This is a genomic window from Ruminococcus callidus ATCC 27760 (genome assembly GCF_000468015.1).
GTDB classification, from domain to species: Bacteria; Bacillota; Clostridia; order Oscillospirales; family Ruminococcaceae; genus Ruminococcus_C; species Ruminococcus_C callidus.
Window position 1 is genome coordinate 71,775 of record NZ_KI260389.1, and the last position, 57,671, is coordinate 129,445.

Annotated in this window: 61 protein-coding genes (2 of these 61 cut by a window edge); 1 reads left to right on the plus strand and 60 read right to left on the minus strand. The window is 36.7% G+C overall.

The features are described 5' to 3' along the window. From RUMCAL_RS06910 to RUMCAL_RS07170, 53 genes are all read right to left on the minus strand, one after another. Positions 1-436: the beginning of a hypothetical protein gene (locus RUMCAL_RS06910; protein ID WP_021681947.1), read on the minus strand. It extends 1,601 nt beyond the left edge of the window; 436 of the gene's 2,037 nt are visible here — the first part of the coding sequence; it begins with the start codon at positions 434-436; its stop codon lies beyond the left edge, outside the window. Beyond that, a complete protein-coding gene (locus tag RUMCAL_RS06915) occupies positions 426-824 on the minus strand; it encodes a GPW/gp25 family protein (protein ID WP_040647364.1) in 399 nt (132 codons plus the stop codon). The genes RUMCAL_RS06910 and RUMCAL_RS06915 overlap by 11 nt, the downstream gene beginning before the upstream one ends. A gap of 5 nt (positions 825-829) precedes the next feature. Continuing rightward, a complete protein-coding gene (locus tag RUMCAL_RS06920; RefSeq protein ID WP_040647366.1) occupies positions 830-1,129 on the minus strand; it encodes a hypothetical protein in 300 nt (99 codons plus the stop codon). Further along, positions 1,126-3,291, minus strand: coding sequence for a phage tail tip lysozyme (locus RUMCAL_RS06925; protein WP_084194369.1), 2,166 nt, complete (start codon positions 3,289-3,291; stop codon positions 1,126-1,128). Before RUMCAL_RS06925 ends, RUMCAL_RS06920 begins: the two co-directional genes overlap by 4 nt. A gap of 11 nt (positions 3,292-3,302) precedes the next feature. Then, on the minus strand, positions 3,303-4,469 hold the full coding sequence (locus RUMCAL_RS14575; protein WP_084194370.1) for a peptidoglycan recognition protein family protein: 1,167 nt from the start codon (positions 4,467-4,469) through the stop codon (positions 3,303-3,305). A 2-nt stretch (positions 4,470-4,471) separates the two neighbouring features. Continuing rightward, positions 4,472-5,011, minus strand: coding sequence for a M23 family metallopeptidase (locus RUMCAL_RS06935; protein ID WP_040647368.1), 540 nt, complete (start codon positions 5,009-5,011; stop codon positions 4,472-4,474). A gap of 8 nt (positions 5,012-5,019) precedes the next feature. Then, positions 5,020-6,477: a hypothetical protein gene (locus tag RUMCAL_RS06940; RefSeq protein WP_156902464.1), complete on the minus strand. Its 1,458-nt coding sequence runs from the start codon at positions 6,475-6,477 to the stop codon at positions 5,020-5,022. A gap of 129 nt (positions 6,478-6,606) precedes the next feature. Continuing rightward, on the minus strand, positions 6,607-6,954 hold the full coding sequence (locus tag RUMCAL_RS06945) for a type II toxin-antitoxin system mRNA interferase toxin, RelE/StbE family (RefSeq protein ID WP_084194371.1): 348 nt from the start codon (positions 6,952-6,954) through the stop codon (positions 6,607-6,609). After that, positions 6,955-7,137, minus strand: coding sequence for a hypothetical protein (locus RUMCAL_RS06950; protein ID WP_040647370.1), 183 nt, complete (start codon positions 7,135-7,137; stop codon positions 6,955-6,957). A gap of 101 nt (positions 7,138-7,238) precedes the next feature. Then, positions 7,239-7,694 (minus strand): hypothetical protein, encoded by a 456-nt coding sequence (locus RUMCAL_RS06955; RefSeq protein WP_021681955.1) that lies wholly within the window; start codon positions 7,692-7,694, stop codon positions 7,239-7,241. Then, positions 7,691-8,728 carry a hypothetical protein gene (locus tag RUMCAL_RS06960; RefSeq protein ID WP_156902466.1) on the minus strand — a complete coding sequence of 346 codons (1,038 nt, stop codon included), beginning with the start codon at positions 8,726-8,728 and terminating at the stop codon, positions 7,691-7,693. The genes RUMCAL_RS06955 and RUMCAL_RS06960 overlap by 4 nt, the downstream gene beginning before the upstream one ends. A gap of 564 nt (positions 8,729-9,292) precedes the next feature. Then, entirely contained in the window at positions 9,293-12,136 is a 2,844-nt protein-coding gene (locus RUMCAL_RS06965) for a hypothetical protein (RefSeq protein WP_040647373.1), read from the minus strand. Between the two features lie 46 nt (positions 12,137-12,182). Then, on the minus strand, positions 12,183-15,749 hold the full coding sequence (locus RUMCAL_RS06970; RefSeq protein WP_021681959.1) for a hypothetical protein: 3,567 nt from the start codon (positions 15,747-15,749) through the stop codon (positions 12,183-12,185). A 206-nt stretch (positions 15,750-15,955) separates the two neighbouring features. Further along, positions 15,956-16,789: a hypothetical protein gene (locus RUMCAL_RS06975; RefSeq protein ID WP_021681960.1), complete on the minus strand. Its 834-nt coding sequence runs from the start codon at positions 16,787-16,789 to the stop codon at positions 15,956-15,958. A 37-nt stretch (positions 16,790-16,826) separates the two neighbouring features. Beyond that, on the minus strand, positions 16,827-17,372 hold the full coding sequence (locus RUMCAL_RS06980) for a hypothetical protein (RefSeq protein ID WP_040647374.1): 546 nt from the start codon (positions 17,370-17,372) through the stop codon (positions 16,827-16,829). A 16-nt stretch (positions 17,373-17,388) separates the two neighbouring features. Further along, positions 17,389-19,251, minus strand: coding sequence for a hypothetical protein (locus tag RUMCAL_RS06985; RefSeq protein ID WP_040647376.1), 1,863 nt, complete (start codon positions 19,249-19,251; stop codon positions 17,389-17,391). Then, positions 19,229-19,462 (minus strand): hypothetical protein, encoded by a 234-nt coding sequence (locus tag RUMCAL_RS15470; RefSeq protein WP_156902468.1) that lies wholly within the window; start codon positions 19,460-19,462, stop codon positions 19,229-19,231. Before RUMCAL_RS15470 ends, RUMCAL_RS06985 begins: the two co-directional genes overlap by 23 nt. A gap of 30 nt (positions 19,463-19,492) precedes the next feature. Continuing rightward, positions 19,493-20,080 (minus strand): hypothetical protein, encoded by a 588-nt coding sequence (locus RUMCAL_RS06990; protein WP_156902470.1) that lies wholly within the window; start codon positions 20,078-20,080, stop codon positions 19,493-19,495. A gap of 39 nt (positions 20,081-20,119) precedes the next feature. Continuing rightward, on the minus strand, positions 20,120-20,656 hold the full coding sequence (locus RUMCAL_RS06995) for a hypothetical protein (RefSeq protein ID WP_021681964.1): 537 nt from the start codon (positions 20,654-20,656) through the stop codon (positions 20,120-20,122). 15 nt (positions 20,657-20,671) lie between these two features. Beyond that, positions 20,672-20,965, minus strand: coding sequence for a DUF4406 domain-containing protein (locus tag RUMCAL_RS07000; RefSeq protein ID WP_021681965.1), 294 nt, complete (start codon positions 20,963-20,965; stop codon positions 20,672-20,674). Positions 20,966-20,978: 13 nt separating this feature from the next. Beyond that, positions 20,979-21,221, minus strand: coding sequence for a DUF6275 family protein (locus RUMCAL_RS16505; RefSeq protein WP_021681966.1), 243 nt, complete (start codon positions 21,219-21,221; stop codon positions 20,979-20,981). A gap of 2 nt (positions 21,222-21,223) precedes the next feature. After that, complete coding sequence (locus tag RUMCAL_RS07010; protein ID WP_040647379.1) at positions 21,224-21,841, minus strand: hypothetical protein; 618 nt, start codon at positions 21,839-21,841, stop codon at positions 21,224-21,226. Next, positions 21,834-22,169 (minus strand): hypothetical protein, encoded by a 336-nt coding sequence (locus RUMCAL_RS07015; RefSeq protein WP_156902472.1) that lies wholly within the window; start codon positions 22,167-22,169, stop codon positions 21,834-21,836. Before RUMCAL_RS07015 ends, RUMCAL_RS07010 begins: the two co-directional genes overlap by 8 nt. Beyond that, entirely contained in the window at positions 22,159-23,640 is a 1,482-nt protein-coding gene (locus tag RUMCAL_RS07020; protein WP_040647381.1) for a portal protein, read from the minus strand. Before RUMCAL_RS07020 ends, RUMCAL_RS07015 begins: the two co-directional genes overlap by 11 nt. A gap of 12 nt (positions 23,641-23,652) precedes the next feature. Continuing rightward, complete coding sequence (locus RUMCAL_RS07025; RefSeq protein ID WP_040647383.1) at positions 23,653-25,221, minus strand: BRCT domain-containing protein; 1,569 nt, start codon at positions 25,219-25,221, stop codon at positions 23,653-23,655. 23 nt (positions 25,222-25,244) lie between these two features. Continuing rightward, the gene (locus RUMCAL_RS07030; RefSeq protein ID WP_021681971.1) at positions 25,245-26,654 is read right to left on the minus strand and encodes a hypothetical protein; all 1,410 of its coding nucleotides are present in this window, start codon (positions 26,652-26,654) and stop codon (positions 25,245-25,247) included. A gap of 11 nt (positions 26,655-26,665) precedes the next feature. Continuing rightward, entirely contained in the window at positions 26,666-27,739 is a 1,074-nt protein-coding gene (locus RUMCAL_RS14580; RefSeq protein WP_084194372.1) for a GIY-YIG nuclease family protein, read from the minus strand. Positions 27,740-27,759: 20 nt separating this feature from the next. Continuing rightward, positions 27,760-28,677 (minus strand): Hint domain-containing protein, encoded by a 918-nt coding sequence (locus RUMCAL_RS07040; RefSeq protein WP_021681974.1) that lies wholly within the window; start codon positions 28,675-28,677, stop codon positions 27,760-27,762. Further along, the gene (locus tag RUMCAL_RS07045; protein ID WP_040647385.1) at positions 28,670-29,188 is read right to left on the minus strand and encodes a hypothetical protein; all 519 of its coding nucleotides are present in this window, start codon (positions 29,186-29,188) and stop codon (positions 28,670-28,672) included. The genes RUMCAL_RS07040 and RUMCAL_RS07045 overlap by 8 nt, the downstream gene beginning before the upstream one ends. A gap of 19 nt (positions 29,189-29,207) precedes the next feature. Continuing rightward, entirely contained in the window at positions 29,208-29,405 is a 198-nt protein-coding gene (locus tag RUMCAL_RS07050; RefSeq protein WP_021681976.1) for a hypothetical protein, read from the minus strand. Further along, the gene (locus tag RUMCAL_RS07055) at positions 29,402-29,710 is read right to left on the minus strand and encodes a hypothetical protein (protein WP_040647387.1); all 309 of its coding nucleotides are present in this window, start codon (positions 29,708-29,710) and stop codon (positions 29,402-29,404) included. Before RUMCAL_RS07055 ends, RUMCAL_RS07050 begins: the two co-directional genes overlap by 4 nt. Next, positions 29,694-29,900, minus strand: coding sequence for a hypothetical protein (locus RUMCAL_RS07060; RefSeq protein ID WP_021681978.1), 207 nt, complete (start codon positions 29,898-29,900; stop codon positions 29,694-29,696). Before RUMCAL_RS07060 ends, RUMCAL_RS07055 begins: the two co-directional genes overlap by 17 nt. Continuing rightward, on the minus strand, positions 29,893-30,213 hold the full coding sequence (locus tag RUMCAL_RS07065) for a hypothetical protein (RefSeq protein WP_021681979.1): 321 nt from the start codon (positions 30,211-30,213) through the stop codon (positions 29,893-29,895). Before RUMCAL_RS07065 ends, RUMCAL_RS07060 begins: the two co-directional genes overlap by 8 nt. Then, entirely contained in the window at positions 30,206-30,913 is a 708-nt protein-coding gene (locus RUMCAL_RS07070; protein ID WP_040647388.1) for a hypothetical protein, read from the minus strand. The genes RUMCAL_RS07065 and RUMCAL_RS07070 overlap by 8 nt, the downstream gene beginning before the upstream one ends. After that, positions 30,910-31,308, minus strand: coding sequence for a hypothetical protein (locus RUMCAL_RS07075; RefSeq protein WP_021681981.1), 399 nt, complete (start codon positions 31,306-31,308; stop codon positions 30,910-30,912). Before RUMCAL_RS07075 ends, RUMCAL_RS07070 begins: the two co-directional genes overlap by 4 nt. After that, the gene (locus RUMCAL_RS07080) at positions 31,298-31,594 is read right to left on the minus strand and encodes a hypothetical protein (RefSeq protein ID WP_021681982.1); all 297 of its coding nucleotides are present in this window, start codon (positions 31,592-31,594) and stop codon (positions 31,298-31,300) included. The genes RUMCAL_RS07075 and RUMCAL_RS07080 overlap by 11 nt, the downstream gene beginning before the upstream one ends. An 85-nt stretch (positions 31,595-31,679) precedes the next feature. Continuing rightward, positions 31,680-32,342 (minus strand): DNA polymerase III, delta' subunit domain protein, encoded by a 663-nt coding sequence (locus RUMCAL_RS07085; protein ID WP_021681983.1) that lies wholly within the window; start codon positions 32,340-32,342, stop codon positions 31,680-31,682. Positions 32,343-32,455: 113 nt separating this feature from the next. Continuing rightward, the gene (locus RUMCAL_RS07090) at positions 32,456-33,586 is read right to left on the minus strand and encodes a DUF4317 family protein (protein ID WP_021681984.1); all 1,131 of its coding nucleotides are present in this window, start codon (positions 33,584-33,586) and stop codon (positions 32,456-32,458) included. Position 33,587: 1 nt separating this feature from the next. Next, positions 33,588-34,502: a hypothetical protein gene (locus RUMCAL_RS07095; RefSeq protein ID WP_021681985.1), complete on the minus strand. Its 915-nt coding sequence runs from the start codon at positions 34,500-34,502 to the stop codon at positions 33,588-33,590. Beyond that, on the minus strand, positions 34,502-35,005 hold the full coding sequence (locus tag RUMCAL_RS07100) for a hypothetical protein (protein WP_040647391.1): 504 nt from the start codon (positions 35,003-35,005) through the stop codon (positions 34,502-34,504). The genes RUMCAL_RS07095 and RUMCAL_RS07100 overlap by 1 nt, the downstream gene beginning before the upstream one ends. Next, entirely contained in the window at positions 34,971-36,164 is a 1,194-nt protein-coding gene (locus RUMCAL_RS07105) for a P-loop NTPase family protein (RefSeq protein ID WP_040647393.1), read from the minus strand. Before RUMCAL_RS07105 ends, RUMCAL_RS07100 begins: the two co-directional genes overlap by 35 nt. A 5-nt stretch (positions 36,165-36,169) precedes the next feature. Beyond that, a complete protein-coding gene (locus RUMCAL_RS07110; protein ID WP_021681988.1) occupies positions 36,170-36,709 on the minus strand; it encodes a hypothetical protein in 540 nt (179 codons plus the stop codon). Then, positions 36,706-37,737 (minus strand): DNA polymerase III subunit gamma/tau, encoded by a 1,032-nt coding sequence (dnaX, locus tag RUMCAL_RS14585; protein WP_169725996.1) that lies wholly within the window; start codon positions 37,735-37,737, stop codon positions 36,706-36,708. The genes RUMCAL_RS07110 and dnaX overlap by 4 nt, the downstream gene beginning before the upstream one ends. A gap of 4 nt (positions 37,738-37,741) precedes the next feature. Then, on the minus strand, positions 37,742-38,515 hold the full coding sequence (locus tag RUMCAL_RS07120) for a hypothetical protein (RefSeq protein ID WP_021681990.1): 774 nt from the start codon (positions 38,513-38,515) through the stop codon (positions 37,742-37,744). After that, positions 38,515-39,618, minus strand: coding sequence for a hypothetical protein (locus tag RUMCAL_RS07125; protein WP_021681991.1), 1,104 nt, complete (start codon positions 39,616-39,618; stop codon positions 38,515-38,517). Before RUMCAL_RS07125 ends, RUMCAL_RS07120 begins: the two co-directional genes overlap by 1 nt. A 20-nt stretch (positions 39,619-39,638) precedes the next feature. After that, positions 39,639-41,861 carry a DNA polymerase gene (locus RUMCAL_RS07130; RefSeq protein ID WP_278245039.1) on the minus strand — a complete coding sequence of 741 codons (2,223 nt, stop codon included), beginning with the start codon at positions 41,859-41,861 and terminating at the stop codon, positions 39,639-39,641. Between the two features lie 339 nt (positions 41,862-42,200). Further along, positions 42,201-43,580, minus strand: a complete 1,380-nt coding sequence (locus tag RUMCAL_RS07135) for a DNA polymerase (RefSeq protein ID WP_021681993.1) — start codon at positions 43,578-43,580, stop codon at positions 42,201-42,203. Positions 43,581-43,662: 82 nt separating this feature from the next. Beyond that, positions 43,663-44,385: a hypothetical protein gene (locus RUMCAL_RS07140; RefSeq protein ID WP_021681994.1), complete on the minus strand. Its 723-nt coding sequence runs from the start codon at positions 44,383-44,385 to the stop codon at positions 43,663-43,665. A gap of 83 nt (positions 44,386-44,468) precedes the next feature. After that, positions 44,469-44,846, minus strand: coding sequence for a hypothetical protein (locus RUMCAL_RS07145; RefSeq protein ID WP_021681995.1), 378 nt, complete (start codon positions 44,844-44,846; stop codon positions 44,469-44,471). A 19-nt stretch (positions 44,847-44,865) separates the two neighbouring features. Further along, positions 44,866-45,861 carry a toprim domain-containing protein gene (locus RUMCAL_RS07150; protein WP_021681996.1) on the minus strand — a complete coding sequence of 332 codons (996 nt, stop codon included), beginning with the start codon at positions 45,859-45,861 and terminating at the stop codon, positions 44,866-44,868. Between the two features lie 17 nt (positions 45,862-45,878). Further along, positions 45,879-47,210, minus strand: coding sequence for a DnaB-like helicase C-terminal domain-containing protein (locus RUMCAL_RS07155; protein ID WP_021681997.1), 1,332 nt, complete (start codon positions 47,208-47,210; stop codon positions 45,879-45,881). Between the two features lie 583 nt (positions 47,211-47,793). Further along, the gene (locus RUMCAL_RS07165; protein WP_021681999.1) at positions 47,794-48,921 is read right to left on the minus strand and encodes a hypothetical protein; all 1,128 of its coding nucleotides are present in this window, start codon (positions 48,919-48,921) and stop codon (positions 47,794-47,796) included. Next, positions 48,914-49,717: a hypothetical protein gene (locus RUMCAL_RS07170; RefSeq protein WP_021682000.1), complete on the minus strand. Its 804-nt coding sequence runs from the start codon at positions 49,715-49,717 to the stop codon at positions 48,914-48,916. Before RUMCAL_RS07170 ends, RUMCAL_RS07165 begins: the two co-directional genes overlap by 8 nt. A 574-nt stretch (positions 49,718-50,291) precedes the next feature. Between RUMCAL_RS07170 and RUMCAL_RS14590 the strand changes: the two genes are divergently transcribed. Further along, entirely contained in the window at positions 50,292-51,065 is a 774-nt protein-coding gene (locus RUMCAL_RS14590) for a BRO family protein (protein ID WP_021682001.1), read from the plus strand. 615 nt (positions 51,066-51,680) lie between these two features. Here RUMCAL_RS14590 and RUMCAL_RS15030 read toward each other — a convergent pair. From RUMCAL_RS15030 to RUMCAL_RS07210, 7 genes are all read right to left on the minus strand, one after another. Beyond that, positions 51,681-52,910, minus strand: coding sequence for a zinc ribbon domain-containing protein (locus tag RUMCAL_RS15030; protein ID WP_084194378.1), 1,230 nt, complete (start codon positions 52,908-52,910; stop codon positions 51,681-51,683). A 15-nt stretch (positions 52,911-52,925) separates the two neighbouring features. Then, positions 52,926-54,176: a hypothetical protein gene (locus RUMCAL_RS07185; protein WP_021682004.1), complete on the minus strand. Its 1,251-nt coding sequence runs from the start codon at positions 54,174-54,176 to the stop codon at positions 52,926-52,928. A gap of 13 nt (positions 54,177-54,189) precedes the next feature. Beyond that, positions 54,190-55,185, minus strand: a complete 996-nt coding sequence (locus tag RUMCAL_RS07190; RefSeq protein ID WP_021682005.1) for an N-6 DNA methylase — start codon at positions 55,183-55,185, stop codon at positions 54,190-54,192. Between the two features lie 142 nt (positions 55,186-55,327). Next, the gene (locus tag RUMCAL_RS07195) at positions 55,328-55,840 is read right to left on the minus strand and encodes a hypothetical protein (protein ID WP_021682006.1); all 513 of its coding nucleotides are present in this window, start codon (positions 55,838-55,840) and stop codon (positions 55,328-55,330) included. A 36-nt stretch (positions 55,841-55,876) separates the two neighbouring features. After that, a complete protein-coding gene (locus RUMCAL_RS07200) occupies positions 55,877-56,335 on the minus strand; it encodes a helix-turn-helix domain-containing protein (protein WP_021682007.1) in 459 nt (152 codons plus the stop codon). Positions 56,336-56,632: 297 nt separating this feature from the next. Next, positions 56,633-57,208 (minus strand): hypothetical protein, encoded by a 576-nt coding sequence (locus tag RUMCAL_RS07205; RefSeq protein ID WP_021682008.1) that lies wholly within the window; start codon positions 57,206-57,208, stop codon positions 56,633-56,635. A 24-nt stretch (positions 57,209-57,232) separates the two neighbouring features. Beyond that, on the minus strand, positions 57,233-57,671 hold the 3' portion of the coding sequence (locus tag RUMCAL_RS07210) for a hypothetical protein (protein WP_021682009.1). It continues 32 nt past the right edge of the window; 439 of the gene's 471 nt are visible here — the last part of the coding sequence; its start codon lies off the right edge, out of view; the stop codon is at positions 57,233-57,235.

Sequence of the window (57,671 nt, forward strand, 5' to 3'; positions counted from 1 at the left end):
TTGTGATGTCTGTATAGGCATTGACTGTACAGAAATTTCCACCATTAAATCCAAAGTCTAGAGTAATTGAATTCTCCGTGTTGTTTGTAAATGTTACCTCTGTTCTGGCAGCTGTATACCATCCAAGCGTATATCCCATTAGACTGAATAATTTTTCGGCATTTTTCCGTTGGGATACAGATGGTGCAAATACCTCATTTGCAAGCCAATCTGTATTTACACCAAGCATATCTGCAACACTGGCTAAAAAGATACCAAGTACAACACCAGGATCAGAGATTGCATCCGGATTCCACTTTGTAGAATCACTTGCGTCATATACACTTGGATTCCACAGTTCTGTAAGTTTAGGAACTAGATCCCAGAAGTCTTTCATAATTGAATCAAAATCTCTGGATGTGTATTTTACCATTCCAGAAGGTGCATTACTCGCCATCTATTGTTACCTCCACATCATCGCCTAATACGGTTTGTATTCCAACTGTCAACTTCAATGTATTAAAATCTTGAACTGTAGTATCTTCATTTTCTCCAGTAACCAAAAGTCCATCTGCAAAAGATGTATTAGCTGCATTACAGTCTGGTTCAAATGTACGAAACTGATTCTTGATCTTATCTTTCAAAATTGCTTTTGTATTTTCAGTGTTATACTGAAATAAATATTGCTTTAATCCGACACCGAATGTCGGATAGTTGTACAATTCTGTTGGTTCTGTCAGCATAAGAAGTCTGCATCGGTTTGCGATAGCGTCCTTATTTGTTAAAACACCAACTTTATTCCTTGATACATCAAATAAGTTTGGAAATGACAAAGAAGAAATCATAAAAATCACTCCCCAAAATTCACTGCACCAGATTGATAACTGCCACCTGTAAGTCCGATAACAATAAAATCACTATTTCCTTTATCCAAAGATGCAATAGCAACTACTTCACCCTCTTGTGGCAAATGTGGTAAAAGGATAGAACTAATCCAAGGCAGATCTTCATCATAGACATAATTTCGCACTTGTTTTCCACCATAATCTCGCATATTATATGGTCCATGTACAGACGGAATACGCACCTTTATCTTCAATGTTCCGTCACCTGTATACTGATACTCTTTGGCATATCCATATGTTATCATTTCATCCATGCACCTCGATTGATGATTCGTGCAACAGTTTTACCTTTCCATCCTGTCAGATCTCGTGGATATGCACTTCCAGTTGTATCGGTATTGGGATTACCTACAGCTTCCCACTCTACGACATTAACATGCCCATTTGATCCATGACCATATGCTGCATACCCAGTAGATCCGTTCTCATTAGCTTTTGCATCCGCCATAATTGCATTAAAATATGTACCATCATTCAGTACTACTGTCATCATATCTCCAACTTTTCCGAATATCGGCTTTACGGCGATCAAATAATTTCCGTTGATTATTGCTATATTTCTATCACTAGGTCTCCCCATGCTGCCCCATATTTGAGCAAGCTTATATTGGTCAGTACGCTTATTCCATCTTGTATAGAAATACGAGTAATTTGTATAAATGTCAGATATACCAGACTGTCCGACGTATGACGGTATAACAATCTCTGTACCACCTGCTGTAGGAATTCCAGATTGAAGCGGAATTTTAGAGTTTCCTAAACTTACAGTACCAGAGGAAACTTGTTGTACAACCAACTGACTAAATAATTCAGACGCTTTTGCTTTTCTAGGTGGTGAAGTTTTTTCATAACTACCAGGTTTTTCAAACTGCCGTACAAAATAATCAGCAGCATCTTGTGCCCCACTGTCATTGTTCGTGACAGATTGCAAATGCTGTAACACCTTAGAAAATCCATTAGAGAGTTCATACCATAGATAATCTAACTGACCTGTAAGATTGTTCATCCAATTCGATCCGGCTGCACTAATCATAGCAGTTTTTCGACTACCTAGCCATTGACATATTCCAGATGCACCACTGCTCTTATTGACAGCATCTGTTCTGTAGGAACTTTCATAATAGATATTACCGCATATACCACAAGATGCAGCAGCATTTAATCCTTTTCCAAGTAGATATTCAATAATTGCTTTTGCATTTGTGTCGGTTATTCCATCAATAATCACATTTGCAGGATTAGCCATATCAGAATAACCGGAGTACATAGAGTTTAATTTATCTGTATAGTTAATAGCTGATAATCGTATTCCGGATTGAGCTGTGCTAAACTTGTCATTCGTGATATATGCAATTTCACGAATCGTCGCATCTCGCCTAGTTGTTTTCGTTGTAAACAGTGATCCATAGCCGGATAACCCATAGCTTGCTAAGTCGCTCACAGATGCACCTACAAGTGACCAGTTTGGCCTAAAGTATCCGACAATTGAAGTATTTGTATAATCATACTCATGATTTGCAATTACACTAGTATATCTATTATATGTCTTTGTATTACCTTCAATTGTCATGATCTTATCGCCATTCAATTCAGATACGACACCGACATGGGAACATTCATATTTTCCAGTCTTATTGAAGTTAAACAGGATAAAGTCGCCTACTTGTGGTTTTACAGCATTTCCGTTTCTAGGTCCATCAATAAATACGCTGTTACACTTATGTTCTCTTCCATATTGACATAGTGTTGTACACGAATAGGTTGTTGGAATAATAACATCCAGTAGACCACCTACTGTCTTTGCACATGCCATTAAAAATGCACAGCACCATTCCCCTTCCCATCCTAATGTTGTCCACACCCAATTTCCGTGTTCTCCCATATGAGAATTGGCTACTTGGAAGAATTGTGATAATTTACTCGTAGTAACTGTAGGCATTGCAGTTCCAGTATCAGATACTGTAGCAGAATTATAGATAAATCCTTGAAAATGATAATTATTGCTCCATGTATATGCTGGTGGTTTCAATGTTTGCTGATAAAATCTCCTACCACCATATGCACTATTGGACGTTACAATTGAACCATCTGAATTGATTTGTTCTACAATAGCAACATGCCCTGCATCTCCTGGTCTGCTCCAGCACACGACTGCACCTAATCTCGGTGAGGCACCCCTTTGATAGCCGTCAGCAGTATTCCCATACCACAGTCCAGCATTATGCGTAGATAAATTACATGATGTTTTGCCCATGATTTCCATGAATCTGCCATAAGCATATCCAACACAATTTGGAAGTACACTGCCGCCGCTAATATTGATACATTGATTATATCCGCCGCTAGACGGTCTCAACCAATATTTATCTGCTGTAGATGGTGCATTTAATCTAGGAGTAAATGCCATAACCTCACCACTCAATCATAACCAGTCATGAAAAATTCTGGATTTAAAACACACTCAAATTCAGAAACATCTGATACATGAGAATCTAGCCATAAAAGCCAATCTTCTGATCGCTCTTTCCAGTCTATCAGTTTTAATTTTTCCAGTGTACAATATAGACCAATTTTATTTTTCAGACCCAGCATGAAAAGTCGCTTTTTGCATCGGTCTATAATGTCATTATTCATAGATTTTGAATTTTGAAATCCTATTTTAATCCACACGCCCATTGTTGGGTTATATTTTTGCACACATAGTTGCAATTCATCCAGTTCTCTGTTTACCTCTGATACCGTTTTAGAACGTATTTCAGTGTATAATGAAAATGGAAGATTTGCAGAAACTGCGGATTTTATATGTGCATCTAAATTTTGAGATCTATATGTACTGTTCTGTATATGAACAGAATCAAAATAGGTTCCTGAGTTTATCGCTACACCTACAACACCAAGATCTTTTAGTTTCGCACCGTCGAATGATTTCACAGATGGAGATATTGTTGCAATATATGGCGTAAATGACGTATAATCAATCATTGACGCAATATCTGTAGTTGTTCCTAAAAACGCATCTCCAGCAGAGGTTGATTCAGATGTTTCTGGATTTGTCAAAAATGAGGATATTTTTTTCTTTTTCAGTCGCTCATTGACTTGCTTTGCAATATCTGAAAACTTAGCAGCAAGATAATCACCTGGACACTCTTTATTGGAAAACCATCTGTGCATCGTCAAATTGCCGGACTTATTACCAGTATAATTCAATGCAGGAATATTATTTCGTCTACAAATATCTTCACAAAGATTAAGCAATGCAGAGTAGGCGGCATCAGAAATAGGCCATGGATACTTAGCCACAGTGTTAGAAACTTCTATTGTAACTGCTACGTTATCATTCTCTTGACTAGATGATGTCCATGCTCTATACTTTTCTGGAATATACAGTCCAATCTTTCCGTTATCATCTATACCATAGTTCCAGCTTACTTCTCTCGATGAATCGTGCATAGTTCTGGACAATCCATCTAGCGTAACAGATCCTGCTGCAATGTGTATAGTTATTTTGGAAATTGACTTTGTACGCTCATTGAAATTAGTAGAACTATTGTCAATATATGACGCTAAATTTGAATTACCAGCCACAGTTAATCACCATTTCGATTATTTGAAAACTCATCAGCCATAGCTCCAGTCAAAGGATAAGCCGCATCGTAATAATAGTTGGCTTGATGTACCTGAGACCAATCATTTGCATTCAGGATAATATCACCAGATAAAAGCGGTTCTGGATCGTGTTTATAATAAGTTATAGTTCCAATATGGACAGGCCAAATTGATGACTCAGTTGTAACATACTCGAAATGCACATACTTATAAGCAACTCCAATGAATGATCCGACAAATAGTGTTTCGCCGGATTTTACATAAACACCCATCAAATGACCATATCGAAGAGAAACATGACCGCTATACTGAACTGTAACAACAGAGTGACCATCTTCATCTTTTCCAATTTGTGTTACAACTCCAGACTGGAATCCATACACATCGTGTGTTTGTATATCTAATCCAGTATGCAAAGTTTTGTAAGTACTATACAACTTTGATTGTCTATTTGAAATCCAGGGAACTAATATTTTGACAGATGATTTTGTTATAGGTGAATAGGAATACTCTTTATACATGAAATCACCTACTGAGTTGACATGTGCTCAAAATTCGGATATAGATCTCCGAATTTGACCATGTATGGAGTAATGATATTATTTGTCGTATCGTAAGAACTTCGATTATAGTTACTACTTCCTGAAACAAATATTCCTTGTGCCGCAGCTGTCTGATTTGCATTACTGATAACTAACCGCTGTAGTTTCAGCGTAGTCACAAATAAATTGCTCACATTATGAGTTACAGATACGATGTTATAAATACCTGTAATTGGTGATAGTGTACCACCAGAATATACAATCAAGGAAACTGGTTGAGCCACAGTATATGACTTCACACTACCTGGAATCTGAACCGTGAAATCTCCGCTAAACTGAGATGCTAATGCGTTTACGTCATTGATAATACTAGCGGACTGAAACACATCAGAAAGAGAACTGCTCCAACTGTTTACAACCTGAGCATCTTGTGTAATAGTATTACCACTACCATCTACAGCAAATCCAACTTGTCTGAAATTCATATCAGACATATTATATGCTACACCATCATAGCTGCCGCTGATTGATAAAACATTTGCATTTTCTGTACCATACTCCAGTACGTCATTATTCTGTGACGACATAATATTAGCATTTGATTTATAATGGATAATTCCAGGACGAGTCATTGTCGGCTCATCTACCCAATAACTAAATGATGCACACTGTGGTGTTGTATCTACATTACTACGTCTTAAATAATCTGAAACATGGTCTGTTGCATTATTTACAACCTGACTTAATTTACGGACTCCGTGGAAGCCATAAATCAATCCTGCGGCATTTTGTGCAGAACTATATGTTTTAGATAGTGGAAGCAGTCCTGGAAATTCTGAATATTCGTCATCTGCTGAAAATTCACCGCGAACATACTTATTAAAGCTAGTTGTAATAGGTCCATGATTTACAAGAGTTGGTGTGTCATTTCGATCTATATCAAGTTCATAGTAAGATGTAGCCTTAACAGATTCTGCTAGTGCTACAACAATTGCAGACGGCTGTACAAATCCGCTCACCGCAGGAATACGCAATACAGGCATACTGGTTTGCACTGCAAGCGACGCATATCCTGTGATTTTATAGTTCATGTATACTCCAGTAGTGCTTACCGAAAACTTAATTGTAAAACCTTGATAGGATAAGCATTCTGCAACATTCCCAAATTCATCTAGCCACCCAAAGATAAATGATACTGGAATACCACTGGAATCTGGATACTGAGCTGCAGACTGTGCTGCACTATACAGTAGTGCTTCAAATGCCGCAATATTCATTTTTCGTGAGGCATCTCCACCAACTATGCAATTCAGTGTCCATGATGTCATAGACTGTATTTCACTATTGCTTAATTCCAAAGATGCAAATGGAGATGGCATTTCTAATCCAAAATCTGTAATACTTACACCTGCTAATGTAAAATTACAAAATGGTTGTTTTTTCAAGATGCACACCTCCATAACAAACAAAAAAAATAGCGATAGCTCTTATAAAGAGCTATCGCTATTATTTAAGGTTATGAAGTCAATGCATGATTAGTTTTGATGCAAACACCTCACAATGTTGTATCTTACTCACACCCAAATGATTTCCATGTTGTCTGGTTCATAAGCACCAAAGCAGTCTTTATGTGTACCAGTATCATACATAGTTACAATTGTATCTTCAAATTTAACGTGATTTCCTGATATTTGATATATTACAACCCAATCGCTGCATCGATTTCCTAGATGTAATTCTTGAAACCCTTTCAATGATCCAGATAGATTATGAACCTTATATTTTACAATTTCCCCATCTGTAAATGATCTAGTTGACAAAATAGTTTCTATATCATCAAGCAATTTCATATTACAACCACGTTTCTTACAACGTTTTCTCCCACGAATATATCGATTGCTTAATTGTAGTATACGTGACAATTAATCAGCCCCTACTTGTTTCAAAAATTTTCTATACTCTTCCAATGATGTAAACGAGTAATATGTGTCGAGCGAATCAGATTCAATATCATAAGTTTCAGAATTTACATCAACTGACTCTGCCGTTAATATTTTGTCAAGATTATTAGGTTCGTATGGTTGTCGTTTTACATAACGTTTCATACAATCACCTCCAAAAGTTCTACAGTTTCTACTCTTATTCTATCGTTGTCTATCCAAAAAGTCAATGTACAAAATGCACAAATATAAACTTGTAAATCCGGTTATTCTGTACCAAGATTCATCTGCATTGCTGAAATTGGTGCAAGCAATTCTCCGTTATTGAACAGTGCTGCAATATTCTTCAATATGCGTAATCTTTGACCTTCATGAACAGTATATCCATCTTCAATATCATTAAAATAAGAGATTACCCAGCTGTATTGAGGTGAACCGAAGAATCTATTTGAAATAAGATCTAACCTATTTTCTTCAGATAGTGGCACATCATAATATTCAAATTTTGCATTAGATGTCACTGTATTTTGTGTTTCCAATGTAATGAATCGAGTCGATTCGTTTGGATCATGCACTATTTGACGCAAACCACGATATCTGCTGATATTATCAAAATCTCGACAAACCGTATACTGAATACCATGGTAATCTATTTCCTGATAAGGTGTTAGTGTATCATAATATATTGGTTTGATATACTTTTTTGAGCATAATGAACTCATGAGATCAACCCCTTATTCATAACTGTATTATAGCTCAATGGTTCTGACGCTACCTCTGTGATAGTTAAGTCTAGTTGACATACTAGATAAAACCCATCCTGTCCGATTGGACTGTCACTGTCCCATGAAACATCTACAGAAGTCATAACTCCGGTAATGTATGGCTTTCCTACAAGGTATAAAGTAACTGTTGAAGTTTGAACGGATGCACCCTTATAATCTGGATAGCAATTTGCCTCGCAGAACCGGATCAGCTCATTACATTTTCCATCAAGATGATTTCCGCTCCACATATCACGGTGCATCTTAAATGAAAATGTGTTAGACCTCGGACCTGAACTATGGTACACCTGCCATGGTTCATATTGGTATAAAATATCAGACATAGTTTCATAGTTGGCCTGTACACCATCTTTCAAACCATCTGGATATACAGGAAAATCCATAGACTTACCTGACAGTGAAGAATACAAAGATATTTTGCCCCAAGGGAGCTTAAACCACTGCATTGGATTATTTGTAGGTGTCGATGTTAGAATCTGAGAACCACGCTTACCATCATAACTATTGAATATAGATGGATCGATTTTATGGTCATATGTTTTCTCGTCATTCAGCATCATAAAAGACTTGTTGTAGATATCTTTTTTCACATGATCCTTGTTTCCTAGTACACCCACAACGCTCAACAGTCTTACAGTTTCTGGAATTTTCAGCATACCATAAAAACTTCCAGTCAATTTCAAAAATTTCCATTCAGTTTCATTGAGTAATGCAGCTGTTTCAAACACATCAGAATCACTAGTTAGTGTATTCAAAATTGATCCTTTTTCTTGGTATGTGACATTATCGCAGGAATCAATATTCAGAGTTTTATAAAAATCAAGAAGTGACTTACCGATATCATGCGATCTTGTTATATTATTCAGATTTAGAACGCTATCAATGTCTCTTGAACTAATAAGATTTGCTAATTCTACTAATGATGTTCCAACTGAATTCCCTGTCGGAAGATTTATTGGTAAATACTGCAAACGCATCACCTGCTTACGTCAAATTTGATGTTCTTAATCTAGCACTTTTTATAACATGTGGTTCTCCAAACATCGTCGGAGGTCTCAAATCAATACGTTTTCCATGATATGTAATGTATCGAGAGTCACCATTAAACGTAGGTCGTTTTCTAAGCCACTGATTACTCTCCTTGTAGCATAAAGTTGATGCAACGTCAGAAAAAGTATCTGATATATTATCGCACCCTAATAGCACTAGTAAATCATGAATATCCAACGGATCACTATTTACAGATATCACAGTACCCAACATGTAACTGTATACCCAGTCTGGAATTTCATACTGAGATTGGGTATGTGCGGATTCAAGATATTTATCAATGTGATATTGTATGGCTGTAACTAAAGACGTATATTCAATTTTAATAGATTCTGAAACGCATGGGTAGTTATCCGTAAAAAAGCTGTTTGAACTAGTGTTTAAGAACGCTGTGCACATTTCACGATCGCTGATCATATGATATGGATAATTTGGAAGATACCCCTCATTTACATATTTTATTTTTATGATATTATGAATATATATCATGATAAAGCACCACCTGAGAATATATGAAACTTTGACGGTTCCCATCCGTCGATAGAATCAGATGCGTCTGTTCCAGTTCCGGACAGAACTTGTGCATTATCTACATAAAATGCATCTACAAGGAATGTAATTGTACCGGAGATGGTTTTTGCAGTACCATCCGTAGAAACCTCATACTTTTGGCTTAATGCAGTGAAGCTTGTATTTTGTACCACCCATTTATCCGGTGACGCAATATGATAAGCAGATATAAATTGTCCAGTTACCTTTAATTGCTTTCTTAATAGTTTTTGAGGGTACATCAATGCACCACCCTGTGGAATAACATAAGAGTTACCAATGATGAATTTTCCCTCTTGCACGTTTGATGTAGAATCATTACGAACAAGCATAGAGCATCCAACAATTGTACCGTCACTACTAAATGTAAGGCTTTGTAAACCATACAGAAAATGATTATCATTTGGGGTGCTTGTATCGTAAAAATCTGTTCCAGACGAAATGGTTGGAGTATCGTACTCACGAACAGTCATATAGTCAACAGTCAATCTAGGATCAGTAGATTTACGCATAACATACCATAAACGCATATCCTCGATAGTATCCTGTGCAAGTCTATCCAGTATTGTATAGTCATAATATAAGCATGAACGATATAGATTCACATGTGGTGTACCGGAAATGGTATCAATTCTGATTCTCTCACAGTCCTCAATATTTATAGTAACATTAGAATCTGCTGATCCCAAAATCTGTAAATTTACATGAGTGTTAAACCTTGAATCAATTGCCCGAATAGTTAATGTTGTACTCTTAGATGCAATCTCCTCATCTGTGGCAGCAGACAGATGAATAATTACATTGATTTCGTTCGGTATACCGTCATTTTGAATGCGGTGCATTTGTGTGGCATCCGGAAACGCAACTCTGTAATTTACATACTCGTCTAACTGTGCTTGAATTTCTGAAATGGACAAACCGGATGATGTTTCAAAATCCTCTCCTAGTTGATATGCTAGTGTTCCAGATCTAAGTAAAGAATAATCTAGGATGCGAAGATGACCTTCATCATCACGAATGACATAACCTGCATCTGTAGCAGTGTCTGGTACGTTTAAAAATCCACCAATTCGATCTGTCTGAGCCAATGGAATTTCATCTGTAAGCCAAATCGGTGGATCTGTATAAGATTTTTTACCTGAAGTGTCAACAACATAGTAGTATCTATCAAACAGGGATAATCCTGATTCCTTATCAATTTTTTGGACACCGGTTGATTCGTCTATTACAGGTGTATCAATCGCAAAATAATCAACTCCGTATGCACCACGATATTCATTTTCGTCAAAATGGAAATATGCATTATATACAGATGCATCTGTTATATTTGGGGGATCTGACTGTGTTAAACTTTGAATTAAAACCCCCATCGGAGGTACCTGACCTCCGCCAACTGCAACTTCATCTGACGCTGTAGTTAAATTTTTAGTACTACCTATATATTTTACAGCTGATACAATACCAGGTATTACTACATACATAGAGGATGGAGGTTGTGTATACTCGGTATTAGATATATCAATTGTGTTATCCTCGCCAACAAGAATGTAATCACCAACATTCCATTTCTGATTTAAAGCTGGCAAATCTGCTCTATCATTCAAAACATCGACGTAGCATCGTTGCTTTCCAGATGTTAAATGATATAAGTCATTGATTTTCTGCGTGATAGATTTCACATGTTCTGTGTATGCTCGATCTACAGTACCAGGTGTGTTTGCTACAAAATCCGCTACTGGAAGCTTATACACTTTCAGCGGATACAATTGTGCTTCACCGCTAGATGTATGAATAGGATAGTCAATTTCTTTATGAGGTACAACCATTGCAACTTCATCTGTGGAAAGCGTATCAAATAGTGCTTCTGGGTACCGATTCATTAAATTTTTTACAGCATCAGATGAAGTTCCGGATTTTATAGCTAGTCCTTGATTAGCTGCATTATTCACAAACTCACTATCTGTCATAGGTGTTGGAGTTTTATCCCATACCATCATAGTATCTGTAGCGTCACACCATGTATCTTTTCCGGTGTCAGGATTTTTTCCTTTCCCAGCAAATACATAAAGCTTTTTGTAGTTTAAGCCGGATTTTCTCAAATAGTCGTCGGTCAGCATAGCATCTACATTTGAGATCCGACTTGCATCCATGACTGCACATTTCCTCGGATAATTTTGCCGAATATTTGTGACTATGCCATTAAAATAGTCGAATGTTGCAAGCAAGAGATGTGCAGTCACCTGTTCCTGTGCATCCGGAACTTCGCTTGGAGTTTTAAACGCAGTAGTTGGTAAAATAACAATCTGTACACCTTCATACAAATCAGCATATTGTGTGTCTTTAGATTCGGTAAGAATTGATCCGCTCATAGTAGCTTCAGTGCTATACATCACACGTAGACCTACGCTAAGATGCCCCGTCAACTCTGCGTCACCATTTACTCTGGCTTCTTCATTTGCAGAAACCAAATCTATTGTAATTGGTACAAGCGACTGAATAAAATGACCGTTGACTACAGCGGAACCTTCATTAATTTTTAAAATTGTAGATGATGTAGGTGTTTCATCTGCAAAGTACTTGGATGACGCATTCATCAAGCTTACGGCAAAATCAGACTCACCATGAACATATGAAGGACCAATCATATAGGACACATTAGAATCTGTAGCAACAGATTCTCTGGAGCGTAAGTTAAATTCTGTTACAAGTTGACCACCATTTGTAGTATTTGCACATGGGAAAATATTTGTTGTAGCAACTGGAAATTTGATAAAATCCAAAGATATCCCTCCTAGATAATATACCCATATATAAGGTCTTTTTACGTCATTTTAGGTTATTTATGCCTAATGCTAAAGCAGATAGGCTATTTGGTAGTGCAGAACTATCAGAGTTTGAAAATTCAGTCTGTAGTATAGCATTTACAATCTGCAAAATTTCTGCAAGCAATACGTTTGTCTGAACAGCAGGATCTAACAGATCTACACTATTTTTTGTTAACGCAGCAGCTAGAGCATATACAGCATCTCTCGATTTTGAATTTTCAGCAGATCTAACCTTATCCCAACTAGAACTATCATATCCCACTGCATTTCTGTATGCAGTGTGTTTAACGTAATACTCTGTCCAGCTTGTACAATAAGCATTAAAAGCTTTTTGATAGGCTTCAAATCGCCCTGCCTTGCCGCCATATGCAAGAAAATCTTCGTGAAACAGTATAAAATCATCATAAAAATCAGACTGTTTCTTATAACTGGTTTCCATCCATGAGTTACTAGTAGATAGCTGTGTGATATTATCTACCCAAAATTGATCCTCACGTTGCTCTCGTTCCTGTTTAATTCTGATACCTTCCTCTGCTTGAAATGCTTCAAATTGCCCCTGAACTGCCTCATTTGTAAGACCTACATCGGTTAGTGCATCAGATAAATTCGATATTCCAAATCTGGTTGCAGTTTTCGCCCAGTTTTCATAAGAAACATCCTTTCCAGAATTCTCTTCCAAGTAAGAACTCATTGTACCTAGAAACTTCTGCACTGCATTATTTGTTACTCGTGTTGGATTACTAGATTGAGATTCCCGTGATTTTAATGCAGATACACCTAAAACATCAGATCCTGTAATGGCAGAAGATATACCAGAGCTACTTTTGCCTACAGTCCCCCAATGATAGTTAGAAGATGGACTAGAATTAAATATAGATCCAATGGATGATAATGTAGCGTATGCCTGATTCATCCGATTTGTAAATCCTCTGGATGATGTTGCATCGTAAAAAGAATTCCATGGCGTGTAAGTATTTACAAGACTTTGCCGTATTTTTGATGTTGTCGAATATGCTGAAATTCCACCCATAAGACTGATAATGTCGTCTGTTACATTTAGGTTTTGACCAGTTGTTGTCAGCTGATAAGCTGCTGTAGCATTTCCGTTTCCAACTTTTCCAAGTTCAAGGAGTTGCTTTACATCTGCCCTTTGTGCGGAACTTTCAACTGCGGATCCAATCAAATTTGTAATTCCTGCTTTAATCTTTCCAAACATAGCAGCAGGATTTACAAGTATCATAATGTTTTCTACAGTATGACGAATTCCTTCCAGAAATTCAAGTGCAGACCCTTGCAACTCTACACCATATGTAGCATCCATCAAATCATTTGCAATTTGTTCATCCCACATATGTTCTTGAATAGATCTAGCGGCGGCGTTATCAAGTACATATGACAATCCTTCATCGAGCATGTACTCATTGATCTGCTGCATTTTTAACTGTTCTGCATTTGTGGTAGTTTGACCAGATGCAAGAAGATCCATATTATCCAGCAGTGCAGTGCTATTTGTATCCATAGATGATATAGCCTGAGCTAAGTAGGAAAAATCCACTCTTGCAAAAGCATCAGAAGACACGCCGAAAATACTAGAGAGTCCTTCTGCAACTTCCATATAAGCGTCTTCTGACATATTCTGACGTTTTCCTAATTCAGAAAACAGATTTGCAAACACCTTCTGTGGATCTTGCGCTAGTTGCTTCAGAAATTCAGTATTTGACGCATTGATTCCTGCTAGTGAACGTAGCGCCACAATCTCTGAGCTATTACCACCAGTCGCCGCCTTGTAAATAGCGTCAGTCATAGACTGTGCTAAATCTGGTGCAATTGCTCCTGTAATAGCAGAAACAGCAGTCATCACTGCGGAAATCTGAGTAGCATTTCCAGTTTTAGACGCTTGTGCAATCTGTACAGACTCTGTGAATAGATTCTCTGCGTCCTTTAAACCAGTTGTAAAACCACCTGCAACTTCGCGACTTGCATATAAAATATTATTTGCAAATCCTTCTAACTGTCGATTGGCCTCGTCGATAGCGTCAGATTGTGACTTGCCTTGTCGGATTGCATTTGCGGCAATAGAAGAATAAGTACTTGCATATGAAAAGAAATCTTGTGTCGGAATTGCGGCATTAAGCTTTGTTGCAATATACGCAAATTCTTCTGCAACTTTACCACTTAGTCCAGAATCCAACACCTTTGCAAGATTATCTGTAATAGAGCTTGCACTGACAACTTTTGTTAAACCCTCAGAACGCAGTCTATCTGCAAATGACGCAATCAAATCTTGTAAGTCATCTTTACTATATCCTTGTGTACCATTTATTTTTCTGAGATTAGTGTCCCACACATTATACATTTCTTCAGCAGCCTGCTTTAGAATGTCAAATGGGGCTTTAACCATTGTTTCTACGTCTGCTTTTAACCGATCTGTTTCAGTTTTAATTTGATTTTGTCTAGATGTAGCATATCTATCTGCGGTTTCTGATGCTTTCTTTATTAGTTTTGTAGTAGCTTCGATTGCAGGGGACAATGCCCACATAGCAGCTGTCACTGCAACCATCGCAGCACCTGCTACTACAGCAGCACCGGTTAATCCTCCTATTGCACCTATTGCCAATTCGGAAGATCCGACTAGTTCAGCACCGCTGGTACTCATCATACCTGTTAGAGCCTGAATAGTGGATGACACTTCTCCAGATTCACCAAATGCACTAGTAAACATGTTTGCAATACTGGATTTATCGCCCTTTGATATGAAATCTTTTATCGTACCCAAATCCGCTTCTTTGAACTTAGCTAGTGCATCTCCCCCAAGATTGCTTGAAATGATGTTTTTAATCTGTTCAGCGGGTTCCTCTGATATACCAGATGCAAGATTAGAAATATCAGACTGTTGTACTGTAACACTTTGTGCATGAATTACAATATTCTGTATGTCAGATACTACATTGCTTTTAGTAGATTTTCTAAATATAGAATCTCCGTCAGCTTGCTGAGATTGAGAACCTTTAGACTTCTCATTTTTAGCATTTGCAGATTGCTGGCTAGTGCCAAGTATAGTAGATCTTAAATTACTAACAAATTTAGATTTCGCGTCATCTAATTTACCAGTTAATTCTTTTCCAATCGCGGAACCCTTAAATGCAGACATCACAGTTTTTCCAAGTTCTGCACCAAGAGTTTTTGGAATATCACCTATTTCTACGCCTAACCCGTCTGCTAAATCTGAAAATACACTTTGAATTTGCTCCTTAAAATCAGAACCGATAAGTGCTTCAAAGATTGATTTCTTAAAAGCATCTGCAAAATCATTTGTAGCACCACGAGAAAATCCCTTTCCGGCTGATATATTTGATTTTGATTTATCTCGAAATGATCTACTACCAGATAAGGTATTGAATGCATTGGACTGTGAAGATTGCCCACTTGATTTCAAAATATCTTTTACAGTTTTGTCAATAGATTCAAGTATATATAATTCTTTAACTTCAAAATTGCTGAAGTTCTTGGAATTTGACTGATCGCTGCCATTAATCTCAGAAATTATGTCATTATTATTTGTAGGCATAAAACCACCACCTATGCATAAAACAAGGGATAAGATTCCTTAACCTTATCCCTTATTTCAATTATTTCTTTTTCAAAGCAGCCTCTCTAGATTTCAATTCAGCAGTAAAGGAATCTACATACTTTTTCCGAATAAAAATCGGTTGCTGCATAAGCCATTCTGTTGACACAGCACCTTCAGATGCTCGTGCAATAAAAATTGTTTCATCAATTATGTTTTCGTATAGTTGCTGTCGCACTTCTTGATATGTTTTTATTTTTCCCTGCACTTCGATCGTGTTTCCATTGCCGGAGATCTCCCAGGGACGGGCGAAAAAACTTATCATTAACCAATGCAACAAATGAAGCGTCATTACTATGACATTTCGGACACTGTGCTGTGCCACCATTACGCAATCCAAAATCAGACAGCTCTGAAATACGATCTCGCAGTATGATATAATCAGCTGCACTCAAATCATTCTTAATTTTATATTTGATTTCAATCGGAGTTAAATTAGACTTTCCGCCAATTGACGTAACCATATAGCAGATTCTTGCAAGATCACTGTCAAGATTACCGTCAGGTGTTTGAAATGCCTTATCGTTTCTACAATTGATAATCTGCTGAATTGTAGGCAGTGCTAAATGTACATCACCGCTGAAATCCAAAAATTCATCTTTTGAAACCACGATGTCATTTGAAAAATCATCAGGAATAGGAATGCAATTGATAGTTTTCAAATTTACTCGAAATTCTCCGTATGAAACCTTTCCACATGAACGACAGTACACAGCATTAGTTGTGTAGTATGGTCCATAATTCAAAATTCTAAGGCATCTACAAATCCAATAGTAATCTACTTCCAAAAGATTATGGAAATTTACATTTTCGTCTACTGCCTCTGGAAGAATGCTATCCAGCATGGTACCTACAAAATCTTCACTACCAACATACTCCAATTCAGATGCTGTTGGAATGCTTTTTAATGTCAGTGTACCCGGAATATCAGTATATAAATTCTTACCAATCAGTTCGATCTTTTCTGAAATCATTGCCATGTGAAACACTCCTCAAAGGTTTTAAGGTGAATTAAAATCAGCGAATATCTTCTGGCTTCAAGTAAATTGCACGAGAAATGACAAACGGAACTTTTACCTTAACAATATCGCCGCCTGTCTGATTGCCACTACCATTATCAAGTGCACCGATCCATGTTCCAGGACATTTAATAACATCTCTTGCACGACCTTGTCCGTCATACTTAATGAAGTATACTTGTTTCATGTACTCGGATGGTAATCCCATTTTTTCTGTGTCAGGATTATAAACTTGTCTACGCCATGCACGTAAAGCATCAAGTACATTTGGTTCACAATAACAGTTTAATGTCCAGTCAACATCAGCAAATGTGACCTTAGAAGGGAACTTGATAACACCATTTCCATAATGGACAACGATGCTATCTTGTTGCTCCTGAACAGAACCGACTTCGTCAGTAGATAATGTCAACAGATCTGCATTTTCGGTTGGAGCTGATCCGTCCATATTATAGATACGCACTTCAAAATTGTTTTGAAGAATTGGAACATAGGCATCGACACCGAGCATATGGTTTGTACCCATGTATAAAGGTGTAAACATACCACATCACCACCAATCAAGACTTATATTGATTTAAATCGCTTCCAGGAGGAAGTGCAATTAGATCAACCTTAATGTCATTCACTACACCATTGACTACAAGATAGATTTTACCAATTACAGTATTGGCGTTTACTTGATCCAGGCCGTTAATATCAGCAGCCATAGTTACATAGTAATCTTCGATAGCACCCACATTCTTCATAGTATCCAATGTTGGTGTTACCCCAGCATAGAATTTGTCATAAGCTTGCTGATTATTATATTGGAACGTAATTGCAATACCGCACTTATACACAACATCCTCTACAGCATTTACCAAAAATCTTGTAGATAGATTTGCAAGTGCCTGGTATGTAGCAGGTAGCACATCATATAATGTCGAGTTGCCCCACACGTTCAAACCAAGTTCTGGTATCTCAGTAATTGCATTCAGGCTAACCCCATCAAGCTTTTGCCAGATGTCAAGAAAATGCTTAGATACCTTGTAATTCATCTTACCAACGGTAAGATTGTGCTTACGATTTGTAGGCAATGCCCATTCGTACTGTAAGGATTGATTTAAAATCATTGCTCTTTGTAGCATTAATGCAAGGAATGACGGAGATGCAGTAAAAGCTTTTGATGCTCCTACATACTTGTAAGATCCCCATGGTGCAAACAATGCAGAATGCGACGCATATAAAGCCGCATTTGCATCTGTAGTAAGTACATCGGTTCCTACTTTAGAAAGCATCTGAGCATATCCAAGCTTTTTGGAATCATCATTTGACACATACTGTCTTGATTCTGACTTCGGAATATCAATAAATCCTGTAGCACAACGACTTGTAAACGCAGTTTCCATTATCTTTTTATGTAATGGAGAAACCTCAGTAAGCTGAACAGATTCGGATGAATTTGTAAGTTCACAAATATTCTGATCGTCCCAACCAGGGCTGATAATGCGATTTGGATTGTAGTTTAGTTTATCCTGTAGCAGATCATATACAGTATACGCTGCATTATATATCCATTCTTTGTATTTCTGAGTATTTGCCACTAATGAATCAGTTGGTGCTGTGTCAAATGCGGAAATATACTTACAACTGGATGTTTCTGTATAACCCGCAGATTTATATCTTGTTTCAGCAAGTGTTTTTGCTGATTCCCATGCTGTAGAAGCAGTTGAATCAGATGTCATAGTGTCAGAACCACCGGATAGCTGCTGAACTACAGTTGTAGAACCATTGGAATCAAAAGCATGGGTGTCAACTGAAATATCTGTACTAATGTCAATAAAATCTGATTCGACTTCACTAACATGAGGGATAATATCCGTTGCAGCGTTTGCATCGAATACAAAAATCAAATTTTCAACAGCTGTAGTAACACCAGATGCGTCTACTACATATGTAATTAGATTCCAGTATTTCCCGTTAGATGCTTTAGTAAGTGATATCTTTAATCTGTTACCAAAAGTACCAGGATATTTTGCTGTAAATGTAATGTGTGGCTTTGTGCCGGATGGGGCATAAGCATCTACTGTTTTGGATGCCTTTGCACCAGGACAAACGCGACAAACAAGAACATCATAGCCAGCAGTAAGTAGGGTTACTGCCATTTGATAACTATAGTCCTTTGCTAATCTGTAATTCGATGCAGGTCCACGATACGTAGATGTAAATGCTTCTAGTCCGGATTGCGTTGCTGTAAAATGCTGGAATGATGTCTGCTCTAAAACATCATCAACTGTACCATTATCGCCTACAATGGACTCCGGATCACCATAGCATGGTCCCCACATGGCAGTAATCGGCATCGCTACAGTTGCATAAGATGTAGTACCGATATTATACGAATAGTTTTGAGAAATCTCATTTATTACAATCTGTGCCACTGGTTAACTCATCCCCTTTTTGTGCTTTTTCTTTTTGTACGACTTGCTTTTTCGCAGTAGCCTGTTTCTTTGCATTAGATGTCTCGTCTGCACAGGAAACTGCGATAAAATCTGGATTTGTTATATAACCAGATACTTCATGAGATGAACCTGGCTTGAATGTTACACCATAAAAAGTTTTTGTAGTGCGAGATAGGTTTTTGTAGATCACAATATCACCTCACATGACGATATATAAGGTTTACGATTTATCGATTAGTTCGGCATTTACAGAATGTGTAACTCGTTTTAATTTCACAGGAGTATAGCTTACAAGCACGCACCCTTCACACTGCAATGGTAGTATCGTTTGATACAATTTACCACTTTCCAGATAGTCAAAACTTCCAGAAGAATGCTGAATCTCAGAATTAGTGTCAATTGTTACACCAAATCGAATCTTACGTTTACAGTAGTACGGCAACTGTATAGTCAAATAATACATATTCATGTATTTGAACATCAGTTCCTTTAATAACTCATCTCTGTCTGCTGTGTTTGTAGTCAACAGAGTTAAACCATAAGATAGCTTAACTGGTATTGCTTTCTCATAGTATAAATTATTAGTTTCAGTATCTAAAACTGAAGATACCCCAAAATGTGCTCGTGTAAAATTCATTCGATCTGCGTCAATGGATGTATTATCATCTCGATCTAGTGCTACAATTGGAAATGATACACTGTCATCTTGAATTTGTGCAGCTAGTCCTATAATCTGTTCTGGAGAAATCACTTTAACAACTGGATTTTCTACATGATTTGGGTTAAAGCTACGCATCAAATCGTCCACAATTGCATTATCATATAGGTATAGCACAAATTCACCACCTTATCTATCACCTGGCAACTCTGATACATAAGTTCCTCGATAATCTATCGGATCTTGTAGGAAATAATTTGATTTATCAAATGTCTTTGCAATTTCTTTTCTGGTACGTCCTACAGTCTGTTTATCATATACAGGAATTACTTGTGCAATCATATGATCCGGTGCTTGTATATCACATGTCAACTCTGTAACACGGAATGTTCGATCTGGCATACCAGTATACTGACCGGATATATGAAATAAGCAGTCTTTTTGCAAGTTTTGTAAATTAAAGCTGCAATGTACCAAAAATGGCAAGTCCTTATCATTTTCAACTACCCATCCGAGTCGTTTATATGTTTTGACCTTTGGATTTCCGTCAAAAAATATCTGTGTGTGAATCATTTCTGAATAGCTATCTATAACAGACTCACCTTGTGCATTGGAATCTGCAAATAAAGGATATTGATATTTACATTGGATTCCTTGTAAGATTAGAGCTTCGTCATAGCGATCACGCATCAGCTGTATGTCAGGACCTATAAGATTATTTTGCATAGTACATCACCAGAATTATAAAATTTTGATACCATAGGCTTCAGCACAATCATGCTCAATTTTACATCCCCTATAATCCTGCCATCCGTCAGCGAAATATACTACATCAGCAGTGGACAAAAGTTCTAATGACTTGCCAAGGAACCACAATGGCTTTGCGTCATGTGGTGCAGCTTTAAAGAAACTGTCAATGACTTCTACATCTTCATTCAAATAATGCATTGCAGTCTGAATTGCAGTACGTCGTTCTGCAATGATCTGTTCGTCGGATTTACCACGCATCGGCTGTGAAATGAATAGCTTTTTCATAATTTAACTCCTATCACTCTGTAATCACTTTGTTCTCAAACTTCTTGTAAGCGTCAAGGTACCACTCGTGCTTGTCACCATTATATGTCAGTTCATAGTACATACCATCGAACAATGTGGTAGACAACAGATACTTCCAATTCTGAAGTGCTTTGCATTTCCATACTGTATACACTCCAAAATCAATGTTACCATCTGTTACATCTAAATGACTCTTAACATATTCAGTTACAATTGCAATTGCTTTGTTATCCACAATTATTCACCATCCATATTATCTTTTAGAATATCATCGATTGACGCTACATAATCTAACCAACCCCAAGACCATTTATTTGTATCAGAAATTCTTGATAAAATAATTGTACTTCCAGTTTCAAGACTTACACGAAACTCTTTGTATGATGGAGAGTACAAGTTATCTATCCATTTCGGATTCTTGTCAACATTAAATGCCACAATATGAGATTTTGAGATTTTTATGCTGTTCTCAAAACTTGGAACTGATATTACGCGAATCTTATCAAATCCAAATGCTTGTACAGATTTCAGATAATCTAACTGATCTTGTGGTAAATGTGCTTTAGGATTGAATGTGATAAGAAATCCATACTTGCTCAATATCGAAAGAATCGTATCTGTTGATAGTTCATAAGCAATCTGACTTCCAAGTTTAGATACAAGACTGCCACGCGCATTCAAAATGCACGAGAATAGGATTCCAAAATCTGCATGACATATCTGAATACGAAGTCCTACAAGACGACTATCCTGAATAAAATCAGATACAAATATTCGTAAATCACGGCTATTATTGGATTGGCATCCAGATAATTGGTGCCAATCTGAAATATTATATCGTAAAGGCTCAGACATCAGAATCACCATCTTCTGCAACGTAGTATTTTAGCTCTGTCTGAAATGCAATTAGATCATCTGAGTTTACATTCGGATAATTTGCAAAATACCGTCCAATCATATCAAGCTTTAACTGGAAGTACAACATTCTCAGTTGTAAATCAGAAATTTCAGGATGCTTTTCAGCGAAAATAAAATATCGTGTAATTACACTACTGAACGCTTTTACAGTTTCTGGTGTAACTGATGTCAAATCAGATCTGCACAATGTTCTGAAATTTGTGCTATTGTACAACTTCAAATCATGGAAAAATAGATTTGATATAGATGCTTGATTAGAGTTCACTTGTATCATCTCCTTCTTCCAAATTTAACCGCCAACTATTAGCGTCTGATCCCATTTGAGGAAATCCCTCTGTGAGGATCTCAGATAGTCCTTCTCTGTATGCATCTGATTTTGTAACACCTAAATTCTTTAGAACATTTACAAATGTATCCGCTTGACTCAGTGCAGAATCACGTCTGTCAAACTGAATTGTAGATTGGGTTGTAATGATCGGATTCATGTGTAGCTCAAAGTTATCAGCATATGCACTCATATTATTTAACTTGAAATATGTATTCAATGCACTCGTCCACCCTGCTTTGTATGCGGTCTCTATTCTTGTCAGAATATTAGCGTATAGAGCAGAACGCTGTGACATAACAGAACCAGCACCGCCTAAACCCTCATTAGATGAAAAGTTCATTGCTTCTTTTGGCACACCGAGAACAGATAGTTTCTTGTTTTGATAATATTCCAACAAGTTATTATCAGCCTCTGTAAAGTCAGCCATGTTCAAATCTGTTATAGATACAATATCTTGACCTTTACGTTTTGGAAGGTAAATTAAATTATTCGGGCTTTGTGGATTTACAAAGCTTTGAACGTCTCCAGTAGACGTATTGATAGACAGATTTTGCTCAATCGCATCTTTAATTTGTTGCAAATATGCGGTAACAGCCTCTTCGTCATTTGAATCACCGCAGTCTACATTTACAAAACGCACTACACGACTCAAAGATGAAAGTAGTGTTGCATCCTCTAACAAATTTAATGTCTGTGTAGGTGAAATTGCATTGCTCATAAGCGGTTCAGCAAACATGATATCCCATGTCTTTACAGATCCATCAGCTTGTTTGGTGTCAATTGTGTAGTCACCTAAGATTCCACCCAAAGAGAAGTGTAGGATCGATGATTCAGGATAGCGAATGTGTCCGCTAAAATCATCATCTGGTGCGTACATATAACCGCATGGTTGTCCCTGATACCACAAATGCAGAACATCTTCTGGAGGTATTTTATATGATGGAATAATATCGAAATCTCTGTTTGGAATAGTATTATTGTCTAAGGCTATACCAATCTGTTTTGTAGAATAAGTGGACTCCTTATACATATCTGTTGTTGGTATATATAAGTTACCAATAGTTGCAAGTTCTAAAATATGGTCTCTTGCGTAAGAATTGATATTCCATTTCTTGAAAAGACCATTTATGATATCAGCTAACTGTTTGTTATCAGATGTAGCCCATAAAATTTGCCCAGATGTATTCGTTGTAGTAGCATCTGTAGCATAATAGGACAATGCTGTCGCAATTTGAGAATCCCTTGCAAGACCTCGCATTGTATCAATTTTAGATTTAATATCGGTTATGCTAGTATTACCTCTTGTATCAGTCGTCCGAAATACAGACCCGGTAACAATAGATCTTATATAAGAAACAGCATCATGCTTAGTTATGCTCTTATTTAGTTTATCAAGTAATCTACTCACGGTATCACCCCATTATGACATTACAGATTGCAAATCTGTATCTATTTCATATTCAGCAAAGAATGAGGTTTCGTCAAATATAGGAATATTATAGGATCTAGCACTTGATACAACTTTGCTATCAATATTCTCTCGAACAGATCCGGTAATTACACAATCTACGTCAGATGTAAAGTGTGTGGTGACGTGTGCAGCATAACTACTTAGAATGGCTGATACATCTGTGATACTACCATGCACAAAATCGCCTGTCAGACAAATTGTTTTACCTCGGAAAATAGGTGCTCCATTGAATCGCTTGTCCTGGTTATGAAAAATAATTTGTACACTCGTGACAACAGTGGTAAGATCAGATAGATTACAAGGATCATGGAACCACATTATCAATTTATTTAAATCCGGATGCTTTATACCTAGATCAGATGTTATACAATCTGTATTCTGGGCATAATAGAGGAATGTTTTAATATTGTTATTGCAAGCGTTTGCAAACAATGTAAACACATCATCATTTGTAATGAGCTTTACAGGAATAAATGCTCGTAAAATGCATGCAAGTGTGGTCTCTACCCTTTTATTTGCATAAGTATCCAAGAGAAATAAATCTGGAATACAAGTTAAGGTGTGACTTTTTATCAAAGCAAAAATCGTTGTACTCTTAGGAACATCCATCCGGAGAACTGAAAGAAAGTGTGTGACTTTGCTCAGTAGTTTAGACGTGCAATGCGGATCAGAGCATTGTACATATCCACTAGATGGTACCGAAAAAGTTTTTCCACAAAATGAGCAAGTTAGCATATTGCTTCTTTTTTCAGCCTTCCATCTACCAATATACTTTGAATGTACTGGCTGATTATCAGAATCCAATACCAATAAGGAGTTTGTACCAATGCTCCATCGTACAATGTCGGAATAATCGTATGCTATCGGGACATTATTATCAGTATTATATACTCTTACTTTAATGTACCCATTATCATCCACATATTTTTCGATATGATCCACAGTGAATTGTTTCAATTGTAAAGACTCATATAAAATATCTGATCCTCTAAAAATAATACAGTCAGATATAATCGGATCATTGAATGGAAATCTATCGCTATTAATCCACTTTGTGAATGCATCATCTGATACATTTGCAGGTGCAACCCATGCTGGCAACAAATGAAAATTATCTATCATTAATGTAGAACGCATTTGATTTGCACCCTTTAATGGTACAATTGTACTTTCGGCAGTAGCAGCGAAAAAGTTAAACTTGTCTGGGTATTTCAAATATGAATCAACAAGTGAATCATACACAGCCTGTGGAAGATCCCCAGATGCAGAAAACTGAGTTCCAGTATATAAAACACCTGTTACCCATGTTTTTCCAGATGTAATATGAATCTTCCCTGGAACAGTATTGCTAGCAAGTAAAGGCATCATCAGTTTTGATGTAACATCTTGCTTATCTAAATTAAAGCCCTTATATACACGAGCTAGATTTCCGGATGTATTATACTCTAGTGTCAAATGTAAGCCGACTGGAACAGCTAATACATAATCTCCAGGTTTGAGAAGGTTTCTCTTATACATAGTCATTCACCTTTCAGAAAATATTATCTTTTATACATGCTTGCAAGCGTACTCATTACCGAGTTGCCGTAATGATTAGATCGGTTAGATTTATTTACACCAAGAATTGCTGGTCCAATAGATTGAATAGGAATAGATGTTCCTGGATTCTGCAAGATAGCATCCCAAATGCACCCAGCAAAGGAATCGGCCAGATCCTTCCCCCCACCAACCGGGTGGTCCACCTTCCCTGTAACACTATCCCTTTGTAGATGTACAAGTTCATCTTGTAATAATGTACTATCTAGCATATCGACTCTTTGATCTATCAAAATATCTCGAAGTGCTATATAACCGTCTGGTGTTCTATCTAATGATATTTTTGGCGAATCAAATCCCTCTTGTTCTAATTGCTGGCCTATGTATTCACTCTGAAACTGGTCACGAGATACAATAGGAATATCGTAGCCACGATCTCTAAGCCAACATATAAAAGCAAGTATCTTACTATATGGAATTTTATCTCCTCTTGGTGCCTCAATAGCGACAGAGAACATATGTGTTAAAAATGGGAGTGATACTCTACTACCGTCTTTGCCAGTAACATCTTTTCTGTTTGTAATACCACATCCAGATATACCTGTTCTATCTCCATTTAATGATAAGTCAAGATGAATATAGATAGATGTATGCTTGAATTCTGGGAGAACAGCATCCTCATGAAAAAATTCTTCGATGGTATAAGCATCATGTACACCAATTTGAAGAATATCATTATAAAATGGATTTCTTCGATTCTTATTTATACACAAGGTTAAAGATTCCTGTGTAATAAAGGACAATGCTCCAACGTTTGCAATACCAGCTAAATCTCGTAGTGCAATTTCAAAATCTGCTAGAAAATCAGATCTCATATCAACAGGTGGTGTTAAAATGGTATACCCTTGTTGCTTTAAATCATCTAATGCTTCTGGAAAGCATTGATTGTCTGGTATAACAAATCCTCGATGATGCCTATCCCCTACAGCAATGTAGAATTTTTCTTTTGAGAATGTTTCTGGTGGCAATACTTCCCACTGTGGAGCGTCAGTTATCATCATATGATCTCCTGCCCCAGCAGCTAACTGCTCTTGTACATAGGACTCCATGAAGTCGCTATCACTACGTTTGGAACTGACAGCAAACAGTTTTCCGAAAACTTCACCGCCATGTTTGAACGTGCCTTTCACACGAGCTGATATCGTATTATAGGTCTCTCGCATGTGTGCTTTTGCTTTGTTTACATCCTTTACGCCAGCCTGTGAGAAGTTTATTTCATCCATTACAGCACAATTATGAGAAATATAATTTGAATTCCCATGAATAATAAAATTATGATATGGTATAGCATTTATCACATCGTATACTGGAACTGGTGTGTCATACTGAATTTTCTCAACTTTAGTAACCCTCATAAGATACACCCCTAACTAATCGGTGTTCGCTGTATGCTGGACGTTAGGGATTCATATCTCTTTACAGACTTACCAGATGCGATGTTTATAACAGAAGATAATGATATACTTGGATATCCATTATGCTGTAAATAAATCATCAATTCCTTACATGAATAACATTGAAAGTCACCATATGTATATACATATTTACGATGCGATTCCGATATTGTTCTAGTTGTCTGGAAATCCTTTCCTTTCTTCCACCAATTACTCAAATATAAATCTAATTCATCTTCTCGAATTTTCTTAGTAACCCCATCTTTATTGATATAAAGATTTTTTGCATTAAGTCTACCGTAGCAAAATCCTGAAATTAGATACTTTTGAACATCCTTAGTTTCGATCAAGCGTTCTACTACACCGTTATTCATCCATATCGGTTTATAGCCTAATTTGTATTTCAGCTTTTGGGCAATACTAATCCTATGTCGAGATTCATCTGAGCGCTTAATTCCAGTCAAATTTGCAGAGTACTCTGCAATTCTAGAATCAACATCCTTTGTCAATCCCTTATTCCATGGAGTTTTACCAATCAATTTAAATCGATGCGATTCAGATAGTGATTTCCCATGCAGTTTACTTGGATGGCTAAGCTTTACGCCACGTTTTGAATTGCTAATTTTAAGTTTTGTAGCAGCAGACACAGTATGTCCTGTTAGTCCAGCTACTAATTTTTTTCGTATTTCTGGTGTACTCCACATCTTTTTTGCATTGTCTCGAAGTTTATCAATTACGACCTGATTGAACTTTTGTGTATGATAATCTCCACCAGTAGTATTGTTATAGCCGTACATAGGATCATTTGATTTATATTCAGAAATAAGCCGTCGTTCTTCTAATTGTGCATCATGCAATGTAAGATCTGACATTAAAATATCATGTTGTATATTATCCCATCCATATTTCTGTATTGCAGACCAAAAATGATGATTATTTTTATATCCTGCACCATTAGATCTCCAGCGACATTCTGGATGTTCCATTCCTGTAATACCAATATAAACTTTTCCATTTGGTGTCGTATGCCTGTAAACATAATACAAAATAATCACGTCCTATTTTATCATACTGTCAGCAAGTCATCATTTTCGGATATATCTTGAAGTCGTTTATAGGTTCCATCTGACATCATAATGCGATGATCTGGAGTCCCCTCAATAATAGATCCATCTTCTAATGTAAGACGTATAGTGCTCGACGCATATCTAGTTTTTTTCACAAGTGCTTTAGATTCAAAAATATCACCATGATCTGAGTATTGCAATATACTATGCATTGAACCTTCTAAATCTTTTAGTTGATATATACCATCCGACGTATATATTTCGGTTGTACCGACTAGACAAAAAACCTGCTGACCAAGTGCATGTGACGCATCAGAGCCATAATCGATTACAATTTTTCCACCCTCTGGGATATAGTAGAAATCTCTATCACTTCTTGAAAATGTACCATGAGCGTTAAACCATGGACTGGCTTTCAACGTATCGTTGAACTCACGGAATGCTACACCCTTTGCAAGATCCTTTGTAATGTTAAAAAACAGAATCGAAAATTTAGAAATATCTTTCTTACCAAAGAATTTTTGTGGATCTCTCAAACACATTAATCGATATAGCATGTATGCTGTACCTGTAATCGCTGTGGAGGATTTACCGATACGAGTAGCACCAGTTAAAACCCATTCGTGATACTTGTTTCCAGCGTCAAACATCCGCCGAAGTTCTTTTCTCCAAAATGGATATACTGCTTTACCGCATCTATTGGTTTTTCCGAGATATGTTTCGGATTCTATAAAAGTATCAATTGTAACAGGAATCTCTTTGAAATCCTCTAACCAAATTTGCTCATATGTTGGAGAATGTCCTGTATCAGATATTTCCTCCAATATTTTACGCAAATATGATTTTTCCTCTGGTGTGGAACTAGAGTATATTCCACGAATACGATCTAAAATATCATTACAAGCGACATCATCCATCGGAATCACCGCCTGCATCTAGATTCTTTAATTCTAGCATGAGCGATTGTGCCTTTGAACGGACGCTGTCTCGCTCTTCTGGACTCAGCAAACTATCAGATTTTGCAGTATCTGCATCATCTGGAGTAAGTTCTACTACAGTAAATTCTTTAATATCAAGATATGGCTGTAGCAACTTATGAGATTCAATCATACTTTTCTGTAGTTTCTCTTGTATATTTAGAAGCATCATCCACGTTGTAGGATCAGAACTAGATGCAGAGTCAATTGCAGAATCAATGCAACTATATAATTTATCCTCTAACTTGTCCATAAGTTCTGTGTATCGAATGATTCTCATAAGCTGGTGATATACACGCATAGCGGTTATATTTTGAAGTGCTTGTCTAGTAGATCCGCCATTGGCATCTGTGCATGCCAATAAGGATGTACGCATTTTGCACACATCCTCTTTCTGTCGTTGATACAGCGGATTCAGAACAGTATTGCCATCAACGGTTTTGATGCTCAATGTATTCACCACCAGTCAGTTACTGAAGTTCAAACAAAATAACACTTAAATTTGCAATAGATTCCCGTGCAAGAATATCACCAGATTTTGCACTATCACCAAGTGCATAGATAGCAGCAGTAATAGAATCTGTTGCATCAGTGTATTTGCCTGAGTTTTTAGTAGATTTTGACGCTGAAATAGTCTGCTTCTTTGTCTTTTTCACCTTAATACTCATGCTACAACTACCACCTTTCTGAAAGTTTTCAGATCTGCATATATAGAATCAGTATCATTTAAAAGATTCTCATATTTTGTAAAGCTTTTTTGAAACTCATCGTCATCGTGATACACATCTGTTGATCCAACCAGAGATTTCAACTTTATAAAATCACTAGCAAGTACATCAAGATTAGGAAATCTCTTATAGGTTTCAATCTCTAAATCTGCAAGAGCTTCAACTGTTTGAAAATCCCAAATATAATTACGCATGCAAGCATATATGTTCACATAACTGTTTTGTAATTTAGATGCAGGGATCAATTTCACCACCACCAAAAACCATTCTATTTACAAGTTGTATCATAGAATTGGTTGTAAGATTATTAACTGTTTGAAGTCGATGTAATTCTAAATCTATATCGCTGTCTTGCACATCTGACATATACTTAGAATAATAATCGTAAAATGGAATCGCATCGGACTTCGTCATTTCAGATATTGTTTCAAGCATCGTATACTTCCTTTATTTTTGCAACGGTACTGTGTATAGAATCCGGTATTTCAGATTCCTGGATTCTATTTGATATATAACAATCATAAAAATACTGTAATGCTAAAATACTGTTTGATAATTGTGCTATGGTAGGAATCTTAATAATTTCTCCACCTGCATATTTTGATAAAGTTATCAGACTTTCTGCCCCAATAATTGAAAATAACTCTGGCAGCCATGCAAATTCTGGAATGTTTTCAAGTGGAGGAAGCAAACCTAGTAAGTAATGAAAATCGATATCTTCTACAAGTGGAAGTGATTTATCAGTCATTCTGTACACCATCCACAGAATTATTTGTATCTGTAGTTGTTAAGTCAAATACAATAGCATTATCTGTTCTTGCAAGTCGATTAAATACCAAGTAGTAATAGTTAGCTGCATTTAGAACATCGATGACATTTGGCATCATAGAATTTAGATTTACATCATCATTATAATAAATCCATAGTTCTTCTGACTTTATAGAAATTCGTGCTACACCAGATGTTTCGGATCGTGCATTGAGTGTACCCTTCAATTCACCAACAAGACTGCTGTACAAGTTTTGAGTCACAATAAGTGGATTCTGTAATGTAGTATTTGCAGTTACAGATTTTTGAGATGTAATAGAACTTGAATCTATAGATGAATCTTCTACAGCAGTATCAGGTGCAGTGTCAGAATCATCTTCAGAATCTGGATTCAACTCACTATCTAAATCTGAGATTTTAGAACTTAAATTAGATTTTTTAGATACAGGTCTAATAGGAGATGGATTTGTAGATTCAGGTTTGTCACGATTTACAGCATTGTCAGAACTTGTGTCATATGATTCAGATGGTTCACAATCGTCCATAGGCTTGTATTCATCATCCAAATACTCTTCAAGCTGCTTAACAAGCTCAGCGTTTTCAAATGCACCTAATGCTGCAAGCACTTTTTCTTGGTGCTTGCTAGATTTGAACATTTTTGAAGCATAAATAGATATCACGAAATCACCTCATCTCGTGTCATATACATATATGGCTTGTCTGGATTGTCATCTTGCACCACATATGAAAAATAGAAAGATATATAGTCGTCCAGATCAATATCTACGAAACGAAATCTGAAAATGTGATATCCAACGTCAAGATTCAGCATAGATGACTCTAAACGAATCCAAGGACGATGGTTTTCTCGAAACAGTTTTGTAGAAAAGTCTATATTCTTTGGACCAGATGCATAATTGAAATCAATAACCTCAAATAGTGATAGTTGATTACATGTATCATCTGGAAGTTTCAGCCATATATAAAATTCAATCCCGTTTTTATTGATTACAGTGGTATTAGATAATGCGTCATAGTACGGATATAAATCAAAACGGTTATACTCATGATTCATGTGCATCACCACTATACGCCGAAATTACATAAAAATTCTGAATCTGATTACCATATGCGTCTAGCTTGTGCTTTACAGTATAGCCTAATGATTCTAGCTTTGTAATTAAAGCATCTGTGAGCGGTTGATTCCAATCTGCTACAATATTTCCATCGTCGCTTGTATTTGCTGCATAGTTTATCGCTCGTGCAACAGCACATTCTAAACGAGAATCTACAGATTCTTTTGCAGATTTCAATGCCTCAGATGCAGATAACAGTGTACTTAAATCTTTTGGTGCAATCATAGTTGTCCCTCCTCGAAAGAATTAATACATCTATGCTATATAAGGTTACGAAAAAAGTGAGTATCCAAACGGATACCCACAATGGTTAAATCATAGAAATATCAAACAAAAATTTTGCAAGTATAACATGCGAAGGGATTTTTCCAGATGCTAAATCTCGTATGCAGTTGTACCCAATCCGTTTTATTGTTGGATTTGATACCGTAGTTACGATATAGTTTAGCAGAAAATCAATCGGTATCTGAGTCCCATCCGGAAACTTTTGCATCTTCCACATCTTAGTAGATACAGAATCACTAGAATACATACAATTCATAATGTCTGAAAAATGATCTAGTTGAACTTGTGTAAATTTCGACGCTATATCAACATCACGAAAGTCATGCAAGCACCCTCGAATTGATGAACAACTACGAATGTCAAAGTCTATACTATCTGCATAAATCTTGACATCATTTGTTGTTGGTGCTGTACACTCTGTGACCATACATCTGCTTATGATAGTTGGTAGTACATTTGATACATTTTTACAAGTCACTATGATATATACATTTTTAGGAGGTTCCTCTAACAGCTTCAAAACCGCATTTGAAACACCTATCACTCCAGCATCTATGTTCTCAAAACATATAGTAATACTAGTTGCTAGTTGTCTGCAATAATCTACAGTTTCCTTTACCTCAGACATTTTAGGTTGAACTACCTTGAAATCGTCTGTGTGAATCATATTAGAATATTGCTTTGCCATATAGGTCTTTCCGCAGCTATATGGGCTGCATATCAAAATGCTGTGAATGTTAGAATCTGCATAAGTTTGCAATTGGCTCAGTACAGCAGATTGGCAGGATAGTACCATAGTTATCACCTGATATCTACAACTTGACCGTTGACATTGATTTCTGCACCATCAACATCGATCAAAATATATTTTCTACCGTCTTTGTGATATGTATGAAGCGTATCGCAATTACCCATGCTCAATGCAATATCAGCTCTACCTGTCTTAATTGCAAGTTTCTTGTCTGTAAGATTTGACACTAAAATATTGTCAGATACGCAATAACATTCAAATAATTCATCCACATGGTCAATAATAGTCTGTGGCATATTTAATTCTGATAAAATAGACTTCATTGTAAACGCGTCAAGCACAAATGGGGATGAATCATGTTCATGCTCAGCTGCAAGAACATTAATACGATTTACAACATCAAGCCATACAGAATAAGTCAAATGCTCATCAAGTATATTATCAAGCATTTCGCTGAAAATAGATCTCTGCATCACATATGGGATTCCGCACTTACAATGCAATACTTGACTTACAAGATTCGTATTGATCTCAGATGGCTTACTTGTCATATAGATAATATGATTTACGTCTGCGCTTCGATCTGTAAACACAGGATACATGAAACCGTCTGTAGGTGTCTGAGATACAATTCTGTCATAAGCATTTTTCTTTTCAATTGTGTTATCAGACTCATTATAAATCAGACCATCTTCTCGAAGTTCTACGGGACAAAATGCAGTAACAATAAAATTGAAATCTGAATAATCTGATTCGTTTTCGGTATCATCTTTATGCTTATGGAACACTGTGTATGTACAATGACCAATCAGAACTGCATAAGTTGACATCAGCATACCGTTTTCTGCTACGTTTGAAAGAAACTCAGATACAGCGTCTGTATCCAGCAGTTTAGTGTTTACAAGTGACCGAATGTTGGTTACAACAGGATCAGAATCTTTTACAGGATCTAAAAATGGATACTCATGCAGATTCTTACCAATGGACCCTCTGATTGATCTCTTCAATGCCTTAATGATACAGGAGTACTCCGGTTCAGATAGTGTATATGCACTTTTGGTATTCACGCACCGAACTGCATGCTCGCTATCGATAAACGCCGTAGTCACAGTATTTAATGTAAACAGGTCATCATCTTCAGAGAAATGTCTCCGAATTTCGCTTAAAGTTTTCTTATTCATATTATACCTCGCAAGAAAATAAATTGGAATCTGGAATGTGTTCAAACTGTGTCAACACTATCAAATACACAAGTGTATCATATACATTGATATTGTCAGTCCGCAAATCAGATAATTTGTAGTACACGCTAGTAAACATATTATATATGTCTAGATCAGTCCAACGGTCAACATATTTTCGATAAGGTGATTTATAGAACTTGTTTTTATGAAGTTTGTCCAATTCAAGCATTGTACTCAGCATCATATAAAACACCTGATTCAAGTCACCCGGATATGTATCAATTAGCTGCATGATGTATCGAAAGTTTCGAGATGCAATTGCAGTACGAAGCTCTAAGTCATCTGTTTCATTTTGACAATGAAAAATTTGCTGAATATTATCACTATCAAACTGTGATATCATAGAACATTTTGATATACATGCACATACATGATATGCAGTACTATAATCATATGTATATGTAGCAACTATCTGCAAAATTGATTCTGGTAAATCTGGATAATCTGACAAAATGTACTTATACACAAGATTTTTGTTTACACGATTGATTTCAACTGCAAAGTCAGAAAGATATTTCATACACTTTGCAGTCGCTTTGTCACTTTGATATATACATACAAGCGTACCATTGATACTTACATTCGATAGTTCAGCTATAGAATCATCATTCAGTGAATTCAAAAAACCATCATCATATCGAACAATATACAGTTTCTGAGGTTCTGGTAAGAGCGATTTAGTCTTAGAACGTTTGATTACGTCCTCGACAGTATCACACTCTATAGAAACTTTATATATTGACTTCAATATACGAATATATTTATGCTTGATTCCATAGTCATCGCCGCAGAAGATATAGATCTTTCCAGGATTTTTTGATAGTATTTGCTTTCCTGCATCCTGAATCAGCATTACAGATCACCATCCAAAATACCTTTAAATGTCGGAAGTGACACAATCATAACCGGATATGATACATCTGGAAAGTCTGAAACAATAATAGCATATGAATAATGCAATGTGTCCTTCATATACTTGTGTTTAATGACAATTCCAGATTTATTGCACTTAATATCTGGGTTATGAACACACTCCAATGTAAGTATATTCACGCATCGTTTTGGCAGCATACACCATGTATTTTCAATTTTCTGGGTTCCATTATCGGCAAATAAAATGGGGCAACGCATTTCAGATTCAGCCTCATGTTGAATCTTATTCCAAACGCGGCTGTAAAATTTGATGTCATTCACAGTCTTTGTATGCGTTTTGCACTCACCTAAATGGCAGTCAGACCGAATATCGCCTGGATGAAAATCTCTGGCACCGCTACCAGGTACAACATCCCATCCTAAATATTCGGCGATCATATGCTCCTGTTTACAGCTGTAGTGTTTGGTTGGATTCTGATCCATTTTCATCCTCCGTTCCTGCATCTGTAGTGATTCCATTGATGTCATCTGTAATGAACTTCTTTAATCGCTCGTAGTATTCAGTATTGGTTGCCAGATACTCATACACCTTAGATAATCCATTCAGCTTAATCGGTTTACCATCAGCAGTTTCTAGCACCTCTCCAGTGTATGGATCACAAATTGTGAACCATGCACCCGCTTTATGGATAACTCCATACCGCTTAATTGCAAGTGAAGCATAGTCGAAGTCTGGCCGAATACCAGACTGGCACATCAAAAAGTAACTTCCCTGCTTTCGGTCATAAGGTGCAGTTTTCTGCTTAACAATTTTAGCATTGATAATATATCCTGCTGGATTCTCAGTTTTTGTAGGAAGTTCATTTCCAAGAAAATCGACAGGAGCTCCGATTCGGAACTGAACTCGCAGACCAGCGTAAAATTTTGCGGCTTTACCACCAGGTGTATTCGCTACATATGGATTATCAAGGTTATCTCGAGTTTGATTAATTGTAAGCAGTGTACAATGATATCTTGATAGTTTAGGAACAATTTTTCTAAAGAATATGGTTAGTAATCCGGCCAAAGGAGCTACAGTTCGCTCTCCATATTTCTTTTCAAGTTCTTTTCCTGTAACCAAAGATGGAATAGAATCCAGTACAAGAAGTCCAATTTCACCAGTACAAATCAAATCCTCTATAGTTTGAAGTATATCCTCTGCCGGAACATCAGGTGGTTGCATAAGTTTGATATCAGTATGTGCAATACCTAATTTTTCAGACCAATCAAGATCAAACGTATGCTCTAAATCAATATATGTCACTTTTTTAGGTCCAACACATTCAAAATCTTCCAATTCAGAGCGAGCAGACTTATCTCCAGATGTAATTCTAGAACTTAATAGCTCAATATGCTCCATATATTCTTGTTTGAATATCTCAATTGCATTTTTGCAAATATCAACAGCAGTGGTAGTTTTTCCACCACTAAATTCACCAAAAAACTCAGTAATTTTATCACGAGGAATACCACCATATGTACACCAGTTCATTAATGGTGATGAAAACGGTAATTTTTCACCATGTGTAATGTTAGCAGTATTCATCAAGTCACTACAATTCCACTCTTTTTTCTTTTTGTTGATAATGTCATCAAATGTCATGAAAATCACCCCTTGATATAGGACTTTACATTATAGTCTGGAAGATCTGACACTTCACTTATTGGATTCACTTGTTCTGTCTTTCGTCTTGCATCCCAAATCTTCTTTGAACTCATAATCAACTCACGACAGAATGAAATTTCATTCTCTACTCGTGTAATCACAGAATCAAATGCAGTTACAAGCAACTTATCAGGAATCATTTGTAACTCTGCGTCAGATTTTCGTTTTGGTGCAGTAGTTTCAGATGATGATTTTATCAAATCCGATTCTTTTTGCTTATTTCTAAGCTTTACAACCTCATAACTGAGCCGAAACTGATTCAAAACCTCTGAAACATCAAACAGTTTCATTGGTAAATCAATTAAAATCTGGCTAAGTTCATCGTCTGTAATCGGATGTGTTTTTGATTGCACACGTTCAAATAAAACTCGTGCATTTAAAAAATATTCAGCGAATTTCTCATCATAAATCTCACTACACCATGACACAACTGATTCAATATCCTTAGTGTTCTCAGACATCACAGAATTTAAATCAATCATCCACTCGCCTTCTTCCTTGGTGGCATACAGAGAAATGTTAATGCAATTTCCTGCTGATATGAAGTAGTTCTAAGTTCTCGAAGCATCTTAATAAGGATGTTTGAGAGCTTCAAACATACTGATGCATGAGCAGTTGTATACAAAGATATTTTATCAGCATAGTGAGATGGTATCATCGTAGCATCAATATCTTGCATGAACACATATTTTACAATGTTCATAACAAATGAATGAAATGATTCAAACCACTTTACAAAATTCTTGCCGCTATTATAGACATGATTAATCATTGATGTTATCTTTGCATTATCATGCTTTGTAATAGCGCTCAGCAAGGCAAAATAATCATCATAGTCTGGAAGCCCTAAAGCAATAGACAAAGATTCTGATGTAATATTATTGCTGTAAGTCAATGCTTTATCAAGGAGCGTAAGTGCGTCTCGCATACCACCATTTGCAAGTTTTGCAATATAGGAAATTGCATCCTCTGTATATGTGATATTAGAAGAATCTGAATTTTCTCTGGAGATAACATATTCAAGACGATCCTTAATTTCAGTTACGCTTAATTTTGATAGCTGAAATGTCTGAACTCGTGACAATATAGTTTCCGGAATTTTTTCCGGATTTGTTGTACAAAAAATAAAAATGCTCATGGCTGGTACATCCTCAATGGTTTTGAGAAGTGCTTGCCAACTTGAATTTGTCAATGAATGGCATTCATCTATAATGAACACCTTGTACTTTTGCCCTACTGGGTACAACTTTGCTTGTTGAATAAGGTCTCGAATGATATCAACACCATTATTTGACGCAGCATCCAGTTCAATGACATTACCATCTTCGCCATTCAATGATGATGCGATAATACGAGCCATAGTAGTTTTACCTGTACCAGCAGGACCTATCAACAGAAAGTTTCTGTTTGATAATTCATGACAGCATATGTTTCTTAGCATATCCACAACAAATGGCTGTGCTACAACATCATCCCATGATGTAGGTCTATATTTATTTGCTAATGACAAAGTATCACCCCCACTCTGTGCATTTCTTTTGATACTCGCAATTTCTACACATATAATCAGCATGCGGTAGTTTCTCTGGAGCTAGATTGTGGTCAACCATCTCCATGATATAATCAAATTTGTTTTTCACATGTATCATATCATCAATGCTGAAATGTTCTTCGTAGCATTTCATACCACCATATTGTCTATCTTCATAAAGCATTAAGACATCTGGAAGTTGTAGTAATGTACTATAGCACATCACCTGATCCATATGCACTGATTTTGGATCTGTCAATTCTTCCCAACTATTATACTCTGAAGTTTTGATCTCCAGAAGATATAGTTTGTTGTTCCACCGAACAATACCATCACACGCAAATTTAATCGGTGGATATTGAATAGATATTCTAGATTCAAATCCAGCTTTTTGAATGGTGTAGTCATATGGATAATCTGGAATGCCAGAAAGATATGTTTCTACATCAATCCAGTCTTGTCCAAGCATTTTAGATAACTTTGATTGAATTGCAGTATGTCTAGCAGTTCCAACCTCTGCTGTGTGCTGTAGGCTTAAATCTGGAACCTGAACAACATCAGGAGTTGTTCCACGCAACCGAAACCAATTCTTCCTAGCACATCGAAAGCTGGACGGTGCAAATGTCCTCGATTTAGGTCTATTAAGACTGCTCTGTACAGTGTCATGCAGATACATCTCGTAAGCATCCAAAAAGTTGCTGCTATTGGCAGAATTAAATCGGACAACCGCCGCCATGTTAGCGGTCTTAAAGCCCATCACTCACACGCTCCAAGAACAACTGTGAGATAATCACACTCGCAGGTAATTCCAACAATTTCATCTCCATTATATGTAGGTCGGATTGTAACATCATCACTTGGAAGGTGAGATACCACTTTACCAAACAAGTCTGGATTAAACTTCAGTGTGTATGAATTCACTGGACCATTTACAACAGGAATCTTACATTCCATAGTAGGTGTCTTAAAATCGATGTACTCCCCAGTGAAATCACAATTGATTGTGTAACCTCTTGGAGCAAGCATCGATGCCTGAGACATTGCCTTTTTCAAATCAGCAGTTTTTGCAAGCATGCTTGTATCATTATTAGACTGCATCAAACCAATAATCATATCAGCATTATAGCTGCCAACTTCGTCGGATTCATAAATTGGTGCAAAACTTGCAAGGCATTCATACGCATCTGTAATAGATGCCACTACAAATTTGTCATCACGCTTTACAAGTACACCAGATGTAATGCTAGCCAGAACATTTACAACTGTATCCTGAATCATACATGTTTCTTCAATTCCAGAAATGGAACTGTGTGTAAGCAGACTGTTATCCATATCGCAAACAAGTGCATCACCATCAGAAGAAACATAAACAAGTGTATAAAGTACATTACTGGACGCGTCAGACTTCACATACAACTGACTAGATTTGATTGCTTTCCAGTCAGAAACATCAATAGTAATTGCCTTATCAAGTTCTGCACTTGTAATCTCTGAAATAACATTCGGAATGAAATCCATCGTAGATGCTGCCTTTTGAAGCATATACTTAGAACTGCCGCTATGCAGAATAAGGCAGTCTCCTGTGAATTCAAACACAACTCGATCTGAACCAGAAAGTGTTCCTACAAGCTTTTTGAATAAAGCTGCATCCACATATACAGATGAATCAGCACCATCGCCAGATCCCTTAAAATTGATGCTGGTAGACACAAATTCACCATCGTGATGAATTGTCAGTGTTGTATTGGACGCTGAAATGTATACAACACTGCTTTTCGGATAGTATCTTGTGATATTGGCATCTACAATTGCCAGATTTACACCACTAATCAGCGGCTTTGTACTTACGGAAAACTTCATGATAAAACAAACCTCCTAAGTTATACATGTTTTTCGCCGGGTGCATATCCAGTATGCACTTTTGTATGGATGTGTTCTAGGAACTCACCCTCTGTAATATTATAACGATTGCAATAGTCTAACATATCGGATTCTACGGTGTCACTCCATACACCATTTACACCAAGGGCTTCATCACCTTCAGGCTTTCCCCCATCTGCTGTTTTATACACAGGAAGATCATACCCAACTTCAAATAGATGATACTGAATCCAGGCGATTTCATCCTTCTCTGTAGGGTGTACAGTGAATGGCTGTTTATAGCGACATGGATATTCCAGACCATACCAGCGATATGTTGTTGTGACATCACATTTGATGGAAAATGGTAGGAAATTTGCAGCAGAGCACATAGAACTACTCAAAATCTCTCCGCCCTCTTTCCACTTGTCGATAGGAACTTCTGCAATCAGCTCATCATGAACTGGAACAAGGACTCTACCACCAATCTTATTCCATTCTGGATTATTCTCTACTTTTAGCATAGCTAATTTTGTTAAATCAGCAGCACTTCCTTGAATAATTGAGTTTCCTGTGATATACACACTACCATTTCGTCGAGCAATCCAAGTACCATTTCCAGTTGTAACGCACCAAACGGTATCAACCACTGATGCAGATTTATGATCTGGATATATATGAGCTCGTTTACGTTTATTTATATAAACAAGATAATACGGATTTTTTGTATTTATATACCCTGATGGATTAGAAACATTCCCATAGTGAATAGATGATTCAGTAGGATCGATTTTATACATATGAGATACATGACCCCCAATCACACACAAATACTGAAATATATCAGCTTTTTCAGCAGAATTGCAAGTATAGCAAGTTTGACTACCACTCGTCCAACCATCACCCTGAATCATAGCACTAATTAAAATATTTGCTTGCCGTTCAGATAAACTTGAAACAAACTCATATTTCAATGTTCGGTTTTCTAGCAAATTTAAAACATCCAGTGTCACATCACATTTATACAAATATATATCATGATAAGTGTTATTTCTAACATTATCAGTATACTTGATACCTAAACGGTGCAACACAGAAATCATATCTTGATAAACACCTGCACCTTTAGCACGTTTAGTGTCTTGATACAATCTTACACAATAATGCTTAGATGAAATGGTCCCATCAGTTGCAATCCAGCCAATCAATTTTATAAAATCATCGCTATATGATGATTCTGGAATATTGTTATCGCTCATCCGCAATATAGGTGGATCAACCCATTTAATATTCATGATGTGTTCTGTAGTAACAAACTTTGCCCCCTTATTCCCAGCTTGACAAACCCATCTGTGATTTGGAGTGGAAACCGCAGAGAATGCGTTTGACTTAAACTCAAATACTTCATGTTCACCGGGGTAAATATGCACTGCTTGTACTTTATCATGTGTGATGCAATTCAGATTCATAGAATAACTCAAAATAGAATCTCCTACAGAAACTTGATTGTATCGTTTCCAACCGGAAGTTGTCAGTATCTCTGTCTCAGTATCAACACAGTTTACACACTGTCTCGATCCATCAGCAATTTTGCGGTTATTATTAATAACCTTGATATGATCTTCTTCGGCAAGTGCTCTGATACGTTTTGCAACTTGTCCAAAATACTTATAAGACTTTAATTCACGATATAATGCGACTTTTACTCTATCTGGAATGTCATCTGTTACATCCAAAGTAGACGCATCAAGTGGATCAATGTCCGGATTCACATAACCCTTCAAAGGTTTAAATTCAAATTCTGGAAGTTGCATTTCTGGAATATGCCGCCTTCTTCCAAGGATGGTTTCAACATACCCCTTTTCTTTTGCGCATCTCTGTGCATTAATCATCAGTTTCCGGAGTGCAGGAAACGCATTCAGAACTGAGTCGTACACATACTGTGCTTGTTTTAATTTCTTCTCATCAGACCAATCCATATGACTATATAGCTGGTCTGCAATCGTGTTAATAGAACGTCCATATAAAATTCCAAGTACCACACTTTTAGATTCTGAACGTCTTGCTTTTCCTTCTGGTTGATAAGCTCCGGTAGTAGGATTGAATTCAAGGCAATCTTCATAGCTCATATTAAATGCGATAGACGCAATGAAACTATAAATATCCTTGTTCTCCTGAAAAGACCGGATCATATTTTCGTCCTGACTGACAAATGCGGTCAATTTTGGTTCTTGCTGCTTTATCGGTTATGCGTTCGCTAAACGCTTCCCTTATTACTAAGGGTGTCGGATCAACTCTTAAATGTGCATAGCTGTTACCACATATACACAAATCTCTGAATTTCCATTTAATAGATTTACAATAGGGTAATATCACCTAAACACTAACTCGCCTGAGCTGTACTCTACTAACTTGGTTATCTCAACTGACCTATGATTGAAAACTCATATTTATGTATTTCTACAAATGTCAATTTCTAGCTTTCGATGATCTCTACACACGGTACTATAGCACCTTGCTCGGGATTAACCCATAAGTGAACCACATCTCATAGGCATTCCCCGAATTAACAGAGTTTTACTTCAGCCAACTTTCCGTAAACTGAAGTCTGACGATAAAAGTACATATCCAGGAGTTGCACGGAACATATGCCGAATATCATTATGCTTACTAGGAATGTTCTGCATGTTTGGTGACTTGGATGACATGCGCCCAGTATCAGCTCCTATTGCTCGGAACTCACAATGAATTCTGCTATCCGGAGAAGTTGCATTTGGCAATTTTTCTACAAACGTAGAAATCAAAGTTACCAAGCTCCGACACTTCAATATCTGATTGACAACCGGAACATTAAATGTACTAAGAATTGATTTATCAGTACCTCTATGTTTTGGATCACCAAGACGTAATAGGTCATACACAATCCATGTAACATGCTTTGATGAGCATTCATTGAAATCAACGCTTGAATTAAATGGGCATCTGGTATTAGTAACATATTTTGGATCATCTATCAATTCCTGAACCATATCACGAAGCTTGCTACGTTCTTTTTCCAGTGTTGGGATATACTTCGCATGCAGCATCTTTGCCATCGACTTTTCCAGATAAATGCCTCGTCTGTGCATATTCTGACAAATTGCAATCATGGGAAATTCTACATTCCATACCAAATCTGCAATTGCTTCAAATCCATGTTTTTTGCACTTTGGATTATCTTTCAGTAAATAGGGCAACTGCCACATAAATAACTCATAGGTAATCTTAGCATCATGTGCAGCGTACAATTTTGCAATTTCAGGACGACAATATGGAAACTGTGCAGGCGTAAAGAAATCTCGAAATTTCATCGGATCTCCCTTACCTCGCAATACATATTTACAATACAACCCCTTCAATGAGTTATCTTTCTCATTTTCCTTCAGACAGCGCCATGCAGTGATACAATCATAGTAGCAGCTCTTAATAAAATCTACTTTGAGGTCTTTGTAGATCATAGCAAGGTCGAAATCAGCATTTGCGAAAATCAGTCTTACATCGCTATCTGCTATTCTTTGATATTCTTCTGTCACATCTTCGTATGTAAGCTGATTTGCATACGGTTCATCAAAAATAGGTACAATGTGTTTATTTGGAATATAACACTCTACACCACCAGGATAGTATAAAGATGATCCAACAATTGTGTCATTTAACCGATCCAGACCTGTAGTTTCTGTATCAATTGCAGCGTAGCCAGTCTTTATAAGTTCTGTAACGTAATCATGTAGCTGTGCTTTTGACGTAATGAGGATAGCATTAGAATCCTTGAAATACTCTTCCACGTTTCGTGAAATTTCTTCAAGGTCTGATGTGATGCTCTTAGACACTGTTTTCCGTTTTGCTGGAACAGTTAGAGCATTATTGCTTTTTACAGCTGCCGCTTTTATCTGCGACATCTGAGCAGCATTAAATAGTCCCATGAGATTATCACCTCTATCAAGATGCCCTCTATGAATTCTCAAAGAGGGCATTTGTCATTTATACGGATTGAATCGGATTAAATTAAAACGGAACATCTGAATCATCGAGTTCCATAACATCAGCCATAGACGAATCAGGTAACTCACTAAAATCTTCATTAGTCGGAGTGGTTGCTGTATTCTCTCCAGATGATGCATAAGCTCTCGGTACCGGAACATACTCTGGAATGTTACTTGAATCTCCATAACTATTTCCAGATGACGCGCTGTCAATCCATGTAGATAGAGTTCCGGCATCTACTTCCTTGCAGATATGTTCGTAATAGTCAGGCATAACTGCCTTGTTATTAGACAGAATCATATCATACGGCAACGTTGTATTCTTACCGACAACCATGATGATGTATCGGGTAGCCATATCCCCTGCTGCACCGTTTCTGGTGATTCGATACACGAACTCAGACGGATTCGGATATCGATCATTTCCAAAAAAGTCCTTATGAACTTGTGGCAGAAACTTCTGTGTACGATCCCAGAACTGAATTTCATTTTCTACTACATTGTAAAGCGGAATGAACAACTTTGTCTGTCTACGAATACCTCTACTGCATGCGGGGCATCCTGTACCGCAACAATGCACATAACCTGAATAATCTGCACTCTTGATGTAGTGTACATCAGCAATGAGCACATCATTCTTACTCTGATACAGCGGAATCACATCTGCCATATCTCCATCATCGGCAAGCCGAAACTTACCTGCATATTTTTCTTCTTCATACTGATTTGCTGTCTTAAATCCCATTTAGAATTCCTCCAGTTTTATTTCGATATGTTTAATTTGCAGTCTGACCTCCTGCTACTATATATAACGAGTGAACTGAAATGTCATTGAAATCTCTTCTTGTATACTCGAGATTCATGTTGCTTTTCCTGTTTTCTCATAGCACCTAAAGCCTCATTTAACTTATTTATAAACCGAATGCCCTCTGGACTGCTTAGCACATCTACGAGAGCTTGACACTCGTACACATAATCCTTGGCTGCTCGTCTTTTCTTTAAGTTTTCCATCTGCTTTGTGGCTAATCTAGCTCGATCTGCATAATTCAAATCTTCGAGTTCTAGTGCATGATTAAAATCATTTGTCTTTTTATCATGGATAGAAACAGATTCTTTTGCGTGATCATGCTGTAAAACGGTTTCTCTAAAATAACGCAATACGGATTCAAGATCTGTAGAGTTTTTATGCTTCACAGTTTTTGCCATTATGTTTCACCTCGCAATTTTACTCGACGTATAAGTTATCAAACTCATCTTTTGTAAGATCATTTATATCCTTACCAGCAGGAATATTTGCGTAAGACCATACAATTGCAACGCTATGCAATGCACGTTTTAATTTTTCTGTAGCCTTACGCCCTGCCTCGTCTGGATCAAATGCTAGAACAAACTCATTTACACCAAGTTCCTTTAACTGTTGAATTTGATATGAGTTTCCAGTTCCAAGCAAAGCAACAGCAGGTTTCTCATACACCCAACATGTTAGTGCATTGAAACAGCTTTCGCAGACAATAACAGATTTACAATTAGCAGGAAGTTCATATAATCCATATACAGGCTTTGTAACACCTGTTGGGTAATTAAAAAATTTGCCTGCAATAGATCGACGACAGAAAAATAACGTATGACCGGATTTATCACGAACAGGAAACGTAATGCATGGTGTAGGCTTTTTTCTGCCGGGAGCAATCCAATTTCCGTCATACCCTATATCAAACTTTTCTATAATAGCATCAGTCAGTTTACGATCATACATATATGGAACAGTATATCGATACTTTGAAAGTTCTTCTTCTGAAACATAAGTTTGTTCTGTCTTTGAATGTATTTTCAAGTAATCGATAGCGTACTGGTTTACGAGTGATGTTACAGTATCTCCATCCAGCAAAAAGTCAAATGACGCTAAATCATCATCAAATCCAGGAATGTTTTCTTTCAGCCAGTCTAATCCGGATTTTGAAATATTATGTAATTTCAGAAGATCTGAAATCATCTCATCCAAAGTGTGTGCATACTGGCATGCAAAACAATGACAAAACCCTGCTGGATAGCGATGACCATTTCTGTACTCATCTGAAATCAGAACACCACATGATGGTTTACGTTCCTTACCATCAGAATGAAACGGGCAATATATCTGCATATAGTTACCCACTTTACGGCTTGTCCGGATGAGTTTCATGGATTCTAGCTTATCTAAAACGGATATAATATCAAGCATACTTACACCTCAACTGATTAAAATTCAACATCCTCAGAATCCTCTAATACAATGCTCATATCTGGTTGATTGACACTTACAGTACCGCTAAGATCAACCTTTGGAGCAATTGTAGCCGGCATAGTATCAGCACTTGGGAGATATTTCATATTGCCAGTATTGATATCCCATGCATAGGAAAACTCTGGTTTCTGATTATTTGCATTTCTTGCTTTCTCTAAGCGTATGTCCAGAACATGTTTATCGAATATCTGTCGCATAGCAAACACCTGAGTAGCAATTCTGGCAGGATGGTCAGATCCTTCGATGTTGTAAATGTTTGGAAACACTTCCCCTTTATCATCCTTGTTGTTTCTGGATTCACGATTTGCCTGCATCATAACTACTACAGCACATCCACATTGTTTACTGAGCCGGAACAGATCCGCACATAGATTTTTATACTTGGTGTAATCTTTATCAGATTTCTCAGTATCAGACATATATGACAGACCGTCTATGACTAAAAGCTTGATCTTATGTTTTTTCACAAGCTTTTTCAAAAATGGTACATTCACAACTTCGTCTGGAGCATCTTTGTCCTCCAAAACGTATGCACTAGTTGTCTGTGATGCAAGATCTTTCAAATAAGCATGATATTGCTCTGTATATTGACCTTGAAACAGCAGGTTATTTTGAAATTTTCCACGCCATGTATCAAATCGAGTTCCGAGAAAACTAGCCTGCATTTCCGGTGAATAATATAAAACTGGAAATCCATGACCTTGTGCAGATTCCATCATTCTTGTGCCAACCCATGACTTACCAGTATTTGTACGAGCAACTAGAATTACAAGTTCCTCTACAGTAGACAAACCACCATACATACACTTATCGATTTCGTCAAACCCTGTAGGAATTCGTTCTTGCTGACTATATTCTAAAACTTGATCGCTTCTCTGTTCTGAATCCTTCACCAAATCCATTGGTTGAGACGAATCAAGCATAGCCACTCTCTCGCACTGATTTGATAAATACTCCCATGCTTCTGTAACATCAGCAGATCCTAAGTCTTTTAGCTTATTAAAAGTTTCGACAAGCATGATGCGTTGCTTGTTTTTATTTATTTCATGGATTAAGTATTCAATCGGTTCATCTACGCGAACTAGTGCAACATCCTCAAATTCCGACTGAAATGTGAAAACATCCGGAACCTCTCCGTATTTATCACGATGCCGCATGATAAACTGTATATGTGGTCTGAAGATTGAATAATAGCTTTCGTCAAATTCACAGAGTTTTTCAACGTCAGATTGTGAATCACAAGTCAAAATTTTCGATATCATTTGCAATTCAATGGAACCATTCACGCTGACATCACCGCCCCTCTAAGCACAGATTGAAGTTTGTTGAAAAACAGACCACTGCCAATCAAACTGTTCACCTTTGGAGATACAATGATGGTTGTCAGATTACTAGCCTGTCGGTTATGAATTAAATTTAGTAAAGTCTGTGCTTGAAAATCCTTGAACTGCACATAGTCAATATTTGAGATGATTAGGACTTTTGCAGTGCTGGACCATATCTGTGCATACTCCAAATCTTCTGGAGTATCTTTTGCTGACCAGCTTTTTTGAATATTGTCCAGATATGACGAAAAGTTCAAATGATACACGTTGCAGTGTAATCTATTTCCCTTCCAATGCTTGCATATAGCACAGTAGGTAAGCAAGTTGGATGATGCTATAGTGTCATTTGTCTCAACAGTACAAAGCTTATTTTCAGCATGATCTAGTATCTCACACACTCGATCTAGTATTTTTCGAGATGTGTTATAAACCGAATTTTGCATGTCAATGTGATTTCGCTCTAGCAAGTATGTTGTTTCTACTAGTGACGGGCATGCTAAGTCACAAACTGGTTCAGTGCAATGAGCACTGAAAATACAAGATCTCATTTAGCGTAGTTCACCGCCCTCAGAATTGGATTTCTAGATTGTTTATACGAAACACGAGATTTTACACATTGAGATGCAAGAGCTAAAGAATCTGCATAGCCATAAGTGGCATATTTTTCGGATTCCATGAAAAGCGTCAGAAATGGCTCTAGCGTCCCGTATAACGCCCATTTAGTTTGGGCATGTAATTTGTCACGTTCAAGTAGGAAACGCCGTACAACGTATTCCTTGATGTATTCCGTGGACTTTGGGATGTACTTGCTGTCTGGAAGCTCATTCCACACCTGCAAAACGTCATGCAGCTCTCCGTTTAGTTCTATATTTTGGTAGAAGCTTACAAATTTTCCATCAACAACACGCATTAGCTTGTACAGGTGGGGATATCGGATAATGTTATCTCTCACTTCATCATGTGTAAATCCTTCGATTGGAAATATAACCCCAAGGTTCTCATCAAAAGCAAGATCACCATATGGCTCATACATAACAGCGGCTCTAGTATGTATACAGCGGTTTGGAAACAGATTAAGCAAATCGGATGATTTCATTTTCGAGATATCTGTAGTCACTGAGATCTGACTTTGATTTTCTGGAATAACTGGAAGGGATGTATAAATCACATACTCCTGACCATTTACAACTTCCTGCAACCACGGTTTTGTTACGTCGAATTGTGGAATCATTGGTGGTCGAATATACAGATCTTCTTTCGGTGTCGGTGTTGCTTGACGCATAGTGCTAGATTTACAAGTCACCATTGATGATGTCGATTCTATTGTTTCCTGGAAATCAATTGAAGAATTGGATTCTACAACATCCCATTCGATATCTGCAAGATTTAAATACAAGCTACCCAACACGTCGAATATGGAGTCGTCCGGAACAACTGGCATAGACTGAAAGGGATCATTCAAATTCCATGATTCTGGCCAGGTGTCATCAGAAACTGCATAATAACTCGCTGTGTTCAGAGCAGTTATAACTTGGTTTTTGTATTTTATAGAATTCCGAAAGTGGTCAACAACATAGGTCACAATCTCAGAATGCTTTGTAGATAAAGCACCTTTACACTTTGCTGGGTACTTGAACTTATCTGGAATCTGTGTGAACTTGATCTTACTCACTCAACTCTCCTCCAACAACTGAAAACTGATCAAGATACGAAAGATTTGACTCATATTCACCATCGTAGTCATCTAGTTCAGGGATATTTGAATCCATAAGTTTCTCAGTTATGATATTTTTTCGCAATCCGCACGCCCGAAAGTTTGAATCATACTCAGGTTCACAAAATGAAAGGCAATCCAAACCATAGTCCCACAGGTAGTCAAAAATCAGCTGAGAAGCAAAATTACCGTATAGTCCTGCGCTGGACTTGGCAATCTGAAATGCATTAAATGGAAGTGCATATCTGCAATCCCCAGATTTCAAATCAGCTTCAAATTTCTGAAATGCATCATGAAACGCATTAAGTTGCCCATGCTCTAGATAATATCCATAAGAAATTACTAGTGATGGGATTAAATTCCGATAATACTTGCAGTGGAGTTTTAAATCTCTACCTGTATACTTAGTCAAAATCCGGCTATGAAACCATCTGGAAAGATAATAAGCACACTGAGAAATTGCTGGAATTGGGATTGGATCATCTCGTAACTGATCTAAAGCTTCGGCATACAGGTAATTGATTTTTGCAAACGATGGCTGTTGCTGTCCTTGTATCGCAGAAACTGGTTTCCTAGGTGTAGAAAATTTCATTCGCTTGGTTAAAATCTTAACTGTCTCATTGCATGCTTTGATGATATGATTTGTCATATCTTTTGTGGTGTCATACATGGTTGTTGTTGTTTTGATTTCCTGCTCTTTGGCATAAGCTAATACTCGATCTGCACTCGCAACTGCACTTTCAATTCGTCTCATAGATATTCCCCCATATCTGTTTTGTAAATTTGTAGGGCATCACCCTGACATTAAACCATAACGATGAACTCAAAAATTGACCTTCACAAAAAATCTGTTTTGTTCATGCTTTAAGGGAATAATTTCCAGCTATAATCCTCTTGAAATTTTATTGAGTTTCATTGTAGAGTTTCATTGTTTTATTGTATTTTATTGTTATATATATAGTATATACCCTGATCTTTGCACATTATCGTCATTTTGGTTCACCACAAAGTTTACAATTCCATGTTCTTGTACTATGCTCTAAATTGCATATGTAATGCAGAAATAGCATCTAAACTGCAAATTTTGCACATCGCAATCTTAGGTTTAAAATTACTAAAATATGGATACTAAGAATTATATAATACACATTTCAAAGTGCTTTGCAGATTTAATTTGGTTTATAAGCCATGCACCATGTATGTAGATTTCAGAAAAATCCATCACCATATTTTCACTTCTTGTGGTGTCCCTCGTTATATGTTTTAGAAGCAAAAACGCACACTGCGAAACAAAAGTTGATAGTCAAAAATCTGAAAGGAAAATTACAATGAAAGAAACTACATATGCGGTTACACATTACTCTAATGAGCATTTTGGAGAAGTTCGCACATTGATCATCAATAGCACACCATACTTCTTCACAAAAGATATTGCAACTGCACTCGGATACAGCAACCCAAGAGAAGCCATGGTCAAGCATGTAGATTGTGGGGATAAGTGCATGGTGAATTGTAATATTGGTGGTGAGATTCAACCCGTGCCAGTCATCAATGAGGGTGGCTTCTACAGTCTTGTCAACTTCAGTGACTTGTACAGCAGACTTCTATTCAAGCGTTGGATTACGTCAGAAGTACTTCCAGACATTCGAAGTCGTATCCTAAATGAATCTACAACACCAGATGTAAAATACTTGTACGACATCATCAAATCACAATCAGATACGATTCAGAGCATGACCAGACAATTGGAAACGTGCAAGACGTTCAAGTCAGATGCCAAAACGTATGATGCTAAATCTGATAATTCTAAATCGTTTGAACCAATTGGAATTGACGTTTACACATTTACCAGAAAGCTGAGGGATTACTACGGCGTAACATTTGGGCGTAAGGGCATGTTTGCATGGTTGAGAGAAAACGGATTTCTGTACAGTGACAGAGATCACAGAAATTACCCTACCGAGAAGTATGCAAATGCAGGGTGGTTTGTCGTAAAGCGTCGGCTTTCAGAAACCGGCTATTTGCTGTACACACAGACACTGATTACTCCACTTGGTGAAAAACGACTCTTACAAGAACTTGGGGTAGACATTGATGCATGACTTGTTGAATCATTGATAATTACCCCTACTTACTATAATGATTGCAAAAAGCTATTTTTCATGCTAATAGATTTCCGGTCTATTAGTAGGCACTAAAACATGGCAGGAGTTAATATTAAAACAAAAAAAAGACCACCCTCTAGATGAGGATAGTCTTGTTAGGATGCGATATTATGAAATTCTTCAGGTATTTTGTTTATACGCTCACAACCAGCACTATATTGCTATGTGGTGGCTGTGTTAGCACACCTGCATCTGAATACACTTACAAAGAAGATCATTACCAAGATTACGGCATAGTCACATACCGTGAATGCTATCTCGATGGTCCACCTCTACGACGGGAATTGATATACAAATCAGTCGTGACATGGGCTGGTATACAGCACATTTACACAGATGCCCAGTTCTACAATTTTTACGCTATGAACAGCAAGGTTGCTATCGACTGTTGTGACTATTACAGAGCCAGAGTTGATCCAGATACACTGCAACCTGGGGATTACGAATTATATAGACGTGATTTCTCATTAACGCCTGCACTGAAATAAGAAAAGCCACATATATCATACAAATGCATGATATATGTGGCTTTTACTTCAAGTATTAAATTAATCAAAATCCATATACATATGGATTCCATTTAAATCCACAACTAGGACAAGTGAACCCATCATCGCCAACGCCAGTTGTAAACCATCCATAACCGCAGCTTGGGCAATAAACATTTGCAGATTCATCCATGTAACTAGAATCTTCCTCTAGTTCAGCATCATATAGGTTTATCCAGCCCATTCCAGATTTCAATTTTCCCCAAACATCTAAATTTGAAGTATGACCTGGTTCCATGTACTCTTCGACAATGGTGTAGTATTGTTGATCTGTAATTGTTCCTACGATATTGCCACTATAGCTTGGTTTATCATATATGTTTAATTTTGGATTTTTGATTTGGATTTCATACGGCATAAATGTGTCAGCCTCAGTAGTTGTATCATCAGGCGATCCATTTTCCCATGATTGATTATGTTTACCATCAAATTTCACTTGTTCTGCATTCATGTAAGCCAATGATGATCTTTCAATTACAACAGTTATAGCAGATTCATCAAATTTTAAATATCCACTCACATCTCCAGTATCAAACTTAGCAATATTACCTTCTATCAATGCTGAAACATCATCAATTGAGCTTAAACGATAGTACCATAGAGTAAACACTAGTGTTTTGTCAGATACGTTTGATATTGTTAATTCTCTAGCGTTTCCAAAATCAGAGCTATGCCAAAAACCAATATAATTGTTTAAGTCAATGAGATTTGTTGTAGTAGTTTCTGCGGTTGTAGTAGTCATACTGGTTGTTTCTGTGGTAGTTACCTGTGTGGTAGTCAATTCAGCTGTCACAACTGTTGTACTTGCAGATGTACTCGTAGACGTTTCTACAGATAATTCGTCATCTACTTTGTGATTGATGGAACTTACAATTATAAGCGATACAAGAATACTGATTACAACTATGACAGCTGTTATGGTAATTCCGAGAATCAGTTTTTTGTTATGTATATGATTTGAATGACATTCTGGTGAATCTAGCTTTGCACTTGATACTACATCTGCGTTTGTATGTTCACTCTCTAGGTTTTGTTGCGGTTCTTGCACTTTTGTTCCACAAACAGGACAAATACCTGTTTGCATATCAATAGGGTTCCCACAATTCCAGCACAGCCTGCTGTCATTCGATTTTACGTCTGTTGAATGTACTGCATCTTGATCTATACAAAATCCACATAGATAACAATCTTTTGCATTATCATCAAGTTCTGTACCACAATTCGGGCATAGCATAGTAATTCACCTCTGTCAGTTTTTCGTTTTTGGTAGCTTTACATTATGATATATTATAAGTCCTACTATTGCAGTTAAACAGAATGATGCTAATATTAAGAAAAATCCAATTCCGAGTATAGATTTCAATTTCACACCATCTTCAATGATGAATGTTTGAAATAGATGTTTTAAATCTATAAACGTGACAACTTCTCCGATGATGCCTATTATAGGAGCTCCTACAGCAATGTACTTTTTGTATTTACCTAATGGTTTTATATAATTCATGATGATGATTAGTATTGGAACTAAAAATATGAGTATGCTGAAAATCGACTTGTTATCCCCTAATTTAAGTTCTTTTATTCCAACTAAAGTACTAAATACACTTGCAGTAATTCTATTTCCAGTATCTTCTGCGGACTTAGCATAAAAACTTGCAAACGGAAAAAATGTAAATACTAGAGTTATTATTGAACATATCGTCATAATGTGATTTCTGACAAATTTGTTTTTTATCGGGATATTTTCAAAATTTTCATCATGTGGTTGTGCGGCAGCAGCAGATTTTAATGTATTAACTGCTTTTGATGCTATGTGACTTATGGATTGTGACGCTTCAGATCCTGATACTACATACTGATTTGAATTTGATTCCGCAGGCTTAGATACTGGATTTGATGCAACTTGTATATGATTAGATTTATTTTGCATCTTTGCAATTTCCGTATCACGATATAACACATCAACGCTATTTGGGCAGCTGTCGATTAACAATTGCATAAATTCAAGGTTTCCAATGAAATATACTTCGTAAATATCTGTACCAATGTAATCTGTAAGCTCTTGAAAAATTCCCTTCCACTGCAAATCCCTGATTTGAATTGAGTTTATCCATTCGTCAATTGATCGATTTTGAATTCTAGTCGTATCGAATGCATGTCCATTTATAGTAATTTTAGTTACAAATGGATTTTCGCTATACAGAATTGTTACTGTGTTATTTGAACTTATAAGATTTACAGGTGAATCTTTCAGTGCATATTTCACCATTTCAAATGATGCGGCATCACTTTCAAACAACAGTGTATAATCAGGTTTTCCGGTAAATGACCTTAATTCTTCATATAGGCCTTTCCATTTTACTCCCTTTGAACTCAATGGAAATAGCCATTGTTCTATCGGGAAATCTCTGATACATTTTGTATCAAGTGTTTTATCATCATAAGATATTTTCAGTGTATCTTTTTCTCTATCGTACACTATCTTTACAATAGGTTTCATAGTTTTGTCACCTCTATACAGTAAATGTCTTTGCGATTTTATTCTGAATATCCATAGAAAACATAGGAATCTGTATATTCAACAGTTCGTCTAAATCAAGTTTTGCAATAGTTACTCCAGATTTGCAATTGTTCAGTTCATACTGTCCACATTCGCTTTCTAAAAATGCCTTTACATAATATGGATTTACCTTGTCTGCGTCTAGTTCTAAAACATACATTCTTCCAACAGCGATTACATTTGCATCTTCAAAGTCGGCAATCTGCGTTTTTGATGTATCTCCGAATTTGGGAATAATCAAACTCTTATTCGGAATTTTATGATTTAGATAAGAATCTGATTCTTTTAGATATTTGAGTGCAGATGTTTTAGCGTTCGAATTGAGATCATTAGTGCTAAACGCATACATACTTGTTTCAGATTTAGATATTGCATTTTTCAAGTCTGTTGGATTCATCTCAATTCCACAAATCACTTTCTTTGTAATGCTTTTGAGTGTCACAGGATTTTCAAAGTTCAAGTTGTGATCGAAATAGCGTACAGGATATAACTGATAGTTTAATGATATGATTTCATCTTTGGATACACAGCGGCTTATATCTGTATTCGATTTGCATGCTGTTGCAATCTTAGAAATATCGTCATCAGACAGAATCTTATGATTTTCGTTTGTATGGTAAACACCTGTAGCATCAACCATATACACGTTACCATCAGATTCACCAAGTACGAGCATAGCAATTTGTGCGTTTGTTGTATGCAGCAATCCAGGTTTAAGCGATACGACAGCCTTTAGTCGATTGTTTTCAATCAGATCTTTTCGGACTGTCTGATATGCTTTTCGATCATCAAATACTCCACCGTTCAAAATGAATACAACTGAATTAGTATCAGCTGTGTTTACTAAATCCGAAATTGTCATGACATCAGTTTGCGTTGATGGCTTTTTAGAAATTGATTCTTCCAATTCCTTCAAAGAGTCCGCTAATTTCAACTTGATTTGTTTCATTTTACACCCCCAAATTGGAATAAATAATTTTTACAAATACATTATATCACATTTCACGACATTGTTCTATTTGCAAATTGTACAAATTTTAAAGTGTGTACTGTGTGCAATTTGACGAAAATCATATTGATATACGCATTTGTCATTTGTTTATTTTACCAAAGATATAGTTTTGAAACTGCGTATACAAACGAATATCATCATGCTGGACACCGTTCCGCTTATAATTTTGTATACACACTATCTGCTTCTTTGCTGCGGATAATGGAATACTGCATAGTTTTACAAGCTGATACACATCATCTACGTTGATAGCTGACAAGACTGGAATCGGGGCTAATAGATTTAATCCAAATCGGTATGCTTCTTCATCAGATAGTTGGATTCCAGTGAATACACGACCTATTTCGCATGCTATTAAAAGCCTTTGATTTTCGATTGAAGTAGAATCATCTATTAATATACACATCTGTCCGTCAATTTTAATCAACCCACCAATGATATTTATACGATCTTGTCGTTTTGTTATATCACTCAGTTTTACGATCTTCACTTGAAACACTTTGCAAATTTTTCGAAGTTTAACAGGCAATGCTGTAATATTGCATTGAATTAAGCATGCCGTACTTTGTTCTATCATATTATAAGATTTCATAAGACCACCTCATGAGTATTATGCTGTAATCCCGCATCAATATTCATCTGATGAATCTTTTGCATTTTTCAAAGCATTTATGTCAATCCCAGACTGCTCAGATTCGCCTGTATTGGTTTTTGTTGTGGTGTGACTATAGTTTTCCTCTTGGTTTCGTAGCATCGATTCTAGGGAATCCTGACGCTTGTTTTCATACATCTGTTCTAGTCTACCAATTATTTTTATCTGATCTCGATCTGAGAATTTTCGATAAATGTGGAGCACTTCAATTTCATTCTCAGATAGATTATTTTCAGATTCTTTTCCGGTCAGAATATATTCTGGAGATGTACCTAGAAACTCTGCGATTGCAACAATTTTATCCGAAGATGGATTTGTTCCGTGTGTTTTCCAGTCAGATATAGCGGCAGTTGAGATTCCTGTGTACGCAGCTAGTTCTTTCTGCATCTTCCCTTTCGATTTTAGCAGCTGAAAAATTCTTTGTGAAATTGTCATAATTCTGTCTCCTCTCTTTTAGATATATTCACAAATAATTCAGTAATCCGTATTTATGTATTGACAAATACGGATATACGAATTACAATATGAATATAGCAAGTGCTATCAGTAAATATGGCTGATACATATAGGGGATTTTTACAGTCGAGTTTTGCAGTATTTCTTATAGTATAATTTTTTCTTGATGATTTGTCAATAGTATCATTCTGTGAAACCGATTTCATATAGTAAAAATATAGCCTGTACTAATCAGTTTGTTCTGAATAGTACAGGCTATGTTTAGTTTATGATGATTTAGCTTCGGAAAGCAGATTTCACTCGATTGACAATATAGCTTAACGCTTGACGATATGTCTGGAATTTGTGTCCGCTCACAATGATTTCAAGACTATCGTATTGTAGGTCATCTGGGTTCTTTTCATTCAAATCACGGTAATTTTCAAGTTCTCTAGCATAGTATTCATTTCTAGCATCAAATCTATCCCAATTTTTATTATTGCCCTTATGCTTTGTCAGACGATGATCTGAAATTCTAAGATTTAGAATGATTTTCACATTCAGTGCCTCATACTCATCCTCTTTGCAGAGTACAAAATAACACGACTTACTATTATTTCGGTTACTGAAATTCGGACCTTCTAATGTTTCAAAGCCAATAGCTTTTAGATTAATTGCAACAGAATTCATGAATGCGTAGTAATGCTCTTCTGCGGTTTCTTCTATTACATCGTCTAATTCAGAATCTGTCAAATTCGGATTGAATGCCGCTGTAATACCATCGTTGAATGCGTATATGAGATCAATCTCAAACTCCAATGTGTTTACGTTACTACTGCTTTTGATATATCGTTTTCTTTTACGGATTTTCATAATAGTCAACACCCTGTAAAAATCTCACATATTATTAAACCGTCCTTTATCTCTAAGAAGCTCATCCAGTTTTTCATCAATCTGAGCGTTTGCAACACACCCGTAGGTACTTAGCTCATGAGTAAGCCAGTGAAAGTATTTACAACAAATATCATCTACATCTTTACAGACCGTTTCAACTGGTTCAGTAACCTTTGCATGACATTTATATTCTATGTCACGTATGGTAACACTCATCCATGCTATGTCTGTTACAAGATCCCACTTTTTATAATATGTCCATTTATAAAGTTGTTTTGCTGTAGGCAACTTCTTTTTGATCACAGATACAGAATTTAGATTACGAGCAATTTCAAATTTCCATTTCTTTGCGTCAGCATTCTCCGGAAACAAGTATAGCTGTATAATTGTATCAATTATCTTATCTGTACGAGACGATAATTCTCTTTCCAGATCACGTAGC

Excerpts from the sequence above, each read along its gene's own strand:
- RUMCAL_RS07170 (WP_021682000.1), bottom strand. The coding sequence starts at position 49,717 with ATGAGACGAATTGAAAGTGCAGTTGCGAGTGCAGATCGAGTATTAGCT.
- RUMCAL_RS06925 (WP_084194369.1), bottom strand. The coding sequence starts at position 3,291 with ATGGCATTTACTCCTAGATTAAATGCACCATCTACAGCAGATAAATAT.
- RUMCAL_RS07125 (WP_021681991.1), bottom strand. The coding sequence starts at position 39,618 with ATGAAGTTTTCCGTAAGTACAAAGCCGCTGATTAGTGGTGTAAATCTG.
- RUMCAL_RS07085 (WP_021681983.1), bottom strand. The coding sequence starts at position 32,342 with ATGGCAAAGCAATATTCTAATATGATTCACACAGACGATTTCAAGGTA.
- RUMCAL_RS07095 (WP_021681985.1), bottom strand. The coding sequence starts at position 34,502 with ATGCTGATTCAGGATGCAGGAAAGCAAATACTATCAAAAAATCCTGGA.
- RUMCAL_RS07100 (WP_040647391.1), bottom strand. The coding sequence starts at position 35,005 with ATGGATCAGAATCCAACCAAACACTACAGCTGTAAACAGGAGCATATG.
- RUMCAL_RS06955 (WP_021681955.1), bottom strand. The coding sequence starts at position 7,694 with ATGAGTTCATTATGCTCAAAAAAGTATATCAAACCAATATATTATGAT.
- RUMCAL_RS06970 (WP_021681959.1), bottom strand. The coding sequence starts at position 15,749 with ATGCCTACAAATAATAATGACATAATTTCTGAGATTAATGGCAGCGAT.
- RUMCAL_RS07080 (WP_021681982.1), bottom strand. The coding sequence starts at position 31,594 with ATGATTGCACCAAAAGATTTAAGTACACTGTTATCTGCATCTGAGGCA.
- RUMCAL_RS06950 (WP_040647370.1), bottom strand. The coding sequence starts at position 7,137 with ATGAAACGTTATGTAAAACGACAACCATACGAACCTAATAATCTTGAC.
- RUMCAL_RS07205 (WP_021682008.1), bottom strand. The coding sequence starts at position 57,208 with ATGAAAATCCGTAAAAGAAAACGATATATCAAAAGCAGTAGTAACGTA.
- RUMCAL_RS07040 (WP_021681974.1), bottom strand. The coding sequence starts at position 28,677 with ATGGATGATGTCGCTTGTAATGATATTTTAGATCGTATTCGTGGAATA.
- RUMCAL_RS06935 (WP_040647368.1), bottom strand. The coding sequence starts at position 5,011 with ATGTATAAAGAGTATTCCTATTCACCTATAACAAAATCATCTGTCAAA.
- RUMCAL_RS07010 (WP_040647379.1), bottom strand. The coding sequence starts at position 21,841 with ATGTCTGAGCCTTTACGATATAATATTTCAGATTGGCACCAATTATCT.
- RUMCAL_RS07075 (WP_021681981.1), bottom strand. The coding sequence starts at position 31,308 with ATGAATCATGAGTATAACCGTTTTGATTTATATCCGTACTATGACGCA.
- RUMCAL_RS07110 (WP_021681988.1), bottom strand. The coding sequence starts at position 36,709 with ATGATTGATTTAAATTCTGTGATGTCTGAGAACACTAAGGATATTGAA.
- RUMCAL_RS07145 (WP_021681995.1), bottom strand. The coding sequence starts at position 44,846 with ATGGCAAAAACTGTGAAGCATAAAAACTCTACAGATCTTGAATCCGTA.
- RUMCAL_RS07105 (WP_040647393.1), bottom strand. The coding sequence starts at position 36,164 with ATGACATTTGATGACATTATCAACAAAAAGAAAAAAGAGTGGAATTGT.
- RUMCAL_RS07140 (WP_021681994.1), bottom strand. The coding sequence starts at position 44,385 with ATGGGATTTAAGACAGCAAATCAGTATGAAGAAGAAAAATATGCAGGT.
- RUMCAL_RS07090 (WP_021681984.1), bottom strand. The coding sequence starts at position 33,586 with ATGAATAAGAAAACTTTAAGCGAAATTCGGAGACATTTCTCTGAAGAT.
- RUMCAL_RS07060 (WP_021681978.1), bottom strand. The coding sequence starts at position 29,900 with ATGCTTGAAACAATATCTGAAATGACGAAGTCCGATGCGATTCCATTT.
- RUMCAL_RS07030 (WP_021681971.1), bottom strand. The coding sequence starts at position 26,654 with ATGAGGGTTACTAAAGTTGAGAAAATTCAGTATGACACACCAGTTCCA.
- RUMCAL_RS06915 (WP_040647364.1), bottom strand. The coding sequence starts at position 824 with ATGATTTCTTCTTTGTCATTTCCAAACTTATTTGATGTATCAAGGAAT.
- RUMCAL_RS07050 (WP_021681976.1), bottom strand. The coding sequence starts at position 29,405 with ATGAGTATTAAGGTGAAAAAGACAAAGAAGCAGACTATTTCAGCGTCA.
- RUMCAL_RS07195 (WP_021682006.1), bottom strand. The coding sequence starts at position 55,840 with ATGAAATCTTATAATATGATAGAACAAAGTACGGCATGCTTAATTCAA.
- RUMCAL_RS14590 (WP_021682001.1), top strand. The coding sequence starts at position 50,292 with ATGAAAGAAACTACATATGCGGTTACACATTACTCTAATGAGCATTTT.
- RUMCAL_RS07025 (WP_040647383.1), bottom strand. The coding sequence starts at position 25,221 with ATGTATAAGAGAAACCTTCTCAAACCTGGAGATTATGTATTAGCTGTT.
- RUMCAL_RS06980 (WP_040647374.1), bottom strand. The coding sequence starts at position 17,372 with ATGTTTACACCTTTATACATGGGTACAAACCATATGCTCGGTGTCGAT.
- RUMCAL_RS07185 (WP_021682004.1), bottom strand. The coding sequence starts at position 54,176 with ATGAAACCTATTGTAAAGATAGTGTACGATAGAGAAAAAGATACACTG.
- RUMCAL_RS07120 (WP_021681990.1), bottom strand. The coding sequence starts at position 38,515 with ATGGGCTTTAAGACCGCTAACATGGCGGCGGTTGTCCGATTTAATTCT.
- RUMCAL_RS07135 (WP_021681993.1), bottom strand. The coding sequence starts at position 43,580 with ATGGGACTATTTAATGCTGCTCAGATGTCGCAGATAAAAGCGGCAGCT.
- RUMCAL_RS07200 (WP_021682007.1), bottom strand. The coding sequence starts at position 56,335 with ATGACAATTTCACAAAGAATTTTTCAGCTGCTAAAATCGAAAGGGAAG.
- RUMCAL_RS06975 (WP_021681960.1), bottom strand. The coding sequence starts at position 16,789 with ATGGCAATGATTTCAGAAAAGATCGAACTGATTGGTAAGAATTTATAT.
- RUMCAL_RS07150 (WP_021681996.1), bottom strand. The coding sequence starts at position 45,861 with ATGCTTGATATTATATCCGTTTTAGATAAGCTAGAATCCATGAAACTC.
- RUMCAL_RS06995 (WP_021681964.1), bottom strand. The coding sequence starts at position 20,656 with ATGCAAAATAATCTTATAGGTCCTGACATACAGCTGATGCGTGATCGC.
- RUMCAL_RS07000 (WP_021681965.1), bottom strand. The coding sequence starts at position 20,965 with ATGAAAAAGCTATTCATTTCACAGCCGATGCGTGGTAAATCCGACGAA.
- RUMCAL_RS07190 (WP_021682005.1), bottom strand. The coding sequence starts at position 55,185 with ATGAAACAAATCAAGTTGAAATTAGCGGACTCTTTGAAGGAATTGGAA.
- RUMCAL_RS07065 (WP_021681979.1), bottom strand. The coding sequence starts at position 30,213 with ATGACTGATAAATCACTTCCACTTGTAGAAGATATCGATTTTCATTAC.
- RUMCAL_RS15030 (WP_084194378.1), bottom strand. The coding sequence starts at position 52,910 with ATGCTATGCCCGAATTGTGGTACAGAACTTGATGATAATGCAAAAGAT.
- RUMCAL_RS06920 (WP_040647366.1), bottom strand. The coding sequence starts at position 1,129 with ATGATAACATATGGATATGCCAAAGAGTATCAGTATACAGGTGACGGA.